Origin of the sequence: Bacillus timonensis, from assembly GCF_000285535.1 — a bacterium.
Taxonomy (GTDB): Bacteria; Bacillota; Bacilli; order Bacillales; family Bacillaceae_L; genus Ferdinandcohnia; species Ferdinandcohnia timonensis.
Genome location: NZ_HE610986.1, coordinates 700,644 through 758,314 on the forward strand (window position 1 = coordinate 700,644; position 57,671 = coordinate 758,314).

The 57,671-nt window shown below is 35.4% G+C and carries 54 protein-coding genes and 4 pseudogenes (1 of these 58 only partly in view); 19 read left to right on the forward strand and 39 right to left on the reverse strand.

Annotated features, from left to right (window positions below):
* Positions 1–16 precede the first annotated feature (16 nt).
* The gene (locus tag BTHG_RS25865) at positions 17–1,846 is read right to left on the reverse strand and encodes a cell wall-binding repeat-containing protein (RefSeq protein ID WP_010677000.1); all 1,830 of its coding nucleotides are present in this window, start codon (positions 1,844–1,846) and stop codon (positions 17–19) included.
* 172 nt (positions 1,847–2,018) lie between these two features.
* On the reverse strand, positions 2,019–3,020 hold the full coding sequence (locus BTHG_RS12080; protein ID WP_010677001.1) for a hypothetical protein: 1,002 nt from the start codon (positions 3,018–3,020) through the stop codon (positions 2,019–2,021).
* A 393-nt stretch (positions 3,021–3,413) separates the two neighbouring features.
* On the opposite strand from BTHG_RS12080, the gene BTHG_RS25870 reads away from it, so the two are divergent.
* Positions 3,414–5,453 carry a cell wall-binding repeat-containing protein gene (locus tag BTHG_RS25870; RefSeq protein WP_010677002.1) on the forward strand — a complete coding sequence of 680 codons (2,040 nt, stop codon included), beginning with the start codon at positions 3,414–3,416 and terminating at the stop codon, positions 5,451–5,453.
* Between the two features lie 96 nt (positions 5,454–5,549).
* Here BTHG_RS25870 and BTHG_RS12090 read toward each other — a convergent pair whose 3' ends face one another.
* Positions 5,550–6,938 (reverse strand): VWA domain-containing protein, encoded by a 1,389-nt coding sequence (locus BTHG_RS12090; protein ID WP_010677003.1) that lies wholly within the window; start codon positions 6,936–6,938, stop codon positions 5,550–5,552.
* Positions 6,939–7,248: 310 nt separating this feature from the next.
* Between BTHG_RS12090 and BTHG_RS12095 the strand changes: the two genes are divergently transcribed.
* Positions 7,249–7,434: a hypothetical protein gene (locus tag BTHG_RS12095; protein WP_010677004.1), complete on the forward strand. Its 186-nt coding sequence runs from the start codon at positions 7,249–7,251 to the stop codon at positions 7,432–7,434.
* A gap of 478 nt (positions 7,435–7,912) precedes the next feature.
* Positions 7,913–8,833 carry an N-acetylmuramoyl-L-alanine amidase gene (locus tag BTHG_RS25875; RefSeq protein ID WP_010677005.1) on the forward strand — a complete coding sequence of 307 codons (921 nt, stop codon included), beginning with the start codon at positions 7,913–7,915 and terminating at the stop codon, positions 8,831–8,833.
* A gap of 48 nt (positions 8,834–8,881) precedes the next feature.
* On the opposite strand, the gene BTHG_RS12105 is transcribed toward BTHG_RS25875, so the two are convergent.
* The 11 genes from BTHG_RS12105 to BTHG_RS12155 form a co-directional block, all read right to left on the reverse strand.
* Positions 8,882–9,301 (reverse strand): hypothetical protein, encoded by a 420-nt coding sequence (locus BTHG_RS12105; RefSeq protein WP_010677006.1) that lies wholly within the window; start codon positions 9,299–9,301, stop codon positions 8,882–8,884.
* A gap of 82 nt (positions 9,302–9,383) precedes the next feature.
* Entirely contained in the window at positions 9,384–10,283 is a 900-nt protein-coding gene (locus BTHG_RS12110) for an AEC family transporter (RefSeq protein ID WP_010677007.1), read from the reverse strand.
* A 609-nt stretch (positions 10,284–10,892) separates the two neighbouring features.
* Complete coding sequence (locus BTHG_RS12115) at positions 10,893–11,885, reverse strand: Gfo/Idh/MocA family protein (RefSeq protein WP_010677008.1); 993 nt, start codon at positions 11,883–11,885, stop codon at positions 10,893–10,895.
* A gap of 4 nt (positions 11,886–11,889) precedes the next feature.
* On the reverse strand, positions 11,890–12,738 hold the full coding sequence (locus tag BTHG_RS12120; protein WP_010677009.1) for a sugar phosphate isomerase/epimerase family protein: 849 nt from the start codon (positions 12,736–12,738) through the stop codon (positions 11,890–11,892).
* Between the two features lie 71 nt (positions 12,739–12,809).
* Positions 12,810–13,781: a Gfo/Idh/MocA family protein gene (locus BTHG_RS12125; protein WP_010677010.1), complete on the reverse strand. Its 972-nt coding sequence runs from the start codon at positions 13,779–13,781 to the stop codon at positions 12,810–12,812.
* Positions 13,778–14,797: a Gfo/Idh/MocA family protein gene (locus BTHG_RS12130; protein ID WP_010677011.1), complete on the reverse strand. Its 1,020-nt coding sequence runs from the start codon at positions 14,795–14,797 to the stop codon at positions 13,778–13,780. Before BTHG_RS12130 ends, BTHG_RS12125 begins: the two co-directional genes overlap by 4 nt.
* A 16-nt stretch (positions 14,798–14,813) precedes the next feature.
* Positions 14,814–15,791 carry an ROK family protein gene (locus tag BTHG_RS12135; RefSeq protein WP_010677012.1) on the reverse strand — a complete coding sequence of 326 codons (978 nt, stop codon included), beginning with the start codon at positions 15,789–15,791 and terminating at the stop codon, positions 14,814–14,816.
* Between the two features lie 38 nt (positions 15,792–15,829).
* Entirely contained in the window at positions 15,830–16,591 is a 762-nt protein-coding gene (locus tag BTHG_RS12140; RefSeq protein ID WP_083849144.1) for a carbohydrate ABC transporter permease, read from the reverse strand.
* Between the two features lie 69 nt (positions 16,592–16,660).
* A complete protein-coding gene (locus BTHG_RS12145) occupies positions 16,661–17,608 on the reverse strand; it encodes a carbohydrate ABC transporter permease (RefSeq protein WP_010677014.1) in 948 nt (315 codons plus the stop codon).
* 73 nt (positions 17,609–17,681) lie between these two features.
* Positions 17,682–18,947, reverse strand: a complete 1,266-nt coding sequence (locus BTHG_RS12150) for an ABC transporter substrate-binding protein (RefSeq protein ID WP_010677015.1) — start codon at positions 18,945–18,947, stop codon at positions 17,682–17,684.
* Between the two features lie 147 nt (positions 18,948–19,094).
* Positions 19,095–20,273 carry an ROK family transcriptional regulator gene (locus BTHG_RS12155; protein ID WP_232284454.1) on the reverse strand — a complete coding sequence of 393 codons (1,179 nt, stop codon included), beginning with the start codon at positions 20,271–20,273 and terminating at the stop codon, positions 19,095–19,097.
* 503 nt (positions 20,274–20,776) lie between these two features.
* Between BTHG_RS12155 and BTHG_RS12160 the strand changes: the two genes are divergently transcribed.
* From BTHG_RS12160 to BTHG_RS26255, 15 genes and pseudogenes are all read left to right on the forward strand, one after another.
* Complete coding sequence (locus BTHG_RS12160; protein ID WP_010677017.1) at positions 20,777–21,100, forward strand: helix-turn-helix domain-containing protein; 324 nt, start codon at positions 20,777–20,779, stop codon at positions 21,098–21,100.
* Positions 21,101–21,224: 124 nt separating this feature from the next.
* A complete protein-coding gene (locus tag BTHG_RS12165) occupies positions 21,225–21,722 on the forward strand; it encodes a competence protein ComK (RefSeq protein WP_010677018.1) in 498 nt (165 codons plus the stop codon).
* A 66-nt stretch (positions 21,723–21,788) separates the two neighbouring features.
* On the forward strand, positions 21,789–22,880 hold the full coding sequence (locus BTHG_RS12170) for a DnaD domain-containing protein (RefSeq protein WP_010677019.1): 1,092 nt from the start codon (positions 21,789–21,791) through the stop codon (positions 22,878–22,880).
* An 86-nt stretch (positions 22,881–22,966) separates the two neighbouring features.
* A complete protein-coding gene (locus BTHG_RS24860) occupies positions 22,967–23,341 on the forward strand; it encodes a hypothetical protein (protein ID WP_010677020.1) in 375 nt (124 codons plus the stop codon).
* A gap of 270 nt (positions 23,342–23,611) precedes the next feature.
* Positions 23,612–23,770, forward strand: a complete 159-nt coding sequence (locus tag BTHG_RS26795; RefSeq protein WP_148361206.1) for an N-acetylmuramoyl-L-alanine amidase — start codon at positions 23,612–23,614, stop codon at positions 23,768–23,770.
* A 513-nt stretch (positions 23,771–24,283) separates the two neighbouring features.
* On the forward strand, positions 24,284–25,696 hold the full coding sequence (gene istA, locus BTHG_RS12185; RefSeq protein ID WP_010677022.1) for an IS21 family transposase: 1,413 nt from the start codon (positions 24,284–24,286) through the stop codon (positions 25,694–25,696).
* Positions 25,693–26,061, forward strand: coding sequence for an ATP-binding protein (locus BTHG_RS24865; RefSeq protein WP_010677023.1), 369 nt, complete (start codon positions 25,693–25,695; stop codon positions 26,059–26,061). Before istA ends, BTHG_RS24865 begins: the two co-directional genes overlap by 4 nt.
* A 68-nt stretch (positions 26,062–26,129) precedes the next feature.
* Complete coding sequence (locus BTHG_RS12195) at positions 26,130–27,371, forward strand: site-specific integrase (RefSeq protein WP_010677024.1); 1,242 nt, start codon at positions 26,130–26,132, stop codon at positions 27,369–27,371.
* Positions 27,364–28,347 carry a tyrosine-type recombinase/integrase gene (locus BTHG_RS12200; RefSeq protein ID WP_010677025.1) on the forward strand — a complete coding sequence of 328 codons (984 nt, stop codon included), beginning with the start codon at positions 27,364–27,366 and terminating at the stop codon, positions 28,345–28,347. The genes BTHG_RS12195 and BTHG_RS12200 overlap by 8 nt, the downstream gene beginning before the upstream one ends.
* Complete coding sequence (locus BTHG_RS12205; protein ID WP_010677026.1) at positions 28,334–29,356, forward strand: tyrosine-type recombinase/integrase; 1,023 nt, start codon at positions 28,334–28,336, stop codon at positions 29,354–29,356. Before BTHG_RS12200 ends, BTHG_RS12205 begins: the two co-directional genes overlap by 14 nt.
* Before the next feature lie 113 nt (positions 29,357–29,469).
* Positions 29,470–29,658: an ATP-binding protein gene (locus BTHG_RS26250; RefSeq protein ID WP_269719493.1), complete on the forward strand. Its 189-nt coding sequence runs from the start codon at positions 29,470–29,472 to the stop codon at positions 29,656–29,658.
* A gap of 148 nt (positions 29,659–29,806) precedes the next feature.
* Entirely contained in the window at positions 29,807–31,030 is a 1,224-nt protein-coding gene (locus tag BTHG_RS25880) for a site-specific integrase (RefSeq protein ID WP_010677028.1), read from the forward strand.
* The gene (locus BTHG_RS12220) at positions 31,020–32,009 is read left to right on the forward strand and encodes a tyrosine-type recombinase/integrase (protein ID WP_010677029.1); all 990 of its coding nucleotides are present in this window, start codon (positions 31,020–31,022) and stop codon (positions 32,007–32,009) included. The genes BTHG_RS25880 and BTHG_RS12220 overlap by 11 nt, the downstream gene beginning before the upstream one ends.
* Positions 31,999–33,015 (forward strand): site-specific integrase, encoded by a 1,017-nt coding sequence (locus tag BTHG_RS12225; RefSeq protein ID WP_010677030.1) that lies wholly within the window; start codon positions 31,999–32,001, stop codon positions 33,013–33,015. The genes BTHG_RS12220 and BTHG_RS12225 overlap by 11 nt, the downstream gene beginning before the upstream one ends.
* Positions 33,016–33,102: 87 nt before the next feature.
* Positions 33,103–33,348 (forward strand): annotated as a pseudogene (locus BTHG_RS26255) (ATP-binding protein); the annotation flags it as partial.
* A 278-nt stretch (positions 33,349–33,626) separates the two neighbouring features.
* Here BTHG_RS26255 and BTHG_RS27390 read toward each other — a convergent pair.
* The 24 genes and pseudogenes from BTHG_RS27390 to BTHG_RS12335 all read right to left on the reverse strand — a co-directional run bounded on the left by BTHG_RS27390 (position 33,627) and on the right by BTHG_RS12335 (position 56,082).
* Positions 33,627–33,815, reverse strand: coding sequence for a magnesium chelatase subunit ChlI family protein (locus BTHG_RS27390; RefSeq protein WP_010677033.1), 189 nt, complete (start codon positions 33,813–33,815; stop codon positions 33,627–33,629).
* A 139-nt stretch (positions 33,816–33,954) separates the two neighbouring features.
* A pseudogene (locus BTHG_RS27395) lies at positions 33,955–34,386 on the reverse strand (ATP-binding protein).
* A gap of 49 nt (positions 34,387–34,435) precedes the next feature.
* The gene (locus BTHG_RS27660; RefSeq protein WP_269719502.1) at positions 34,436–34,504 is read right to left on the reverse strand and encodes a hypothetical protein; all 69 of its coding nucleotides are present in this window, start codon (positions 34,502–34,504) and stop codon (positions 34,436–34,438) included.
* 354 nt (positions 34,505–34,858) lie between these two features.
* Positions 34,859–35,323, reverse strand: coding sequence for a VanZ family protein (locus BTHG_RS12240; protein WP_010677035.1), 465 nt, complete (start codon positions 35,321–35,323; stop codon positions 34,859–34,861).
* Between the two features lie 16 nt (positions 35,324–35,339).
* Positions 35,340–36,335, reverse strand: coding sequence for a UDP-glucose 4-epimerase GalE (galE, locus tag BTHG_RS12245; RefSeq protein ID WP_010677036.1), 996 nt, complete (start codon positions 36,333–36,335; stop codon positions 35,340–35,342).
* Between the two features lie 129 nt (positions 36,336–36,464).
* On the reverse strand, positions 36,465–37,154 hold the full coding sequence (locus BTHG_RS12250) for an L-ribulose-5-phosphate 4-epimerase (protein WP_010677037.1): 690 nt from the start codon (positions 37,152–37,154) through the stop codon (positions 36,465–36,467).
* Positions 37,123–38,208 carry an NAD-dependent epimerase/dehydratase family protein gene (locus BTHG_RS12255; RefSeq protein ID WP_010677038.1) on the reverse strand — a complete coding sequence of 362 codons (1,086 nt, stop codon included), beginning with the start codon at positions 38,206–38,208 and terminating at the stop codon, positions 37,123–37,125. Before BTHG_RS12255 ends, BTHG_RS12250 begins: the two co-directional genes overlap by 32 nt.
* 40 nt (positions 38,209–38,248) lie before the next feature.
* Entirely contained in the window at positions 38,249–38,959 is a 711-nt protein-coding gene (locus tag BTHG_RS12260) for an IspD/TarI family cytidylyltransferase (protein WP_010677039.1), read from the reverse strand.
* A gap of 307 nt (positions 38,960–39,266) precedes the next feature.
* Positions 39,267–40,496: a polysaccharide pyruvyl transferase family protein gene (locus tag BTHG_RS12265; protein ID WP_010677040.1), complete on the reverse strand. Its 1,230-nt coding sequence runs from the start codon at positions 40,494–40,496 to the stop codon at positions 39,267–39,269.
* Positions 40,497–40,573: 77 nt separating this feature from the next.
* Complete coding sequence (locus BTHG_RS12270) at positions 40,574–41,986, reverse strand: lipopolysaccharide biosynthesis protein (RefSeq protein ID WP_010677041.1); 1,413 nt, start codon at positions 41,984–41,986, stop codon at positions 40,574–40,576.
* A gap of 5 nt (positions 41,987–41,991) precedes the next feature.
* Entirely contained in the window at positions 41,992–42,816 is an 825-nt protein-coding gene (locus tag BTHG_RS12275; RefSeq protein WP_010677042.1) for a LicD family protein, read from the reverse strand.
* Positions 42,817–42,936: 120 nt separating this feature from the next.
* Positions 42,937–44,403 carry an O-antigen polysaccharide polymerase Wzy family protein gene (locus BTHG_RS12280; RefSeq protein ID WP_010677043.1) on the reverse strand — a complete coding sequence of 489 codons (1,467 nt, stop codon included), beginning with the start codon at positions 44,401–44,403 and terminating at the stop codon, positions 42,937–42,939.
* A gap of 147 nt (positions 44,404–44,550) precedes the next feature.
* Positions 44,551–45,515: pseudogene (locus BTHG_RS24880) on the reverse strand (glycosyltransferase family 2 protein).
* A gap of 47 nt (positions 45,516–45,562) precedes the next feature.
* Positions 45,563–46,825 carry a glycosyltransferase gene (locus BTHG_RS12290; protein WP_010677044.1) on the reverse strand — a complete coding sequence of 421 codons (1,263 nt, stop codon included), beginning with the start codon at positions 46,823–46,825 and terminating at the stop codon, positions 45,563–45,565.
* Entirely contained in the window at positions 46,825–47,442 is a 618-nt protein-coding gene (locus tag BTHG_RS12295) for a sugar transferase (protein ID WP_010677045.1), read from the reverse strand. The genes BTHG_RS12290 and BTHG_RS12295 overlap by 1 nt, the downstream gene beginning before the upstream one ends.
* Positions 47,423–48,328, reverse strand: coding sequence for an NAD-dependent epimerase/dehydratase family protein (locus tag BTHG_RS12300; RefSeq protein ID WP_010677046.1), 906 nt, complete (start codon positions 48,326–48,328; stop codon positions 47,423–47,425). The genes BTHG_RS12295 and BTHG_RS12300 overlap by 20 nt, the downstream gene beginning before the upstream one ends.
* Before the next feature lie 52 nt (positions 48,329–48,380).
* Positions 48,381–49,400 (reverse strand): ATP-grasp domain-containing protein, encoded by a 1,020-nt coding sequence (locus tag BTHG_RS24885; protein ID WP_010677047.1) that lies wholly within the window; start codon positions 49,398–49,400, stop codon positions 48,381–48,383.
* Complete coding sequence (locus tag BTHG_RS27670; RefSeq protein WP_269719494.1) at positions 49,370–49,495, reverse strand: hypothetical protein; 126 nt, start codon at positions 49,493–49,495, stop codon at positions 49,370–49,372. The genes BTHG_RS24885 and BTHG_RS27670 overlap by 31 nt, the downstream gene beginning before the upstream one ends.
* Positions 49,492–50,727 (reverse strand): DegT/DnrJ/EryC1/StrS family aminotransferase, encoded by a 1,236-nt coding sequence (locus BTHG_RS12310; RefSeq protein ID WP_010677048.1) that lies wholly within the window; start codon positions 50,725–50,727, stop codon positions 49,492–49,494. Before BTHG_RS12310 ends, BTHG_RS27670 begins: the two co-directional genes overlap by 4 nt.
* A gap of 172 nt (positions 50,728–50,899) precedes the next feature.
* Positions 50,900–51,784 (reverse strand): UTP--glucose-1-phosphate uridylyltransferase GalU, encoded by an 885-nt coding sequence (gene galU, locus BTHG_RS12315; RefSeq protein ID WP_010677049.1) that lies wholly within the window; start codon positions 51,782–51,784, stop codon positions 50,900–50,902.
* A 32-nt stretch (positions 51,785–51,816) separates the two neighbouring features.
* Positions 51,817–53,651: pseudogene (locus BTHG_RS24890) on the reverse strand (polysaccharide biosynthesis protein).
* A gap of 75 nt (positions 53,652–53,726) precedes the next feature.
* Positions 53,727–54,494, reverse strand: coding sequence for a tyrosine-protein phosphatase (locus BTHG_RS12325; protein WP_010677050.1), 768 nt, complete (start codon positions 54,492–54,494; stop codon positions 53,727–53,729).
* 147 nt (positions 54,495–54,641) lie between these two features.
* On the reverse strand, positions 54,642–55,346 hold the full coding sequence (locus tag BTHG_RS12330) for a CpsD/CapB family tyrosine-protein kinase (protein ID WP_010677051.1): 705 nt from the start codon (positions 55,344–55,346) through the stop codon (positions 54,642–54,644).
* A complete protein-coding gene (locus tag BTHG_RS12335) occupies positions 55,336–56,082 on the reverse strand; it encodes a YveK family protein (protein ID WP_010677052.1) in 747 nt (248 codons plus the stop codon). The genes BTHG_RS12330 and BTHG_RS12335 overlap by 11 nt, the downstream gene beginning before the upstream one ends.
* 326 nt (positions 56,083–56,408) lie before the next feature.
* Here BTHG_RS12335 and BTHG_RS12340 point away from each other — a divergent pair, with 326 nt between their 5' ends.
* Positions 56,409–56,594: a hypothetical protein gene (locus BTHG_RS12340; protein WP_010677053.1), complete on the forward strand. Its 186-nt coding sequence runs from the start codon at positions 56,409–56,411 to the stop codon at positions 56,592–56,594.
* A 68-nt stretch (positions 56,595–56,662) separates the two neighbouring features.
* On the opposite strand, the gene BTHG_RS12345 is transcribed toward BTHG_RS12340, so the two are convergent.
* On the reverse strand, positions 56,663–57,671 hold the 3' portion of the coding sequence (locus BTHG_RS12345) for a hypothetical protein (protein ID WP_010677054.1). 611 nt of this gene lie beyond the right edge of the window; only the last 1,009 of its 1,620 coding nucleotides appear in the window; its start codon lies beyond the right edge, outside the window; its stop codon occupies positions 56,663–56,665.

The following is a 57,671-nucleotide window of genomic DNA, read 5'->3' on the forward strand; positions in this document are numbered from 1 at the left end:
CACTGTCCCCCTGTCCCTATTTTTTGATTCGGTATTGGTGGTCTTCTCCGCTATTACCTGGGCTTATGTAGTCGATCCAATCTCCGACTATATTTATATTGCGGACCCATGTTTCATTACTTACTTTTTGTTTGCTTGTTCCATCTGTTTTCATTTTATATATTTTACGGTCATCTTGTGTATTTCTGTAGTACATCCAGTCACCTGAAATATTTAATCGATCAGCAGAGGCATTGGCAATCTTTATTTTAGAGGATCCATTGGTTTTCATTTTATAAATAGCTTGGTTTGATTGGTCGATATAGTATATCCAGTCGCCAACAACGTTTATCTCTGTTTGATTTCCTTTGTCTAACATTGTTAGGCTTGAACCATCAATTTTCACTTTATAAAGGGGATTCTTCGGACCTTCTTGCGTACTATAAAAATACATCCAATCATTGACAACATTAAGACCGGTATAATACCCTTTTTTAATTTTTGTTAACTGGCTACCATCTGTTTTTACTTTATAAACGCCTTCGCGCCCCTGATAGTAATCAATGTAATAAATCCAATCGTCGACGACATTCAGAAATTCCCCACTAGTTCCGTCCAATTTCTTTTTATTGGTGCCATCGATTTTCATTTTATAAATTGTTCTGTCATCAGCAACATTACTATAATAAATCCATCCGTCTAATACACTGATATATTCAGCAGGTTCATTGGTTAGTTTCTTTTTACCTGAACCATCTATTTTTACTTTATAAATAAAAGCATCACCAATATTAATATAGTAAATCCAGTCACCTTCAATCGCAGCTATTGCTCCATTGATAATATTGCCAACGGAGTTACCTGTATATAGGGTTGAAATATCGTCTTTTATTCGATCCGAAACTGCACCTGTTCCTCCAAGAATAGTAATGGAATCTGTTCCTGTGGAGTCTATGTAATTCAGTACACTTTGTGATGCTTTTGTAGGATTTACTAGGATAATAGGACGTTTTAGTTTTCCTGCTAGAGGTCCTCCAGCCAATGCATCAGGAAAATCACGACTCGTTGATAAGATAATTCCTTTGTCTTCTTGGTAAAATTTCTTGGCTACTTTAATACTCGTTTCACTTCTATCTGCCCCTGAAATCCTTTCAGTGGATATGCCTAAATTGGCAATTTCCTGAGCAACTGCATCTTTTATTACACCTGTGCCACCAATAATGATGACTTTTTTGATTCCCCAATTAGTAAGAACTTGTTTTGTGTCATTATCTAGTTTTGTCGAATTTGAAAAAAGGATTGGCCATCCATTTTCAGAGGCTACACCGCCTATTCCTAAAGCATCAGGGTAATTTAGTCCGTACGCTAATACTGCTGTGTCCTGGGTGTTCATCTTTCTCAGTTGATTTCCAATCTCTCTAGCCGTTGCATATCGAGTCTTTCCTGAGACACGTGTAACTTTATATCCCTTGTTTTTTAATTGGTTGACCACATCATTGCTGATTGCAGCCGTGCCCCCTAATAAATAAATAGTCGTTGCTTTCAATCTACGAATTTCGTCTAAAGTAGATTGTGGAATTGTATCCTTTTTAACGAGAAGGATTGGTGCTTCTAGTGCGTATGACAAAGGTGCTCCCGCCAATGCATCGGGAAAATTTGTGCCATTGGCCAACACAACACTTTCTGCGTTTTCCCACCCTAGTTTACTAATGCTTACGGCTGTATCGTACCGGGTTTTCCCTGCTATTCTATTAAAATCAGCAGCCTCCGCTTTCTCCGCTCCGAAGAAATCATGAAACTCTGGTACGAAAAGATTTGAAATGAATAGCGTAATTGCTAATGTAAAGGTAAAAATTCTTTTGTTCAAATGTTCCATCTCCTGCTGTTTTTTGATAACAATACTATGATTAGTCAGAAATTATGTACTTGTTGAATGTTCATTAGCCTAATTTGGTTTTTGGGACAGAAAACCTGTCCCCATGTCCCACCCAAAAAAATGCTGGGACAGAAAGCCTGTCCCTATGTCCCTACCTATGTCCCTACATCGTTCGTTGCATGTCGTCGTATACTTCTCCGGTTATTGGGTTTACGCCAAACCAGCTCCAGGTTGCGGTATGGCCTTCTCCATTTTCGTATGTTGTGATGGTGTATACGTGAATGTAGTAATCGCCTAGCTCGTTTTTGCCTTCTATTTCAACGTACACATCAGGCTTATTTTCAATATCTAATTCTTTACGAACCAACTGTATCGCTTCTTCTTCACTAATTTTGTATGTATCAGGGATGGATTCAGTTGGAACTTCAAATTTATATACGCCACCGTTCACCGTGTATCCGTCAAACGAGTCATATTCTGGGTAGTAAAAAATAAAACTTTCTTCTCCATCAATTGTGGATAGTCCAGCATATTCAGCGGTAGTAACACTCATTTCCTTTTTATAGGTTGTTATTTCTTCCTCTGTTAAAACTACTGGTTCATCTGTGAATTCAACATTATCAATTACCCAGATTTCGTTTTCCTTTACAGCGGTAATCAGAAATATTCCTGATTCGGAGTAAATATCTCCTAATTGAAAGCTTTTTACCTTAATAAGAGATGGTTGATTTTCAACAATCTCCATTCTTGCATTAAATGAAAGAACCGGGAACATGCCAACTTCGCCATTCGCTCCATAAAAATGCTTAAAATTATCTTTTATCTTTTGTTGGTAATGTTCAGAAGCCAATTCTGTTGCTTTAGGGGTAAAATCATTAAAAACTAGATTTGTATCCCCCTCCAAATCCACCCATACTCCATCAATTTTGGAAACCGAGCTATTGAAGGCTTCGCCAATTTGATGAAACTTCTTCATTACCTCTTTAATTTCTTCCTCAGATAGCGTTTTTTCTATCTCTTCTTTTTTTGCTTTCTGATCTGCTTTAATTGAGACGCTAGCTTCCTTAGTAGCTGGCTCTTTTGTTCCTTCCGACTGACCACATCCTGCCAATAGTAAACACCCTATAGCAATGCTCGAAAGAAATAATTTTTTACTGTAATTCATGCTGTAAATACCCCCAATGACAATGAACCTATTTTGTTAAAATAATAATTCCTAGATTACGAATTATAGTCGTTTCATCCTATGATTTTGGTAATCTATAACATGGTAATATTATCATAAAATGCAAATCTGTATACAATTAAATAGTGTAAAAGTAGCTTACGATTTTAATATAATCAAAATCAATTCGTTTTTAACTACTTATTTACAAGTTGGGGCATTAAACAGACCTTCCGAATTGGAAAGTTCATCACTAAATACTATGCACCACAGAAGTTTTAAAGCTATATTCCTATTTATATAGGAATATTTGGCACTTAGCCCTACTTCTCCCTACCCCTTAGTGATACAATGTTACTATAATATTCACAAGATTAGGCAGGGGAATAAACGTTGAAACCAGGATTTAAAATCATTTTTTTCGCCACTCTTCTTTTTATTTTCATTTTGCAAGATCAAACACAAGCTGCAACTATTAATAGAATAGAAGGAAAGACTCGGTATGACACGGCTGTAGAGATTTCAAAACAGACCTATCCAAACGGGACTAATGTTGTAGTTTTAGTTACAGGTGAGGACTTTCCGGATGCGTTAGCTGGTTCTCCTTTAGCATTTAAGTTCGATGCACCTATCCTTTCTACTCGTAAAAGTAGATTACCTGATGTGACTCGAAACGAGATTACTAGATTAGGTGCTACGGAGATTATCATTTTAGGAGGAACCGGAGCTATATCTAGTAACGTTGAGGATGAATTAAAAAAATTGAATGTAACTATTAGTAGAATTGCAGGAAAGAACAGGTATGAGACCGCTGCACTAATCGCAAACCAGATTGGTTCTGAAAAAGCTATTGTGGCAAACGGTCAGAATTTCCCTGACGCCTTAACCGTTGCACCCTACGCAGCGAAGGAACAAATCCCTATTCTTCTTACGCGTGATCGTGTTTTACCAGCTGAAACAAAAAATCAGCTTAGAAACGAAACAATCGTCCTTGGTGGAGAAAAGGCAATCAGTAGTAAAATAGCTTCAACTCTTCCAAATGTTACAAGATTAAGTGGAGCTACTAGATATGAGACGAATATTAAAATCGTGGATTTTTTTGATAAGAGTGTAGGACAAGCATTTGTCACAACGGGGATGAATTTTGCGGATGCACTGACAGGCTCGATTTTGGCCGCAAAGAATCAGGATCCTATTTTGCTGGTTAGACCGGATTATGTTCCTATAAAAAGCCAACTGTTTTTGAAACTTTTGAACCCTGACACATTTAATATCATTGGGGGCCAGGCTGCAATTACCCCCAATGCAGCAAATAGTTTGTCACAAATTAATGATTTACATGCTTTTGTTCCTTCTACTAATTCACAATTTCATGATGAAAACTATTTAGCCGGGGTTTTGCAAAAAAATCAAATGTATCTCGCGAATTCCATTCAAAATAATAAATATGGCTTTCATTATGGATATTCTAATGGTGTGATTGATATCTCTAAAACAAAAGCCAGATACACAGTGGATGATATCATTCGTTCAAATTTAAGTACTGATACGAATTCCAATAAAACGATTCTCATTACAAAAAATGTTCCTGTCATTGATAGTGACAATGTTGTGGTTGCGACGATTTATGCTGGTCAACGTATTCCTCTTGTTTCCGAAAATAAAAGTTCTTTTATCGTAAACATTGGGGGTAGAAAAGGATATATCTCAAAAAATAGTGCTGTAGTGGATAATGGTGTGCCTATCCTGATGTACCATCATATATTGCGGGATCAGGAAAACAAAAATTATAGAAATGTTTCAACTACCATTTCTGATATTGAATTCAAAGAGCAAATGGCTTTTCTTCAAAAAAATGGTTACAAGACTATAACATTAGAAGACTTAGAGTTATTTCTAACAGGGAAGAAGAATTTACCCGCAAAGGCAGTCGTCATTACCTTTGATGACGGATTAAAATCAGTATACAGGTATGCATACCCAACATTAAAACAATACAATATGAAAGCTGCTCAATTTGTCATCACTGGTAGAACACCTAGCTCTCCTACAGCTTTTAATCCAGATAGTTTACAATACTTATCTTGGCAGGAAATGAATGAGATGCGAAGTGTATATGGGTATCATAGCCATACGCACGCCTTACATCAATTACATAATAAAAAGAGCCTGCTTATTGTAAAAAGCAAGAATGCCATCATAAATGATTTACGTACAAGTAAACGAATTTTGGATGATACTCCTTATTTCGCTTATCCGTACGGTCATTACACAGGAGAAACCATCTCCTACTTAAAAGAAACTGGCTATAGAATGGCACTAACCACCCGCAAAGGCAAAGTAAAAGTGGGCGACGACCTCTTCCAACTCAAACGAATCGGGATCGGACCAGGTACAACAATAAAAACATTCGAATCACTAATTAAAAACTAAGGGACAAGGGGACAGGTTAAATGTCCCAAGCTAATGGGACATTTAACCTGTCCCTCCGTCCCACAGAAAAGACCGGGAGAAATCTCCCGGTCTTTTCTAGTTCCCGTTTTTCTTGTCAATCGTTTCGCGTATTTTCTGGTTTCCTTCATCCACGTATTCACGCCATTCTCGGTTGCCGTTGTCGACTGCTTCCCTCCACAGTCGATTGCCATTGTCAACAGCATAGCGCCATTTTGAATTTCCATAATCAACGATATCAGAGAATATTTTTCGTGCTGGATGATCGTAATCCTCAAAACGTTCCTTTAAATATTCCTGAGCCTCTTTCATCCGTTCCTTCTCTCGATAGCTTTTTTCTTTCATACTTTCCTTTGTGTCATACGCGAGCTTCTTTTTTTCTTCCTTTATTTCATAGGCCTGTTCTTTTCCGGCTTCTTTCCACTCGTACCATTTCTTTTGAATCTCTTCGTATTGTGCTCTCATGTACTTTTTAAGGTCTTGTTCTGAGTTAACGTATGTGAACTCTCCATTACCAGCACTAGCGACTTCTTTCAACAACTTTTGTCCCTCGTTATCAACGTCAAAGCCAATGATATTGACGACTGTTTGGATATCCGAAGATACAAGATTTTTGGCTTCCTTCACCGGGTCACCGTTACAGGTTTCGATTCCGTCACTAACAACATACACCACTACGTCATCGGTACCCTCTGGAATATCTCCTTTTACCATTTGTAGACCAAGCGCAATCGGTGTCCATCCAACAGGTTTTACTTGTGACATTGCCTTTTGGAACCCTGACGCTTCAAAACTACCATTATATAAAACTTCCGTACTTTCACAGGACAGTGCCTTGTCTCTTTCTTTATTAGATCCCTCATGTCCATATACTCGTAGTGAAATTGTCGCGTTCTCTGGGACTTGCTCTGCGAATTCAAGCACTGCTTCCTTCGCGGCCTCCATCCTTGTCTTTCCACCGACTTTAGCAGCCATACTGCCGCTTGCATCCACTAAAATCGCATAGTGGGCTGTTTTTAATGTAGGAGCATCGACCGTTTCATCAGGACGATCAATATCTACCTCAATGGACGAATCAAAAGTAAGGAGTGTTTGGAGTTCCTCATGGTAGTCCTCGGTAAATAAATATTTTAATTCCTCCATATACTGTTCCTCAGTAAGGTCCTCAGGCAACTGGTCAAGCGCTTCCTTCACCTTTGCTTCATCGTATTCATCACCACTAAAAATACCAGGATGTCGAAGCATCTCCTGTTCCAGTTCCGTTAATTCATGCTCAATACCTTCAATTTCATAATAAGCTACTTCCCTAGGAGTATATGATTCTTCATTATTCGTTTCTTTTGTAGCCTTATTTGTTTCCTCAACCTTAGGGTCTTCAGCCTCCGCTTGTGCAGGCTCACTCTCATCCTTCGAACAAGCCGATAGCAACAAAACCAACAGAACCAAACCCATCAAAACCTTTTTCAATTAGTTCCCTCCTCAAGGAACAAGGGGACAGGTTAAGTGTCCCCGCTTCCGGGACACTTAACCTGTCCCTCCGTCCCACAAAAGTCACACCATTTACATAGTACTCGATTTTTGACCATATTTTTCCTTTTTGGTTCAAAATAGGAAAAAGGTTTTATTTGGTAGGGACTTTTGGATTAGAAAACTATCCGTAAAACTTGAATTTCCTCAATAAGATAATGAATGATAATTCTCACTGTCTCATTTTTTCACAATTGATGCCCCTTTTAGCCCATTTCCTATCTATAACGAAGGTAAAGGGGGTTCATGAATGACAAAAATTAAAATGTTATCAAATAAGGAAATTGGAAGATATTCAAGGTTTTCTGATTACGAGGAGTTTAAGGTCAATATGGAAATTTGGCTGATTGAACATCAACAAGCGTTCACAAAAGGAGAAATGATGGGGTTAAATCAATTAATTCTACTTTCCTCTACCATCCCCTGTGTGCCTTGAATCCATGAGTTCAATTGTAAAGGCAACTTATGAAGGCTTGAAGGATCATGTTATTTCTCGTTCGACTTTAAGAGAATGCTATGGAAATGTGTCCAGGTTGGGATGATAACTGCTTATGAAACAAAAGATGGGAATGGCGCGCAAGGGAGCAATCTTTATGTTTTTAATCCATATCCTACATTCTAAGTTTTTGATGTAGCCCTAGTTTTCTCACTGTATGGCCATTCAAAGCATATATAACAGCATGAATATTTGCCCCAAAAGAGGAACCAATCAAACGTTTGTTTGAAATCCAGAATGCTTGTAGCCGTAGCTCAGAAGCGCTAAACAAACGTCTGTTTGAAATATAATTTTACGATTAGTACAGATTTTTGTAAAACGGCATATCCCTCACATTCTTTTCAAATCCACGATTTGCTTGAGAATGCGAAAAATATCAATAGCCAGTACAAATCTATATAAAGGAGTGACATAAAATATGAATTGGATTCAAGATGCAGGGCATGGTGGCCATGATCCGGGAGCTGTGGCGAAAGGGAATACGGAAAAAGTGTATACATTGGAAGCTGCGCTTTATGTGGATAGACGCTTGTCCGAGCTAGGGATTGCAAGTGATTTGACTCGATCAGGAGATGTTTCATTAAATCCTGAAGCAAGAACGGAAAAGGTGAAAAAATACAAAAAGTGTATTTCCCATCATTTTAATGCTGGTGGTGGAAGTGGGGCTGAAACAATCCATTCGATTTATTCCAACGGCAAGTTTGAGCAACTGATTATTGAAGAATTTAGAAAGGCTGGCTATCCGGTTAGACCTAAACCTGTGTATAACCGCACGAATTCTTCCCGAGGGGATTATTACTATATGCATAGACTTACAGGTAATTGTCGTACGACAATACTAGAATACGAATTTGTGGATGGCCCACAATCCGAAAAAATCAAGGATAAATCATATCGAGAAGGTATGTATGAATGTGTGGTACGTGTGATTTGTCGAGAAGAAGGTGTTAGTTATAAAGGTCCTGGACCTGGGCAAAAACCTACACCTGCACCTAACCCAAAGCCAGAACCAGTAAATCCCCCAAAAGAAAACCTAATCATTGACGGTTATTTTGGCCCAAAGACAATCAGTGCCCTCCAACGATATTTTGGAACACCAGTAGATGGAGTCATTAGCAAACCGTCGCTTGTGATAAAAGCCTTGCAGAAATGGCTTGGTGTTACTCAAGATGGCTACTTTGACCCGATTACAATTTCAGCCTTACAAAAACGGTTAGGCACACCTGTTGATGGAAAAATTAGCAAACCTTCTCTCGTCATAAAAGAACTACAAAGACAGTTGAACATGGGGACAAGGGGACAGGTTACCTGTCCCACCCTTAGTGGGATTTCACCATAAAACGAAGGCCCCAAATCAAAAAAGCTACCAATTAAATTTGGTAGCTTTCTACATCGTTTTTTCTGTTCGTCTTTGTTTAATATATAAAAATAGCTTTTTCATTCCATATATAAATAGTTTTATAACGAGGTAACCACTAAAAAAGATAATAAAGCCCCAGAGACCGATGACAGCATCCAGAAACTCCATATTTCCTCTTCCAGTGATTTTCTGCTGAATCTCAATCGCAAATACAATGACCACTAAAACAGTAAATGTGTAGATAAAGGAGATGGCAGTTATGCTCCATTTAGCTAAAAGACGAAAAATTGCCTGTACGATAAAAAAGGTGAAAATACCTAGAATACCAATAACCCATAAATGAAGGTCTTTATCTGAAAGATTTAAGCCTATCCCATTTGAAATTCCCCAAATAACATCATGTATACTATTAACCAACTCAGCGATCATTTTGATAATTTCTTTCATCGTAAACCTCCTCTTAATGGGGTGGGAGAAATGACCCGTGACCCACACCATGCCGCCAGTAATTTATCCCTTGTCCCAGACCTCAAAGCAAATAAAGTACAAATGGAATAGTGATCAAGCTCAATAAGGTTGTGACAAGGGTTGTGAATGAGATTAGTTCTGGTTTACAGTCAAATTGAACTGCTAGTATGGTAGTGTTGGCTGCGACTGGCATGGCAGCTAAGAGAATAAAAACATGCTGGATTGTTTCGTTAACTGGCATGAGTTGAACTAAAGCTACAGCAAGTAATGGCGATATAACCATACGTAAAGCGGAAACGGTGCTAACATATTTCAAATTGAACTTTTGTGGTTTTATTTCAGCCAGCTGCATACCCAGTATTAACATGACGACTGGAATCGACGCCTCCCCTACCATACTTATTCCATCAATGATAGTTGGTGGTATTGCAATATGGAAAAGTTGGAAGAGTATCCCCACTATCGCACCATAAAGTACGGGCATACGTATTAATCGAATAAATGCCTCTTTTGGACCAGTTGGGCTTGAACTGCCAAGAGAAGCAATAAAAATGCCCAATGAATTTATGATAAAGGCATGAATAACCATAATAATGACGGCGTAGTCAAAGCCCATACTACCAAATGCAAATAAGGCAACTGGCGCTCCGTAATTCCCGCTATTCGGAAAAACACTACCAAGTTGTAAAGCAGACATATGCGGCCGATCTGCCTTTACTATCTTTCCAATTAAAAAAGTAACGCCAATCAATAGAACAGCAAGAAGGACGGTAAAAATAAACATATACAAATAATCAGCATTTAATTCATTTGTATAAAACGTATCAAAAGCTAAAAAAGGTAATAACAAATATAAAGAAAACGTTGAGATTGATTTAATATCAATTTTGAGGAGCCTCTGACCAATAAATCCAGCAGCGAAAATAAGAAATGCAGGTATGACAATTAATAATAAGTCCATCCGAAAGTTCCTTTCATGTGTCTCTACTAATATCTTATTTTATCATAATAGCTCAATTCAGATGTCCAAAAAAATAAGTGTTGGCGTCCTTCCTGCTTTTAATAAAAAAGACACCCTCTTATCCTAATCTAATAGAGAAGAACAACCACACGAATGGGAAGAGGATACCTCCTATCCGGTACGGTATTCTTTGATTTTGGCATCTGTCTCGACACCAGCCGTAAGTACAGTGACACAGCGTGCATCAAGTTGATTTTGTAATGCTTTCTATGAATACAGCACCTTTCTTTATAGTCCTGGTTTTGTATTAGGCCAGGGTGTAGGGTGTTCCAGGTCTAGGACCTTCATAAGTTTCAATATGTGTGTGGGAAAGCCGATTCGGAACTGATAAGCCTAAATTCCTTTTACTAACTCATCATCAACGTAATCTATGGGGCATAGGGGGCAGTCAGACAATCTCTTAAAAATGAGATATCCATTTGTTCAGATTGTACAGTTGTAGTGATTTTGAAAAAGACACTACAATAGCAAAAAGTAACCATCATACCCCGAATAATGGGGTGACAGTTACTTTTCAATCTTAAATACTAAGTTAGTATGTCTATAAAATTATAATGTAACTCGATTATTAGTTAACGACGTCAGTTTAATAGGCAGACCGACTTCATTTGACTTATTCGCGGCTAATGTTGCCGCAAGGGTTTTTGCTCCGTCTTCATAATCTGATAAAATGAGCTCAGTTTTGCCCTTCATTACGGCCTCAATAAACCTTCTATCCTGTTCTTGATAAAAGTCCACCTTCGATTTATAGATGATGGTTGAATCTTTTTCAACGATGGTTAAGGTTGTTCCGTCTAACTCTAGGCGGAAATCCTTTCCTAATATCTCGATACCTGATCGATGGTCACTCTGGGTAATGGATGAATCTAAATGTCCCACTGTTCCAGATGTAAATGTCATATTTACAGAAGAAACATCAGGGATGTCGATATTTGGGATGTCAGATAGAACCTGCAAGCTCATATTCGCATAAACACTCTCGATATCGCCTGCTAGATATCGCATTAAATCTAATGTATGGGTCGACTGCTCTACGAGTTGACCGCCTGATTTACTCATTTCACGATACCATGGGGTTTGAACAAATGAAGTGATGTAATATCCCCTTACCATCGCAATTTTCTTGTCTTTTAAATATTCTTTCGCCTTCGCAACGGTATCCAAATAACGTAAACAATAGCCTACCGCACAAATAACCCCGGACTCTTTTATAACTTTCTCTTTTCTTTTAACTGTTTCTATATCGAGACCTAATGGTTTTTCTACTAAAAGATGAATTCCACGTGATACGATTTTTTCTTCAATATCCCAATGTGCAAATGGAGGCACACATACAAAGACGGCATCCAGTGTTTCCTTTTCGAGCATGACATCTAAATCGGTATAAAATGCTGCATTGTACTGTAATCCTTTTTTCCGCGCATTTTCCTCTACGATGTCACAGACAGCAACAATTTTTGCATGACTGTTTTGTGAAATATTCTCCAAGTGAACACCGGCGATTCCGCCAACACCAACGAATCCTACTTTTACTTTACTCATCCATTCAGCTCCTTTCGTTTTTCGCTTTAGCACGACTAGCTAATATGACGTCCAGATGACGGGCTGTATCGATTGGCAATTGTGTTGGGTTAATACCATATGGGTTGAGTTCAGCTGTTAGTGTATCATGATAACCAATCTCTTCAAGCGCCTCGACAACGGCTGGCCAATTCACGTCACCTGCTAAAAGAGGGACAAATCCAGTAATATTTCCAACCGATGTACTAAAATCCTTCACATGAACTTTACTTATGCGGTTTCCAAGAGTCCGAATCCATTGCTCTGGATAGCCAAACTGAAGGACATTCCCTACATCAAAATAGGCTTTTGCATAATCAGAATGTAATTCATCGATATAGCGTGCCATTTCAAGTGGTGACAATAAAAATTTATTCCAAACGTTCTCTATCCCAATGGAAACTTGATACTTTTCTGCTTCCACAAGTAGTTCTTTTAGTTCTTGCTGGCTTCGGTTGTAACACTCCTCATACGATACGTCTTCAGTGACCGTACCCGGAACAACCAATACGGTATCAATCCCCATGGCATTCGCCAATTCCAATTGTTTTAGGATGATTGCCTTTGCCTGTTCTCTAACATTTGCATCAGGCGAAGATAAGGGACTTTGCCATAACAACCCGGTAGAAATACTTCGCAATTGGATTCCATAGGACGCGGCCAGGCTAACAATGGCTTCCGCTTCTTGAGGAGTTGTCTCCATTGTTAAGCCAACTCCACCAGCTTCATATACATTCAATTCAACAGCATCAAATCCCGCTTCTTTACTGAATTTAAATACATCTTCCAATGATGTTCCTTCAGGGTAGCACCATTGATTAATTCCTTTTAGCATTCAACATCCCCCTTATTTATCCTTAAAAAGTCTAACCCTTCGCTCCCTTTTCTACTACCCTCGCAAACTTGTTAACCTAGTTTAACAGGCTGCCTTTTTTCAGAGGATTCATATGCTGCTAGTGCAACTTCAAGTGCTTTCAGCCCATCGAATCCTGTAATGGATGGTGCTTTACCAGTTGAAACACTATTTAAAAAGTCCTTCACTAATTCAAAATCCATATTATCGCCCCAGTAATTCCAACTAACCTCATCTTGAGAATAGAGATCCGTTTTTTGAGCAAAGGCATCCACTTTAAGTGTTCCTTCACTTCCCACAATTTCTAAAGTGACGTCCCCCCATGTTGGATACGTTTCATTACGGGACCAGCTGCAATCTAAAGTCGTAAATACATCGTTCTCAAACTCAATAGAGAGGATTCCACAATCATCAATAGGACCAGAAGTAATAGTATTGTCAATTTCCGCATATACTTCCCTGACCTCTGATTCCATGAACCATCTCATAATGTCCACTACATGCACGGTATGGTCAATAACCGCTCCTCCCCCTGATTGTTCCTTGTCAATAAACCATCCACCAGGGTTAGTACCTCGATTTGTTCCTTTGATTGCAAAAATTTGTCCAAGTTCCCCATTTTCAACAATTTGTTTAGCCCGCGTAATCGCAGTGTTAAACCTTACTGGAAAGGCAGTTTGCAAAATAACGTCATTTTGTCTACATACTTCAATCATCTCTTTGGCATCTTCCACATTCGTTGCTATAGGTTTTTCACATAAAATATGTTTTCCAGCTTTTGCTGCAGCCACTACATGTTCACGGTGCTTGCTATTCTCAGAAGTGATGATTACCGCATCAAGATCTTGTTGCAGCAATTCTTCATATTCTCTAAAGTACTTTGTCTGATATCTCTCAGCCGCATTTTGTCCTCGCGTTTGATCAGTATCGGCTATTCCTACGATTTCGACCCCTTCTAAGTCCTTTAATGCATGAGCATATCCATTCGCATGTGGATGAGCAAAACTAATAATTCCTACCTTCATCGGATTTGCGCCTCCTCTTTTTGATTTTCCCCTAGTACAACTTCTCTACCAGATTCAATTGATTCAAGGGCACTTATGGCAATTTCCAGTGCTTTATAAGCGTCTTCTGCTGATACAATTGGTTGGCTACCGGTCTCAATGCAATGGATGAAATGTTGTAACTCCGTATAATATGGACTGTGCTTTAACGGACTTTCAGGAACCGCAACTCCTCCACCTGAAGTACCTTTGTTTCTGCCCTCGAATACAACAGGTACAGATTTTGAACTGTCATGTTCAATGATTCCTTTTTCACCTGCAAATTCGAATTTTGTTGAGAAACCTTGATGCGCCCATGTTCCTTCTACATGCGCAATGACACCACTTTTAAAGCGTACGATGATTAAAGAGTAATCCAAGTGCTTTTTGTCGCCATCTTTTATGCTTTTGGCATACACGCGATCCACTTCCCCAAAACACCATCTCAAGAAGTCAAAATCGTGGATAACCATATCTAATACTAGACCGCCACTGCTTTTATAATCAGCATACCAATCATCAGATGCTTTCGGAAATCCGCCCCCTCTTGATGTTCGAACAACCGATACCTTACCAACTTTTCCTTCTTCAATTATCTTTTTAGCCTGTACATACTCAGGAAAGAATCGAACAACATGACCAACGAAAAGGTTTACATTTTTATCGCGACAATATTGAATCACTTCTCTAGCATCCTGAAGGTTTCTAGCTAGAGGTTTTTCACAAATAACATGAATCCCAAGATCTGCAGCTTTTAGTGCATAAGGCTTATGGAAAGGAGTTGGTACACAAATCGAAACGATATCGACTTTTTCCAATACCTCTATTGCCTCTTCAAATGTTTGGAAAGCTTTTGTTTCTAATCTTTCCGAAAGATCCTTTGCTTTTTGAAGATTTTTATCAACAATTCCAGCAAGCACAACATTTTCCATACTTTTGAAGGACCCACCATGAACATTTCCCATGGTGCCGGCTCCGATTAATAGAACGTTTAACAAATGTCATCTCTCCCTTTTATTTAATTAGTAGTGCTGCATTCTGAGTGCTTTCTTTAAAAAATAACCCTGTTGCACCCATCACACATGCATCATTTCCAAGATGAGATCTATCAATTTTTGCTTTATCTACCATACTAGCAATTCCATGTTTCTGAACGGTTCTTTGAATAGCAGGCAGTATGAATTTTGCTCCATTCATGACTCCACCGCCAAGAATCACAGCTTCTGTATTAAACAGATGAATGAGATTGATAATTCCTAATCCCAGATACTCTCCAACCTCTTCAAGTAAATCGATTGAAAAAGGATCGCCCCTTTCAGCTGCATTACAAACATCCACTGCAGTTATCACAGTATCAACTGAAAGATACTGACTTACGGCCCCACCTTGAATTCGTTCATGGGCTTTCTTCGCAATAGCGGTTCCAGATGCATAGTTTTCCAAACATCCTTTATTGCCACATGGACAAAGTGGACCATCAAAATGAATCGAAATATGCCCAAATTCCCCTGCGCTATCCGTCATTCCTGTTAATAGATTGTCATTGCTTATGATTCCTGCTCCAATACCTGTACTTACGGTGATATAAATGAGATTCTGTTTTCCTTTACCAGCGCCCCACATCCACTCACCTACTGCAGCAGCATTGGCATCATTATATAACTGAACAGGAAGACCCAGCTTACTCTCTAGAAAAAGTCCGATAGGAAAATTTGATAAACCTAGATTACTAGCAAAGAGGATCTCTTTCTTCTTCGAATCAATCACACCTGCAGTTGCAATTCCAATGCCTTTTATTCTCGTTTTCTCTATATTTGCTTCGTTTATAAGAACATTAATTGTGGTAAGAAGAAGATCGCCAAATTGCTCCTTTCCCTTCTTCGTGTCCGTCTGACATTTGGAAAGGACTTCTCCATTCTTTGACATCAGTGCTGCAAGTATTTTTGTACCGCCAATATCAAGACCAATAGCTAAATCTTCTGTTTGTTCCATTGAATTTCTCCCTATGCATTATTTTATAAAACACTCTACTACTTTCTAACCCCACTTAACGAAATACCCGCAATCAGGTGTCTCTGTAACAGGATGAATAAAATAATCATTGGAATGGTTGACAATAACGCACCAGCCATCAATAAAGGGTAATTAGTAGAATATTGCCCTTGGAAAGAGGCAATGCCTATTGACAGAACTCTCATATTTTCCGAGTTGGTCATAATTAATGGCCATAGAAAATCATTCCATGAAGCAAGCGCTGTAAAGATTCCAAGCGCTATCAAGGCTGGAGTGGCATTTGGCAAAAGAACTCGCCAATAAATTCCCCACCATGAACACCCATCAATAATCGCTGCTTCATCCAATTCCTTTGGTATTCCCATGAAAAACTGACGTAATAAAAAGACACCAAATGCGCTGAAAATTCCAGGGACGATTAATGCATAAAATGTATCAATCCATCCTAATTTTGTTAAAATCGCATAGTTAGGAATTAGGATAACTTGTGGTGGAACCATTAAAACGGACAAAATCACAATGAAAATGACATTTTTAAACGGAAATTTCATTCGCGCGAAAGCAAATGCTGCTAACGAACACAGGAACAACTGAGAAAGAGTTCGACCAGCCGTCACAATAATTGTGTTGATGTAGTACTTTAGGAAATCAACACTCTCGAATACCTTTGAATAATTTTCAGGATGCCATACTTTTGGAATCAGATCGGGTGGTACCTGCATGGAATCACCATAGGATTTAAATGAAGTCGAAATCATCCATAGGAACGGCAAAATCATGATGAATGCTCCAATAATCAGCAACACATGAATGAACAGTTTATTTCCTTTCAAAGAAATCCCCCCTGTCTATGAGTCATAATGAACCCACTTCTTCTGAAAAACAAATTGTACAATGGTAATCGCCAAGATTGCGATAAACAACAGGAATGCCTGAGCAGAGGCAATACCCATTTGTGAATACTTAAATCCTGACTCGTATACTCCAAACACAATGGTTCTTAGTGGATCTAAAAGTGCGTTGTTGTCGCCAATCATGACAAATATTAAATCAAACATTTGTAAAGAACTAATCATGGATGTGATAAACACGAAAAACAATGTTGGTGTAATTAAAGGCAATGTAATGCTAAAAAATTGTCTTACTTTAGAAGCACCATCTATTTGGGCTGCTTCGTAATAGGATGTGGAAACTCCCTGAAGTCCTGCAAGCAACAGGATGACATTATTCCCGACTGTCATCCACACATAAACAAGAATGACTGAAAAGAGTGCAATGTTTGGGTTAAACAACCAAGAGGGTTGAGGCAAATGGAATATACCTAAAATGTAGTTAATTAATCCGTAATCTGTGTTATATAGCCATTTCCATACCATTCCAACTGCAACTGGCATCGTCACAACCGGTAGGAAATATAATGTTCGATATACCACCATACCCTTGATTTTTTGGTTTAGCAAAAGGGAAACAAAGGTCGCAATGACCACTGATATAGGTACTGACACAATGGTAAAAACAACTGTATTAATAATGGAGCGCTGAAATGTAGGGTCCTGTAGTAAGAAGGTTAGATTTTCAAGTCCTACATATACGGGTGTTGAAATACCATCCCAGCTTGTAAAAGATAATGCAAATGACGCAATGGCAGGCAGTAAATAAAAGACAAGAAGTCCTAAAAAGGTTGGAGCAATGAATAATAAAGCAATGATTGCTTCTTTATCCAGCTTTTTCTTTTTTCGCTCCACAACCACGATATTTTGCTTTTTCTTTTCAACCGTTGATGAAAAGGTGCCCAAAATCATCTCTCCTTTCAATCGTCAAACAGGCTAGAGATACAGCCTGTTTGACCCATGCATTAAGGCAAATCTTTTACTTCGATTGTTCCTTCGCAAGAATTTCATCCATCTTTTCACCAATCGTTTTCAATGCTTCATCGATCGATTTTTGTCCCAAAAAGGCTCCTTGAATCTCTTTCATCTCGACATCTTGCCATTCGGAAGTGTTCTTAGAGATTGGGTAAGCCACCCCATATTCCTGTGCATCAAGGAACACTTTCAAATCTAATGACGGAATGGACTGAAGCCAAATGTCACTTATTGCTTTATCAGCAGGAATCGAAAAACCTGTTTCGGCAATAACCTTATTTCCTTCTTCACCTGATAGCGCTTTAATTAAATCCCAAGCCATTTTGTCATTTTGGGTTTTGTCGTTCATTGCCCAACCAATACCGTGGACAATTGAAGCTTTTTGTTTCCCTTTCGGAAGAGGTGCAACTCCCAGATTATCACCAAGGACCTCTTTAAATTCTCCTGCACTAACAGATATCGCAGGAAGCATAGCTACTTTCTCGGATAGGAACAACTGCTTTCCTTCTGTCTCCATAACGGTTTGAGCAGATGGCGAGATTCCCTTGTCAATTAACTTCTCAATAAACTTAAATGCTTCTTTTGATTCTGGAGTGTCAAACCCAGACTTTGTTTTATCATCGCTAATGATAAATCCACCTGCTTGATGAATCAGGTTATAGTAAACGGATTGGCTTGTTTTGATATCCATGGAATACCCATAAACACCATTTTCCTTATCGGTAAGCTGTCCTCCAACTTTTTCGATATCGTCCCATGTCCATGTATCGTCCGGATAAGGTATTCCAGCATCATCGAAGAACTTTTTATTATAATAAAGCCCGACAGAGTCAATAAAATACGGAGCTGCATGCAATTTCCCTTCATATGAATATAAATCAACAACGGCAGGGAAATAATTATCCTTTTTATACTCGCCATCTTCCTGGATATACGGCTCTAAATCCTTAATAAAACCGGAAGAAGCGTATTGGTAAAAATTGGGACCATTCATCCAAAATACATCCGGCCCTTTCCCACCGCCAATACTTGTTTTTAATTTGGTCCAATAATCTTCCCAAGGTGTATAAGTTACATTGACTTTAATATCAGGGTGCTGCTTGTTGAATGCTTCAATTGACTTATCTACTGCTGGACTAGCATTTTTATCCCATAATGCAACTTCAAGCGTCTTTTTTTCTTTCCCACTGCTTTGTGAATTACTGCAAGCCGACATGGCGACAACTATTAAAATTAGAAATAAACAACCGAGAAATTTACCTTTTTTCATTTTTTCCCCTACCAATCATTTTGAATTTATGAACCCATAAACTATGATTAAATAAAACGATTTCTGTTTATTCTAGAAGTTTGTAAGGCAATCAAATCACGAAACAGATTAAGTTCCTATCACCTCCTAAAATAGATATTTTGGTCATCAGATGGAAAATTGATATTTTTCTTGTAAAATAACAGCAGCTGCTCCCAACATTTCAAATTCTGCTCCAAGGGAGGTTGGCTGAATATTTACCTCTTCTCTCAAAATAGGAATCACATGTTTTGATACTTTTTCTGTTAATAAATCTATGAAAATAGGATTTCCCTGAACGATCTCCCCACTTAGAATAATGACCTCTGGGCTCAGTAGTTGAATCAAATTAATGATGCTGGTTGAAAGATGGGAGACAATTTCTTCAACAATTTGATAGCATACACTATCACCCTCGTTTAGGGCTTCTACAAATACAGCAGGGGTAATGCGGTTAAAATCCCCATTAATCAAGTTCCGAATGGAAGTTTCCTTTCCTCGGGTCATTAACGCTGATACAATTTTCGAATAAATGGCGGGCCAATACACATAGTTTTCCAAACATCCTTCATTTCCGCATTCACACTTCAAGCCTCCCTTAACAACCGAGGTATGGCCAAGCTCTCCTGCACTTCCTTTATTTCCCCTAATGATTTGTCCGTTGAACATAATCCCTGAGCCAACACCATCACCTATTGTGATATAAACCAAATCTTTATATTTCGTAAAGGAGCCAAAGTAGTTTTCCGCCAGCACGTAAGCATTTGTATCATTGTCTATAAAGGTTGGCAATCCAAATTGGTTTTCTACGATTTGTTTTAAAGGGACATCAAAAAGTTTAAGTTTTGTATTGTAAGAGATAATTCCATTTTTTGCATCTACAATTCCCGGTGTAATAATGGAGATTCCTTCACACAATTGAAGGTTTTCCTTTGCCACCAGAAACTCCTTCATCATTTTTAACAGGAGGTCGATGATATCCTGACCTTGACAAAGGTTTGTCGGATAACTTTCCTTTCTTATAATGGCACCTTCCAAATTCATCTCTGAGATTTTGATTGATGAATTTGTAATCGAAACCCCGATGATATACCTTGAATTAGGATTAAACCTAATGAGAACTGGTTTCCTCCCTCCTTTAGAAGAACCCATACCATCTTCTCGGACATATCCTTCATTAATCAGATCAGATACGGCCGAAGTAACAGTTGTCGGACTGATGTTGATCCTTTTTGCGATGTCGCTTCGGGAAATCGGCCCCTGTTTTCGAATCGTGTCCAGAATAATCGACCTATTAAGTTCCTGCATAAGCTTCAAATCACCTGTTCTGCGCACTTATCCTAAACACCTCTTATTCTATTAAACTCACTTATTTCAGTGACTTTATTAAGTTTGTCCTATTTCTTGTTCCTTTACCTCTATTTTTGTTGAAAAGTAGTAGATTTGCTAGTTACTTTTTCCAATGTCTTTATCAAGTATAATATATGGAATTTTCCAAGATGTAAACCCTTTCATTATATTTTTTTCTAATTTTTTCTAAAAATAGTAGTAAAAGCCCATAAATCTTCGATCGATTAGAGATAGAAACACCTTACACCCATTTCGGATATTCCTTTAGGATTTTTCATCATTCCCCACATCGACTATTCATGTGAACCCAAATTCACCCTCTTTCTATTTACATAAATCCATAAAATCAACATCACTACCTGATTTCCAACAATAGTGTGGGAAAGTAGTTGAAATTCCCCACTATCGTTGGTGTAGGTTTTCTCATTTCTATTATTTACTAGTAGTGAGAGGTGATTTTTATGGAACGAGTTGGCCATCGGATTCGAGAAATGCGTGATGAACGAAAGTGGAGTCAAGCAAAACTAGCCGAAGAGGCAGGTATTTCGGAAAACTATATAAGTGATATTGAAAACAATGCAAGGCCAGGAGCATCCTTAGGAATGTATAAAAAGATTGCAGATGCATTAGGCATTTCTCTACCACAGCTTCTTCTTGATAATGATGTATCAGATGTGTTGGATTCTATTATTCTTTTACTTGCTGACAGACCTCTTGATGTACAAGAAAATGTTTTGGAATTAATAGAAGTCTATCTCAAAGGCCTGGATCGTCTACAGCGCTAAAGAAATCTGAATGTACCCATTCCCTCCAACCATCTTTGTGTTCTCCATCATCCTACCTATCACCTAATTAACACTATCATTCGAAATCCCCCGCAACACCACCACAAAAAAGGAGCTAAAAACTATGAAATTGATTCAACCTACCTATGAAGTGAACCCCCATACAATGGCAATTCTGCCTGTAAAGGAAATCGAGTATTCCGCGATTATCAAAGAAACCCATCAAATCATCTATGTGATGCAAACACCCTTCCAAATAATAAGAGCAGCCTGCCTTGAAGGCGGAGCCACCTACGAAGGAAGGCGAAAAGCCGTCACCCACTTAACCGGTGCGATACAAAAGGTACCCATTCCTATTAACCCTCGAAGAGACATCTTCGCATTTCCCACTCACTCACCTACCACGTTTGAGTGCAACTGGATTTTCTACCATCACGTGAAAACAATCGTACCAGCCAGAACACCAAATCCAACATCCCAATCAATTATCACATTTAAAAATAATCACGAACTCCCTATGAATGAGTCCCATTATATCTTACAAAAGCAATACACACGTACAGCGATGTGTATCTTACAATACTCACCCCAACCAGATTTGCAATCGTATTCATTCCTATAAATCATTGGGACACCGAACCTGTCCCTATGACCCACCAAAAATGAAAGCAAAAGGATGACAACAGACATGAACGAAAATCTATTATTTGATGAAAGTCCCCTCCTTATTATTCCTACACTCGCTAAGTTGATTGGTTTAAATGAGAGCATTATTTTGCAGCAAATTCACTATTGGCTAAAGCGAACAAATAATGTTCGTTTGGACCGTAAATGGGTGTATTTCACCTATGACGAATTAACCATGCAGTTCCCATTCTTCTCAAAAAGCACCGTTCGTAGGCTGATTTCAAAATTAGAGAACGAAGGTCTTCTTTCATCTAATCATTTCAACAAATTCAAAGTGGATAATACAAAATGGTACACGATAAATTATAAAAATCTAGAAAACCTAAAACTGAAGGAAAAAGAATGCGAGACCTCTGACCTTACACTCAATGTTAAGGAAATGCCCCTGTCCTCCGAAAATGAGCAGACGATGTGTCCAAAGGGAACAGTTGAAATACTCGATATGGACAGACCACTTGTTCAAAATGAGCAGACGAGTTGCTCAACTTGGGCAGATGATGTGTTAGATTTGAACAGACCATTACCAGAGAGTACTACAGAGATTACTTCAAAGAATACTTCAGAGACTTCTTCTTCTTCAAAAATTACGTGCGAAAAAAAAGGCAAAGAAGACCCGTTTCGATTCTACGAACAAAATGGATTTGGAGTGATTGGTAGTTTTATAGCAGACAAGCTAAAAGCCTGGTGTATAGATTTATCAGATGACCTAGTGATAGAGGCAATGAAACTGGCCGTTGAAAATGGCGCAAAGCGTTGGAACTACATAGAAGCAATCCTACGAGATTGGGTAGACAAAGGCTATCAAACGGTCGAAGATGTTCATGCAGCACGTCTTGTTTTTAGAGACCAAATGAAGCACCAATCTACGAAAAAGCCAATTAGACATGAAATTCTACCGGAGTGGTTTCATAATCGTGAGCAGAGTGAAACTGAACACAATCCCGGCTTTGAAGAAGATAAACTCAAAGAGAATAGGGAATTGGCACCTTCTCACCCACAAGAACCCGCAAGTAACACAAGCTTTGAAGAGAAAAAAAGACAATTTGAGGAAATGCTGACAAGAATGAGAGAAAAGGACAATTTCAGCCAATAAACTGACGCGTTCCCTTCATTTTTTCAAAAATGATGCCCCATTTACACCATATGACATCTATAACAAGAGTAAAGGGGGTTCAAAAGATGACAAAACTACAAATCGTGTCAAATCAGGATATTCAGGAGTACTCGCGATTTTCCGATTACGAGGAGTTTACACTCAATATGGAGATTTGGCTTATTGATCATCAAAAGAAGTTCACACGGGGAGAAATGGTTGGGTTACATCAATTAATTCAACTATCCTCAAACATCCCTGGGGTATGCCATAAATCGATGGGTGCAATCGTAAAATCCACTTACGAAGGTTTAAACGAGCATGCCATTTCCCGCTCGACATTTAAGCGAATGATTTGGAAGTGTAGCCAGTTTGGAATGGTAACTGCCTATGAAACAAAAGTTGGGAATGGGAATCAAGGGAACAATCTATATGTGTTTCAGCCATATCCTGCGTTTTAAGTTATCGGGATTTGCCTGTTTTTCCTGCTAACCTCACCCTAGAAGACATATATAACAGCAGCAATTTCCATCCCAATCGTCATCTAATCAAGCGATTGTTTGAAATTCGGAACGCATGCGGCTCTAACTCTGAACCGTCATACAAACGTTTGTTTGAAATAAGATGTTGCGATTAGTACAGATAGAAGTAAAACATAGTTTCGCTTTCAGTGTGGCCCTTTTAGGGAATTCAAGCAAACATAAGGCTAATAATAGTAAAGGAGCAACTTTATGATGAATTGGATTCAAGATGCTGGACATGGTGGCAGTGATTCTGGTGCTATAGCCAATGGCAACGCAGAAAAAATATATACATTGCTACTTCTTCAGTTAATCTTCTATCATTCGCTATCTCACCTATACATTGATCAACATTTTTTCTTTCATTAATTTCTTTAAAAAGATTTTGAGCAATTTTAGTGTCAGAAGAAAACACATTTAATAGTAATTTACGATCCAATAATCCTTTAGGGTAAAGGTTTTGACTTAGTACCCTAGACAGCTGCTCCACTTTCATTCTTACGTTTGCTTTACCATCCCTGCTTTTACGGGACTTTGATGAATATACCTGACAACTGTTCGTAAATAGATTCTATCTTGGACATTTTCACTTCTGATCCGATTTTGAAAAAGATGACCTGTTGTTCAGTATTACCAATTGTAATATCCTATATAACTTACACCAATCCGTTTCATTGTTGTCGAAATACTTCATCCCCTTCCTTCATTAAATAAATGAACATGATTACTCATGTTTATTGCAAAATAAAAGTGCAGACCTTTGCAAAGAAAAAATGCAGAGTCCTGCACTTTATTTTATGAGTGCATAAAAAAAGACTTGCCAGTCACCCCAAGTCCCACTACATTAATTTTGTCGAGCAATTTGTAGTGGAGGTAGAAAGGATGCTAGCAATGTCTGATATTAATTGTATCAAACACTTACGTAACAAAAAAGGATTATCAATAACAAAAATTAAGGAAACTTTAGGGATTAATTGGAGGACAGCTAAGAAGTATGCTGACGAAGTTCAGTTACCTAAATCAAAGATCAAGAAATCTAAAGGTATGATGCATTCTGAAAAATGGGGAGAAATAGTTTCAGATTGGCTATTTGAAGATAGTAAATTAAAGAAAAAATTACGAAGAACAAAAAAGCAGATATTCAAGGATCTTCAGGATCTTGGATTTAAGGGTTCCTATAGAACTGTTTGTTATTTCATAACAGATTGGGAGAATAGCCATAATGAAGAACTTGATAAAGGACATGAACGATTAGAACATCCTCCAAGTGAAGCACAAGTTGATTTTGGTGTCATGGAAGTTGTTAAAGATGGTGAATTTGTGGATACTCATGTGTTAGTAATGTCCTATCCGTACAGTAATGCTGGGTTTGCGGTACCATTACCATCTGAAAATCAAGAATGTTTTCTTGAAGGACTGAAACTTTTATTTAAACAATCCGGAGGAGTTCCTAGAAAAGTTAGGATTGATAATTTAACTCCGGCCGTTAAGAAAATCAGATCAAAAACTGAAGAGGCTCAACTAACGGATGCCTTTATCCAGTTCCAAAATCACTATGGTTTTGAGGTTCAAGTATGTAATCCACGTAAAGGTAATGAAAAAGGAAGTGTGGAAAATAAGGTAGGTTATATTAGATACAACTTCTTTACAGCATCACCAGTTATGAATAGTTTTGATGATTTTACAGAAACACTTCGTGTTAAATTAGAAAAAGACCGCCAAAGACTTCACTATGAGAAAGAAGTGTTGATCGAAGATCTTTGGAATGAAGAAAAGAACTATTTGCTTGAGTTACCAGAGGAGGATTATCCAGTCTTTAAAGAGATTGATGCAAAAGTTAATAAGTATAATGAGTCAAAATTAGATAATACATTGATACATATCCCGAAAGCATCGAATTACCCTTTCATATACTTTGTAGTGACATGGGATAAATATAAGGCTGTATCACCCGATGGAGAAATTCTGTTTGAAGATTTTAGGCCATATATGAACAAAAAGAGAGCTATTCCATGGTTATCCATTTTCAAGGATTGGATTCGAAAACCAAGAGCGGTATCTTATTCAAGATATCAAAAATACTTACCTGGCCGCATTAATGACTACTTGATGGTTGAAGATCTTGTCGTTAGGAAAGAAAGACTATTAGAAATAGTAAACTTACTAGTTACACACGATATTAAAAGAATTAACGAGGAATTTTATGATTTGATTTCTGGAAACAACGAAAATCCCTTCGGGCTAGATTGGGACGAGTATGATTCGTTGGCACCTACAGGGGGTGAACAATCATGAGCGAGCAAATCCGTTCTATGTGTAAGTCTTTAAGACTCGCTTATGTTTCTGAAATATATGAGTCGATTCCTTTTGAATCACCTTCCCAATTTTTAGAGGCTTTATTTAAGGAAGAGTTTAGACTACGTGAGCAAGCAAAAGTCCAACGCTTAATTAAAAACGCAAGGTTCTTAGACTCGAAGAGTTTAAGTAATTATGAATGGACCGAAAGGATTAGGTTTCCGACACAGATTGATAAAGATGGTTTAATGAGCCTTGATTTTATCAAGCAGAAACAAAACGTTGTTTTGATAGGAGCACCTGGGACCGGAAATTATCGAAAGTTTTTGTTTATGGAAAGAAATAAGTGTATATTCCATATTTGAATTGAAATATACGTTTATTTCTTTCCATAACACCTCACAATAGATTTATTAAATCTTGGAGGTGCTATATGGAGAATCGAATTCCCATTGAAGAATTAGTTTCAAAAGTTTTATCAGAATTAGAAAGGTTAAATTATGCATATAACACTATTTGTGGATATCGTGCCTTTTACAAAAGAGTTATTTCATTTGCAAAAACAAGAAATGAAGTTTATTTTTCAGAAGCATTAGGAAGGGACTTTTTGAAGGAAGCATACAATTGTACAGTTAACTATTATCAGGAGGCTATGCCTAAAGGACTCAAAGGCCCTATTAGAAGAATAAGAGTTCTTGGCGATTATCAGCTTCATGGTGTGATTATTCGAAGGATCGTAAAAAAGCCAGGATATGTTAAACCCCCACAGTTTAAAATAGAACTTACAGCCTATGAGAAGGAATGCGAAAATAACGAGTACTCAAAAAGAGGTCTACGTACGCGTATGCAACGCTTATTCTTTTTCATAGATTATCTTGACAACCGAAAGGTTCAGAAATCGAATGATATTACCGCGGGGATGATTTCTGATTATGTAAAAACAATATACAAGTATCATGAAAAAAGCATTGCATCTATTTTAACAGCTCTGAGGGTTTATTTAAGATTTCTCTATGTTAACCAATATACGGATGAAGATTTATCTTTAAAAGTTCCCAAACAGAGTAAATATTATTATCCGCCTGTTCCTTCTGTCTGGAATAAAGAGGATGTTATTCGAATGTTGAATAGTATCGACAGAGGAAATCCAACCGGAAAGAGAGATTATACGATTCTGCTTCTGGTTGCCAAACTTGGTATTAGGGTCGGCGACATCAAATCCCTGAGGTTATCTGATTTAAACTGGCAATCAAAAACTATAGAAATAAGACAAAATAAAACAAAGAATATCGTGTCATATCCAATATTAAATGATATTGGTTGGGCATTAATTGATTACATAAAAAATGGGCGTCCTATTAGTAAATCTCCTTTCGTTTTTATTCGGATGAATGCACCCTTTGAGGCCTTTGGAAGAGACGCTAATCTTCATAATATCATTACAAAATATACCAGACTTTCCAGAATTACAGTTCCTGATGGAAAAAGGCAAGGGTTACATTCGCTTCGTCATACTCTTGCGAGTACTTTGCTTGAGCAGGGAACACCATTACCAGTAATCTCTGAGATCCTAGGACATTTTAATTCTAAATCTACCAATGTCTATCTGCATACAGGAATAGATGGGTTAAGGAAATGTGCCATTGATCCAGAGGAGGTGCTTAAGAATGTCTAAGGAATCTGTAGTGTTTCAAAGTATTCTTGGTCCACTGATTGATGGATACATTGAGGAAAAGAGGTCTGTTGGCTATAAGTACAAAAAAGGCTCTTCCCTATTGAAACAATTTGACACTTTGGCTGCCAATGAAAACTTAATTGATATAAAACTTCCGAAAGAATTAGTATTTCTTTGGACAGAAAAAAGGCCAAATGAGACTGTCAGTACTAGAAATGGAAGAATCTCTATCATACGAGGGCTCGCTAACTATATGGTTCGGCTTGGGTATGAGGCATACATATTTCCAGCTGCCACTATTTCGATTGATAGATATTCTTATGTTCCATACATTTTTTCTGAAATAGAGTTGAAGAACATTTTTACCACATGCGACATGTATCCTTATTCAGATGTTTCTCCCAACAGACACCTGACCTTACCTTTTCTGTTCCGTATGTTATATGGTTGTGGCCTCCGAATTTCAGAAGCTTTGAATTTAAAACTTAAAGATGTTGATTTGGGTAATGGAACTTTATTCATTCGAGATGCGAAATTTGGAAAAGAACGAAAAGTTCCGATGACCGATACATTGACGAAGCGTTGTCGACTGTATATGGAGGAAACTCATCACACCAAGTCCAGTGATACTTATTTATTCCAATCTCCTTACGGAGGACGTTATAAGGAAAGTACTATATATAAACTATTTAGAGAGATATTATGGAAGGCTGGAATATCTCATAGTGGAAAGGGACCAAGACTTCATGATTTTAGGCACACTTTTGCGGTCCATTGTTTGAAAAAATGGGTCTTAAATGAAGAAGATCTTTCGAATCTCCTTCCCTATCTTTCTGCATTTTTAGGACACGTTGATTTAAGAGGTACACAACATTACTTAAGGCTGACTGCTGATTTATACCCAAAAATTATAGCATCAGTTGAACAGAATTTTTCAACTATAATACCGGAGGTATCTTTCAGTGAAACAGACTGATTTTGCCAGAACGCTTACACGCTTCCTTTCCGATTACCTGCCAGGCCAGCGTAATGTTAGCGTCAATACAATAAAGTCCTATCGGGATACTTTTAAACAGGTGTTACTATACTTTGATTTTGAATTAAATATTAAACCGGAGCACCTTACATTTGAAAAAATAAAAGCAGAAAAAATTAGAGATTTTCTCCTTTGGCTTGAAAAGTCGCGTAACGTCGGAATTAACACCCGTAATCAAAGACTGGCAGCAATCCATAGTTTCTACCGTTATGCACAGTCAGAACACCCTGAAAATATATTTGAATGTCAAAAAATATTAGGAATTCCCTTTAAAAAAAGAGAAATAAAGACAGTTGAATTTCTCTCGCAGGAATCTTTAAGGTATATATTAGAACAACCTGATACTAATGAGAAGAGAGGGCGTCGTGATTTAACATTAATGGCTACTCTATATGATACAGGTGCACGAGTACAAGAATTAATTGATTTAAAAACAAGAGATGTCAGACTGGCGAAGCCAGCCACCATTACTTTATCTGGCAAAGGAAATAAACGAAGAAGTGTACCTATTATGGATAAAACAAGAGTTCTGTTGGAGAATTACATGAAAGAAAACAAACTTTTGGAAAATGGAAAACAAGATTATCCACTTTTCTATAATAGTAATGGACGCCCATTTACAAGGCCTGGAATCACATACATTTTAGAAAAGTATTTAAAACAGGCTCAGGAAATTCATTCAGATGTTCTGTTCTCTGACAGACTTCATCCTCATATGATCAGGCATACAAAAGCTATGCATTTATTAGAGGCTGGTGTAAATCTTATTTATATAAGGGATTTACTAGGTCATGTAAATGTAACTACAACTGATATATATTTAAGAGCAAATACGGAAATAAAAAGAAATGCATTAGAAGCCGCATATATGGAGGTTGTGACGCAAGATACCCCTGTTTGGGATCAGGATACAGATTTATTAAAGTGGCTAGAGGAATTTTGTCGATAGGAATTTTTAAATATTATGGAAAGATATTTGTAATTACAACTAAGATTCTTACGATTAATCAGAGATATCTTTCCATAAACAAAAACTTTCGATAATTTCCGTTATGAAAAGCTTTGCATAACGGAAAATCGCATTTAGCAACTGGATTAGGAAGAAAAGCTTGTGAAATGGGTTATGAGGTTAGATTCTATCGTGTATCTACACTTATCGAACAATTGGAACAAGCACTGAAACAAGATAAGTTGCCTTCCGTTAGAAAAAAATTTGAAAAGGTAGAATTAATCATTCTTGATGAATTATGAAAAGCTTTTCATAATTCATCTTATGGAAAGTTAAATATTATGTAAAGTTGAATATTAAAAGCCCTATTTTATAACGATTTTTAACATTGGACTTTGCATTATATTACCATGTTGTAGTAATATCAGTCATATTTTAAGGAGGTATAATATGACTGATATTACTGAAATTCCACTCGAGGACTTAATTCAACAGGCGGCTCTCTATTTGAAGGAATTGAATTACTCTGAAGGAACCCAATATAATTACAAACTTAAATGGAAACACCTACAAATTTATGCTAAAGCTAATAATTACATTAACTTCTCAATGGAGTTGGGTGATGCATTCCTGTCAGAATATTACGGTATTGAAAAAGGCATGAAACTATCAAATTCCCAGGTTTTTAAAGTAAGATGCATTAAGGTTTTGGAAGAATATCGCCAGCATAAATCATTTAATAAATGCCATCAATCAGTAGGAATGCAAGTCCCAAATCAATTTAAAAATATACTTGATGAATATATCCAGCTCCAAACGGAGCTGCAGTTATCAAAACGTACAATACAGAATAAACAGGGTAAAATTGTACATTTTCTGAGCTATTTAGGAGGGAAAAATCAAACTGATTTCAATAATTTGAAACCTAATAATATATTGTCCTATCTGGAAACATTGAATGAATATGCTAATGCTACGAGATCTGGTATTTTGTTCACCTTGAGAGACTTTTTAGCCTTTCTTTTTTCAAAAGGCTATACCAGTTCTCCACTTGATCGGCTTTTTCCAGTTATCCTAACGAATAAGTTCGAAAGAATCCCTTCCTATTATTCAATAGAGGAAATTCAAAAAATCCTTTTACATGTTGATAGAGATACAGAGATTGGGCGTAGGGATTATATAATACTATTATTGGCAGTACAATTAGGAATGCGTGCTGGGGATATAAGGCATCTAGAACTTAAAAATATTAAATGGCATTTAGATACTATAGAATTCATACAAGAAAAAACGAAAAATCCATTACGCCTTCCATTAATAGAAAATTTGAAGTATGCCTTAATTGATTATATAAAAAATAGTCGTCCTAAGTCTGATGATCCACACATTTTCATTAGGCATAGAGCACCTTTTATAGCATTTACCAAAGGGAATGTATTTTGGGGTACCATCGATAAATATATGGATGCCGCAGGCATCTCTATAAATAAGAGAAAACATGGTCTCCATTCCATGAGACATAGTATGGCGAACAATTTACTTAAGAGTAATACACCATATCCAGTTATTACTGGTGTTTTAGGGCATGAAAATACGAATACTACAAAATTGTATCTCCGTATCGACATTGAGCAACTTCGATCAGTAGCATTGGAGGTGCATTATGAAAGATAGAGAAAAACAATTCGTTTTTGACGGTCCATTTAAGGAGTACTGTCCATTGTTTGTTGAGTACAAAAGAAATCTTGGTTATAAATTCGGAGAATCTTCTTTTTATAGCCTAAGATATATGGATGATTTTTTTAAAAAATATGAAATGTCTTCATTAATATTAAATAAAGAAATGGTAGAGGAATATGTTAGCCGAAGGGGCAATGAATCAGCAAAAACACAGCATATGAGGATGAGCCTTATTAGACAATTTGCCCTATTTATGAATACACTTGGCTTTAATTTTTATATTCATCCAAAAGATTTAATTCCTATTTCAAAATCATTTGTTCCTTATATATTTACGCATGAAGAAATCGCTAGAATATTAAATGTTGTAGATAATTTAGTATTTACTCCATCGAGTAAGCACTATCATTTGATTTATCCAATGCTTTTTAGGATGTTATATGGATGCGGATTACGGATTAATGAAGCACTGTCATTGAAAAAAGTAAATGTTGATTTAGAAAATGGGATACTGACAGTTACAAAAGCTAAAAACAACACTAGTAGATTAGTTCCTATGTCAAACTCACTAAACAATTATTGTAGAAAGTATGTTTTGAAAATGGGGTTTGATATGTTCGATGATGGATATTTCTATCCCTCACGGGATAATGGGAGATATAACAAAACCCCAGTATATATTAAATTCAAACATTTTATGAAGACGGCAGGAATATTTGCAGATAACGAGATTGGCCCAAGGGTTCATGATATCCGTCATACTTTCGCAGTACATGCGCTAGAAAAAATGGTCAAAGAAGAACAAGACATTTATTGTGCTTTGCCGATTTTGTGTGCTTACTTAGGTCATAGGGATATTGAAAGTACAGAAAAATATCTAAGACTTACAGAAGAAGCTTACGGACAAATCATTGATTCAATTACACCTCTTTACGATGGAGTTTTCCCGGAGGTGAAAATAGATGAACAGTAATGATTTCGGGAAGTTTCTAACAACTTATTTTCTTAAATATATTCCCTATAAAACAGGGTATAGCGAAAATACAATTAAATCCTATAGGGATACCTTTACAATTTTTCTCAGATACTGCAATGATGTGCTTCGTATCAAACCCGAAAAATTATGTTTTGCTAAAATGAACAGGAAGATGGTTGAAGAGTTTTTAGTTTGGCTAGAAAGTTCGAAAAACTACTCTATTTCAACTAGAAATCAAAGATTGGCTGCTTTGCATGCCTTCTTTCGATATATACAGATTGAGGCTCCAGAGTATATGGATCTGTGCAATTCTATTATATCTATAAGTTCTAAAAAAACTCCCGTTGTTGAAATGAACTACTTATCTATAGAGGCAATTAAACATCTATTGACTTTACCCGATATCTCTAAGAAAGAAGGCCGAAGGGATTTAGGTATTCTTTCACTAATGTATGATACTGGTGCAAGAGTCCAGGAAATAGCTGATATTACGGTTAGCGATATTAGAATAAATGCACCTTCCACAATACGATTAACTGGAAAAGGTAGTAAAACCAGAATTATTCCGGTGATGCCACAAACGGTAAATATTATAAAGGTATATATTAACGATAACGATTTGTTAAATGAATTCAAAATGTCAAAACCATTATTTTTTAATAAAAAAGGAGAGAAACTTACTAGGGCAGGACTTGCATATATTTTAAACAAATATGTTGAGATAGCAAAAATAAACAACCCAGATTTATTCCCAAATAAAGTTTCTCCACACATACTAAGACATAGTAAAGCAATGCATTTATTAGAAAGCGGACTTAATTTGATTTACATTAGGGATTTCTTAGGTCATTCTTCAGTTACTACTACTGAAATATATGCAAAATCCAATCCTGAGATCAAAAGAAAGGCTATTGAACAAGCAAGTCCGAAGGTACTCCCAGATGAAAAGCTTACAAAGAAGGATAAAAAGGACTTACTTAATTGGCTAAAGGAATTTATATAGCATTTATTATGCAAAGTTGGATGCTAAATATTGTTATGGTATTAGCATTTTAGCATTCAACTTCACATAATATTTAACTTTCCATAAGATGAAATGGGTTATCTACCTTTTAGCAAGGAAGGCTCCGAACTACTATTTCAGCTTATCGCTGAATGGTACGAACAGAAAAGCCTGATAATCACATCTAATCTTGAATTTAGCCAATGGAATCGAATTTTTATTGATTCTAGACTAACGGCAGCATTAGTGGATCGTTTAATTCATCATGCCCATGTATTAACGTTTAATGGTGGAAGTTATAGATTATCGAACGCTTTATCACGGGCAAGATAAGTTGAAACAATTGGGTGGCAAAACTCTGCAAAATTCATTGCGCAACTATGCACTTTTTTCTTGCAAAATACAACTCATTAGACACCATGCATAACTTGTCAAATTAATCTTCAATTTATGCTTTTTTAGAATATCTAGGAATAATCTAAAATCCTCTTCATCATGGAAAATTTCCTGCCGATTCGCTTCCCTCCATATTAAGTGATAGATTCCTGTTTTACTTATGATTCTTGCCATACGAGGCACTTTGACCACACCCTCTTCCCATTTTTTCGTTTTCAAGCTCTACTTGTTCTTACTTGTGCTTTCAAATGGTGTTGTTCCCTTCTTAGCGTAATTGCCTTCCATATAGATTCATCCGTAATCTCATGGTGTTCTTCCAAATCAGAAATCGTTCTAGCCAAACAGATAATTTTGATTTGGACCCGATTACTCCTTTGATGTTTGGGTGAAGCCTGTCTAATCATATGTTACTGTTCTTCTTTCAATGGGCTTGAGGAAGACATTTTTTCGAACGGAACTTTCGCATTTGTCACCTGTTCTTGATACCGTTCATATTGCTTTATGGCGTGCCTTTTCTACCCTCTTTTCGAATATCTGCCAAGCTTAACGGGTCTTTTGCTGGCTTATCGTGGTTAACGGATTGATGAGATAGTAAAATATCAATTCGATCATAAATAGGACCGAAATTCTATTTTGATAGGTTTGAATTTGTTTCGGTGTACAAGTACAATAACGCACTTTGAAACCTAGAAATCCAAAAGGACATAAATTCATTGCTGCAATAAGGATAAAGTATGATGGATAGGTACCTTTGGACTGCGCCCTGCTAATTGTCACCTTTCCTGATTCTTATGGCTGCCTTAACATGTCGAGCGTTTTCTTTGGGTATTCAGGCATCTCATCAAGAAAGAGCACGCCGCGATGAGCAAGTGAGATTTCTCCGGGTTTTGGATTGGATTCACCTTCAATTATTGCAACAGAGGAAGCGGAATGATGGGATTTCGGTATCGAGCTATTTAAGTAAAACCCATTGATTCTTTAGCAAGTTAATAGAGACTCAATACTTCAAGTTGGGTCTCTTGTGTTAATAAAGGCAATATCGATGGAAATGTCTCTGCCATAGGCTTTTCCCACAACCCGGAGGACCGCTCATCAATATATTATGTTCACCCGCTGCTGCGATTTCAAAGGCCGGTAGGCTTGTTCATGTCCAATGATATCGCGGAAATCTTTATGATCGTGTAAAGGTGGAATGGTATGATTGGTGGGACTAGGAGTTATGGAAAGAGGCAAAAATCCTTGGCCTTCGATTCCCTTACAGAAGTATACGGTCCCCCAACGATTACCATAGATTCCTTCCAATCAGTTACTTGAACCTGAACTTGAACACAATAACCCTCATGTTCCATTTGGAAAAAAGGATTGGATTGCTGGCTCCTTGTCCTATACTTATTATCATAGATAATACTAAAATGCCCAACGATTGAAATTCGTTGGGCAACAATATTCATCTATAAAGGTTCAACACTCTGAAGGTCTTTACAATCTTACTAATCAATAAATATATCCCAATTCCTGTAACTGTACCAGCCGAATCAATAAGTACATCAAATACTTGCGCTCCTCTACCCGGAACAAAAAGTTGATGAACTTCATCGAATATGGCATATATTACACATAGGATAAACGCGAATGTTATTCCCAAAATGCCTCTCACTTTGCTTCGATTCAAAGCGTTTATTTGAAGTAGCCCTAACACTAAATAAATAAAGAAGTGGGCGTTTTTTCGAACAATATGATTGAATTCACTTATTTTAAAATCCTCATTTGGCTGTAAAGTTTCTACTTTATGAACAAAAACCTCAGTTATTCCTTTGCTCAGTTCATTTGATACTGATGATGGTTGATGTGACATATTGAAGATTATCGATATCCATAAAATCAAAGCTATCCAAGATACTATCTTACTCATTTCAAAAGATTACATCCTATTCCTGATTATTCTTCTCAAACCGCCAGGCATCCCTACACATTTCAATAAGATCCCTTTCTGCCGTCCAGCCAAGTTCACGTCTTGCTTTTGAAGTATCAGCAAAACAAGAAGCAATATCTCCAGGTCTACGATCTACGATTTCATATGGGACTTCAATGCCATTAGCTTCTTCAAAAGATCTCACTAATTCTAGCACACTTGTTCCTTTTCCTGTTCCCAAATTATAAATATTAACCCCATCATTTAGATTTTCCAAAGCAGCAACATGGCCCTCAGCAAGATCTATTACATGAATATAATCGCGAACCCCTGTGCCATCCGCCGTAGGGTAATCATTTCCAAAAACCTTTAATTTCTCAAGTTTCCCTTTTGCCACTTGAGTTACGTATGGCATAAGATTATTTGGGATACCGTTAGGAGCTTCACCTATTAATCCACTTTCATGCGCCCCTACTGGGTTAAAATATCGAAGTATTGATACCGAAAAGGAGGGAATCGCATTCGCTATATCTGTTAAAATTCGCTCACTCATGGCCTTTGTCTCACCATAGGGATTAGTGGTTGGTAGGAGATTCATTGTCTCTACGAAAGGTACTTTATTATCTCCATACACTGTTGCTGATGAGCTAAAGACAAACCGTTTCACACCATATTTCTGACAAGCTTTTGTAAGAACCATGGTGCTTACAATATTGTTAAAGTAATATTCTAACGGCTTTTCTACGGATTCACCTACAGCCTTTAGTCCGGCAAAGTGAATAACACCATCTATTTTATGCTTAGAAAAGATGTTGTCCAATGCTACTTCATTAGTTACATCAATCTGATAGAAGGTTACTTCCTTGTTAGTTATTTCTTTGACTTTTTCTAAAGTTTCTATTTTACTATTGTAAAGATTATCAGCCACAATCACTTTATATCCTGCTTCAAGCAAGGCAATACAAGTGTGTGATCCTATATATCCAGCTCCACCTGTTACCAGAATGTTCATTGTTGAGATCCTCCTTCCAAAAAGAATATAGAAAAAGCAAAAACTTTTTATTTATTAGAGGAATTTGTAAAATATATTTCCGAAAATACATTAAACTTATATAATCCATTAATCCTAAAAAGGAAGTAATTATTTCTGCTGACCATAATACGCATTCGGTCCATGCTTTCTCGAATAATGCTTATCTAATATATAGTTACTCATGCTACTATTTGGATTTAATGTTAATGTTTTATATGCCATTTCAGCCACTTTTTCTAAAACAACAGCGTTATAAACCGACTGTGCAGCATCTTTCCCCCAGCAAAAAGGACCATGATTTTTGACCAAAATACCTGGAATAGCCATTACATTAGAACCAGCTATTGTTTCGATTATAACGTTTCCTGTATTTAACTCATAATCTTTTTCTACTTCATTTCTTGTAAGCTCCCTGGTACAGGGGATATCTCCATAAAAGTAGTCTGCATGGGTTGTTCCCAATGCAGGAATGCTTAATCCAGCTTGAGCAAATACTATTGCATTGGATGAGTGCGTATGAGTAACGCCCCCTATCTGAGGATACGTCTTATATAGTACAAGATGAGTCGCTGTATCAGACGAAGGACTCCATCTCCCTTCTACTACATTACCATCCAAATCTACTATAACCATATCTTCCGGAGTCATATTATCATAATTAACCCCACTCGGTTTAATCACTACAAGATTACTTTCTCTATCGATTGCACTAACATTTCCCCAAGTATAAATAACTACACCTTTTTCAACTAAATCTAAGTTTGCTTTACATACTTTTTCCTTTAGCTGTTCTAACATTGTCCCTATATCCCCCCAGTATGGAAATAGTGCGTTGTAGCCCTGATACCATATCAAATTGTGGTTTCCAACCAAGTTTCATAAGTTTTGCTTCATCTAGTACAGCATCCTGTAATCTTGAATACCCTGCCTTTTCCACTTCATCAGGCATGTCAAATATAATATTCTTTTTAGTTTGCTTTACGATTAATTCAGCAATATCTTTTATTGTTACAGTTGAATTTCTATTTGCAATGTTATATGCCTCACCACTTTTACCTTTAAAAAGCACACACATAAGACCCGCAATTGTATCCGATAAATAGCAGTAGGAACGGCGCTGTTCTCCTTTACTTTTAAGTATAATGTCCTCATTACAAATTGCTTTTCTAATGAATTGAGCTATAACTTTACTATCATCTGTAGTCATAGTTGGACCATAAATATAACCCAATCGAGCAATCACACTATTAACTCCATATTGTTTACTATAACTTCGACACAACAATTCTGAAATTCGTTTACCTTCTGGATAACCAGATCGTATATTATTAAAGTCAATCAAACCATATTCATTTTCATTGTGACCAACTGAACCTTTAATATCTCCATAAACCTCCATTGTCGAAGTAAACAACACTCTAGTATCTTTATGTTTTTTAGCATATTCTAATACATTAGTTATTCCAAGAATATTTGTCTTAATTGTATCAACGGGGTATAAAGAATATGACTTAGGATCCGCGTTACTTGCTGCATGAATAATAAAAGTAAAATTAGTCGAATTGTCTAACGGATCGCAGATATCATGGGCAATTAATTCCAGATTGTCATCTTTTGTTCTATAATTAAACCTTTCGTTTAATTTAACATTTCTACGGCTCATTCCATATATTTTTATCTTTCGATTATGATTTCGATTATAATAAACAAATGTATCAACAAGGAATGAACCAATCAGCCCCGATGCGCCTGTTATTAAAACAGATACATCATCCTTATCATTAGGGATATTAATATAAGAAGCGGCATGTTTTAAATCTTCTTGATATAATTCATTATTTACATCTAACATTTAGTGTCATCCAATCTCTTGACTTATTTGTGTCTTTTTATTACTTCATCCAAACTTCTTTTTTTGAATTCAATAAAGACTTAAATATTTCTATATCCTCCGGAGTGGTCAATTTAATGTTCTTTTCAGAACCTATAGAAAAGTATAGTTTTTGTTCTAATTCAATAAACATTGTACAAGTTGCAACAGAATTTGTAATCCCTCTTCGAAGAGCTTCTTCATGTGCCCAAACTAATTTGTCAAGAGTAACTGCTTGTGGTGTTTGTGTTCTCTTTAAATTATCTCTTGGTACCTGTGCTTCAGAAGATAGGCCATCTGTTGTTCTAAGCATTGCCTCAGCACAAGGTATAACTGTAATTGCATTTCCATAGGTGGAACAAACTCTTATATTATCGGATATTATTTCTTCAGATACCATAGGTCTTATTGCATCATGAATTAAAACAATATCATTATCATTATGTCTGCTTTTTATATCATAAATACCATTTCTAATTGAGTCTTGACCATTTATCCCACCTGATACAACGTTCTCAAGTTTCGTTATTTCAAATTGTTTACAATATGCACGTAAAATATCATGCCATCCATCAATACAAACTACTACTATACCATCTATATTAGGATGCTTCTGAAAAGCTTCCAGGGTATAAATAATTACTGGTTTATCATACACATTTATAAACTGCTTAGGAATATCTTGGTGCATTCTTGCCCCTGAACCACCAGCGATAATAAGTGCAATATTCATAAAATAACCTCCAAATTAAAATAAAATTATCACTTAATAACTGATTTAGACATTGAACAATAGAATATACCCTTAAGTGGGTATACTCTATATATGATGAGCCAAGTGCTAAGGATTTTTAGGACCTAAAAAAAGAATACCCATCAGTTTTCCAATTAAATAAGTATTAATACAATTTACTAGCACCAAATACATCTGTAGACAATATAGATACTTAGCAAAAACTACAAAAAGTTGTATAAGGATTTTTTGATAAGTTGAAATTTTTTAGGTTAGTATTTTGGGAATTAGGAATTTTGAATTTGCTTCAGTTTATAAAATCAAAGGACTTTTCCAAATATTTTAGTACTGTCCTTCTGTAATCCATCCTATATTTTTGATCATATTTAGAATCTAGAGATGACTCTATAATCTGAACGACTTCTTCCGGGGTTTTATCCTTTGGTTTGAAAAACCTTTCTGGTACCCCAAGAGCATCACCAAAGAAAAGGACTTTATCATTCCAATCAATCCCTACAATTGGTTTATCAAAACCATATGCAATAATGCAAGCATGCAATCTACTGGCAACAATCATTTTAAAACTATTTATTGTTTCTACTAGTTCCTTATAATTAACAGGTCTTTCGATCACCACATCTCTACTAAACCCCATTTTTTCTGCTATTTTACACGCAAATTCAAAGTCAGGTATATGACCATTTGAAAACAACTTCCATTTATGGCCTTGTCTATCTAGTTGACTAATGATACTGCAGATCCAATCTTCATAAAACCCCTCGGTAATCCCTTGATTATATTGAACAAATCTAACTGGGTCAATTACACCAATTCCTATTTCCTCTGAGGAATAATCAGGTTCAAATCCAAAAACTTTGTCACACCAGATTGCAGTATCTGAAGACTTTCCAATTATAACGTCATTTGAATTCCCAACATATTTCTTTAATGTGTCTATATCATCCCTAGTACTAATCATTTTAATATTTGGATAATTAAGATATTCTTTTACAATTTTGCAACTTGGATGGGTTAAATCAAAACCATTTTCAATACCTACTGCATTAAAAAAAACATTTATATTTAAATGATTAGCAGCCTCTACTAAAGTATGCATTGGATTGTGGAAATCCCTAATAAGACGATATTTAACTAAAGCCCCTCCAACTATCACTACTAAATCGGTATCACGTAACATACTCTTAAAATAATTATTAAGACGTTGTTTCTCATTTGGATTAATTTGAAATTTTATATTCTTTATTTGCTCATCTAATTTAGGAAAAAAAGGTCTTATTAGTTTTCCAGAAGCCCGTAATAAAAATACATTTGTCCTATCAAGAATTCCCGGATTTTGGAATTGGGTAAATTCATATTCATTTGCAGATTTTCTACCAAATAAATCTACATATTTAAATTTAATAGGGATTCCTTTTTCTTTCGCAATTTTATTATAAAAATACTCTACGCATTCAACCATTAATGGATCGCCAAGGTTTTTGTCATAAAACAAACCTACTAGAGCTATTGTTTTCATTAAAAAGCCTCCAAAAAATACAAGTTAAATTTCTGTTTAATTTTTTCAAAATCTATGATTTATCCAATAAATTTATATTAATTATTATTTCTTTTACTTGAAAGTTTCCTTATAAGTGAAACAATCCTATCTTTATATATAAAAATAGGCACACAAAATAATATCAGGAATAATATAGCATTCATAATATTATTTAAGAAAAAATAGGAATAGCATGTAATACTGAAGAATATAGTTATATATAATAGCATAAAGTAATCAACTTTGATTACAAGGTAACGGCTTATTAACATAAACCTTCTTGTTACAATAACTAAATAAGCAATTGCTAAAGAAACGCTTGCAGCCTGTACTCCAATTGGGCTAATTAAAATATTTATCAATATAACATTTACTACACTCCCGAACATTGTAGTAGTGAAGATAAATTTGTTCTTTTTAATAGTACTGATAATACTAGCTAAAAAAGAACTTATTACTGAAAACAATGTCGCAATTAATGCAAATGGAATAATAGAAATTGCATTATTATAGGAACTATCAATGAATAGCGGAAAAATCAACTTAATAACTGGTAATAGTATGATTGTTCCTAATGAAAGGAATTTAATATATTCATTAACAGCTATCGTATAGAATTTGTCCATTTCTAATTTAGATTTTCTTGCCTTTGAAAAGGTAAGTTCTTGCCAAGCCATTTGAAAACCCTGAGTAAATAATTGAACAATTGTACCAAACTTAATAGCAACAGCATATAAACCATTATCTACAACGGATAACTTATTACTAATAACTATTTTATTATAACTAGATAAGAACCAATATGCAGCTGAATTCAGTGAGAGTGGTAATGCAAATATTAGCATTTCTTTAAATAATTTCTTATTAAAGTATTTTAATTTAAGTTCCTTAAAGAAGTGAATATTCGTGCCAACTAATATTATATTTATTATTGTGCCAACAATATAAGATACATAAAGGTATTCGTAACCAAACTTAAAAACAGCAATAAACAATATACTCAATAACAGATTTACAATAGCACTAAGCAACCCACCAAATACAAAAATATAATCTTTTCCCTTGGCACGAGCAGTAAAACCAACTACTTGATTTAGATTGGTGAAAAAACCATATAGGAATAAAAGGAATATAAAAGGAATATCTAATAAAGGCCCCAACACAAAGACCGTTACACTATATAACATTGTCGAAATAGTAAAAATTGTCATTCCAACAACAATTGGCTGTTTTTTTCCGTCATCTTCCTTGTAGTCAAAAAAGAAGCGTAAGATAACCCCCCATATATCCAAAAATAATATTGAACTTACAAATGTAATATATGCTATATATAGGTCAAATGCACCGTAATCGGAGGGATGTAGATAATTCGTATACAATGGAAGTAGCAAGAATGAAATAGCTTTTGTTGCTACATTGCCTAGCATGTATATTCCAGATGATTTAATAAATTTCTTTAAATCTTTCATTAACCTTATTCCTTCCAATATGCTGTAAAGTAGTGTTGCGATACTCTTTTTTCTATTGGAGGCAATTTCATATAATTGCCATAAATTGCTATTAAATAAGATTCATATCCTTTAAAGGCACGAAATTTTTCACCCTCAAACTCTATATCTATCTGTCCAGTAAAAACATCTTTAGGTAGTATTTCTTTTTTACCGTAAGTTGATAAAATAAAACCAGCATGTGTGCTGTTATTAAAGCTGTATGTTTGCATCATTTTCAGCAATTTTCTTTTCATTTCTTCAGGTGTTGCTTTGCTGCGTAGATACATGTGTTTTGGGTAATAAATAATTTTCTTGATGTTTTTCTTCCAACTAGTATCGGAATTATAATATACTCTAGGCATTGCCATTCGCATACTATACATTAATTTTCTTATAGAACTAACGAACTCTTCCTGATCATTAACATTACTTGGCACACCATCAATTGGAAATATATCTATATTAACACCTAAGTTTGGAATAACTGGTTCGTTAGGATTATCCATTGTCATTACTGTTCTTCTGTCAACTAGTTTTAAATATACTTGAAAAAAACCGGATGTTTCTGGTGAAATAAGCAAGTATCTTTTCTCTGTTTTAAGAATCTTAAGTAATCTTTCATATTCGGATCTAATTAAAAAGATATCTATATCGTCATCCCATGGAATAAAACCTTTATGACGAATAGCACCTAATAAAGTACCTCCACATAACGAATATTCTATATTGTTCTCTCTACATATTTTATCTATATATTTTAGAATATCTAGCATTATTTTTTTCTGCTCAGAAATAGGAATCTTATTCATACTCTCCTCCATTTACCAACTTAGTTTTACTTTAAAATAAAAAAATTAAACTCCAGTTATTTCAATTTAAGCTAATAAATAACCTCGAGTTATGCTTTCCCTATAAGATTTATAAAAACATTAATAACTTAACGAACTTTTTCTATAAACATGTTTCTTTTGCTTACTCAATATCGCTAATGATAGGAACCAACATAAAAAGATTGGAATCCAAAACTGGAGTCCCATTAAAAAGTTTAACCATCCTAATGCACTCCCACGAGGAATAAGGAAAACTTCCATTAATATCCGTAACAATATGACATTCTTAAACCAGTTATTTCCTATTAAATTACTAAATGAAGAAAACAATATCCCTAATAAAATACTAAAGATAACAATACCTATTAAACCAAAATCAAGATATAACTCTAAGATATATGAGGAACCTGCGCCTTGGCCATTCAAATAACTTTTTCCATAAAGATGGTACGACAAAGCATGGCTTAAACTATTTCCTAAAGTTGCATGTTCTACAGTATTGGAACCTAACCCTTCAACACCAAATAGAATTTGGCTTGGAGTACCTCTAGTAATATAATCTATAAAAGATCCAAATGTATAGTTTTTATTATCATGGTCCGGTAAATATGGAGCTGCAGTATATCCTCTTGTTAATGTTGTAAACGAAATACCCTGATTATAAACAAAATCAACTATTGGATTCATATCATTTGTTTTTTCAATTTCAAAACGAACATAATTATAAGCCGAAAATAGTATCATAATTACAGGAATTATTGTAATGATGGATATTTTGAGAGATCTTGTAATCCATTTTTTATATTTATCTAGCCCTACCATACTAGCCCTATAGTTTAATGAATCTCTCATTAAAAAATATAAAAAAGTGAATACTAAGGCTTCAGAAAAGGAGGTTCTAGAGCCAACAATTAAACTTGGAATTGTTGATAACGTATATATAAATAATACAAATGATGTTTGTTTTTTAGATGGTAACGTACATAAATAAATTGCTAGAAATGTTGGAACCATTTCACTAAACCCTTTTACAAAGAAAGGCAACCTACTATTATATTCAACATAAAAATCATAATAAGAACTATTTTGTATAAAAATAATCTTTTCAAAGCCTTCCATAAAATTAAAAATAAGACAGAGAAAAAACAAAATTATGGAAACCCGTTGTAAATTTTTTATAAAATTAGAATCAGTATAAGTAAAAAAGTTATTTTTAAAGTCTTTTTCTTTAAATAATTTTTCATGTATTAATACACCGCTAAATAAGCTTAACAAACTAAGACCTATTAATAGAAGGGCAATAGAACCTGTTTTCTCATCATAGTTTACTAATTTATAGCTACCTAACATATCAATAAACGGACGAGATAATAGAAATAAAAATATTGTAATATTTATAAAGAGAAAATATCCTCTTTTCCTAATATTAATGAATGAAAATAACATATTCTGTATGTTCAGTAAAACCACAGACCATATTAATAGATGAAAATCATCAAAAATGAGCCACAGAAAAAATAACGCTATTACTAAATAAAATAGCAAAAAGCTTAGTATTTTTTTCATACAATTACCCCTTTATTTACCGCCAAAAGTAAACTACTCCTATTCAATTTAATAGATTTAAAAATATAGGTTATCTCAGGATAATGCTTATTACACTATCTTTAACTACTTAAAATATCTATCCCATAGAAACATATTTATATGTCATTAAAATACTTGATATTTGTTTTGCTTACTTGATATTATTCTTTTATATATAACTGGTCTAACTAGGAAAGCCAAAATTGCTAATTTTCTAGATATGGTAATATACGGATTTTTAAGTATTTCCCATTTTGTCGACTTTATAAAACTTTTAACATTTTTATACTCTTCTCTTGACTTATAATCCTCACAAGAAATTACCTTGTCAAGCACTTGTAGATAGGAGAATATATATTTTGCTTTCCAGGGAACAATTTGATTAGGGAAATGTTTTTTAACCTTCTCAAGACCAGCACTCCATGCGTCTATTACACTAAGGCTTTTTGGATTAAAAGTATTTTTTGTTATACTTCCCCCTCTACTAACATAGTAATACAAAGGTTTTCCAGTTAATACAACTCTCGTAGCAGCCATTAATACATCTACAATAATAAATGTATCCTCATATAATTTACCTACTGGATATCGAATATCTTTAAATATTTTTCTTTTATATAATTTATTAACCGCACTAGAATTAATTTTCCATATGCTACCTATTGACTCTTTTGTATTCCAAACCTCAAACTCTTTAGGATCATTACTTGTAAATGTTTTGTTTTTAAAATATCTATAATAACCACAGACAGAAATATCTGCATCGTACTTTTTAATATTATTGAAAAGTACTTCATACATGTCTTTCTCTATAAAATCATCACTATCAACAAAGCCTATATATTCTCCTTTGGCAATATCAATCCCTACATTACGCGCATCGCTTAATCCACCATTTTTTTATGAATAACCTTAATACGGCTATCTATAAGTGAATACTCATCACATATTTTACCGCCATTATCTGTTGAACCATCATTAACAAGAATTAATTCAAAATCAGTTAATGTCTGATTCAAAATAGAATCTATACATTTATTTAAATATGTTTCAACATTGTAAACTGGAACTATTATACTTATTAAAGGCATATTACTCCTCTTTCTAAATAAATTATAAAGAAAATCTTCAATTCTAACTAGAAACTCCTAGCCACTAATTTTTTAGCAAATTTATCATAAATAACCTCTGTGTTGCACCTTTCTTTCCAAATTCTTAATGCATTATTCGAAATATCTTTATACTTTGTTTCGTCGAAATTATTAACAATAAGAAGTTTATCTACAATTTCAGATACTTCACAATCTTTATCTAATAGGTATCCATTCAATCCATTTTCTACTATTTCTCTTGTTCCACCAACATCAGTCGCAATTACCGGTATGCCCATAGAAATTGCCTCCATAATAGCCACGGGAACTCCCTCAGATGATGATAGATTAACAAAAACAGTAGCTGGGTTTTTTTTGTACCAATTTAGCACATCTTGATTTTTTAAAAAGCCCATTAAATGAACATTTTCCATATTTAATTTTTTTTGAGCTAGTTTTTTAATCTTCTCAAATTCTGGTCCTCCACCAATATGAGTCCATAAGAATGGAATATTCTTTTTTTCTAACTCCACCAATGCTTCAATTAATAAGTCAATCCGTTTTACTTTTCGTACAACAGAACAACTGACAATATATAACTTATCATTCTCAGTATGACTTACAATACCCGTAGATATAGTTCCCAATCTCTCTACATGTATCTTGTTCTTATAAGCAGGATAGGTTTTATTTAAGACTTCAACACCATCCTGAGAACAAGGATAAACGGTATCTAGTCCATTTAATAAGTAATCCCTTTCTGGCAAGTATTTTAAAGGCGCAGCATATTCATATAAGTCATATCTATGCGCTCTAGATATTGTGTATGGATTTCTGTCTTTAAAATAATCGTTTTTTAATTCTAGACCTACTCTTGCAGTAATGTACAACCAATAACTATATATAGTAATAGACTCATATTGATCAAAATTGTACTTATTAAATTTATTTTTTATTTGCTCATATACATCCATGGCACGACTTTCAAAATAGTAACAATAAAATTTTGGCAATAATCTTCCTTTTGAATCCTGGCTTATCATCAACTTCTTGGCTCTATCTTTAATAATTGCATTAAATTGTCTTACAACCATGTTCGTCTTTCCTAATAGAGAATGCTTAATCCCAACAGGTAAGACTGTTACATTTGCTGGTACCTTTCTTGTTTGTGCCATATCATTGGATACCATGGTGGAAACGATAAAGATTTGATGGAAATTAGAAGCTAAATGCTCGATTTCCGATTCTAAATATTCTTCCCCTTTATGAAAAGGATAATAATTAGTTAAAAGAATTAAACAATTGTTCATTACATACCAACCTTTTCTTTTGAACTACTATCATTACGATTAATATTTTTAGATGCAAGCACCGAAGAAATAGTCATAAGAATTATTTTTATATCCAATGTAAATGAAATGTTATCAACATAAAAAGAATCGTTTTTAATCCGTTGATCCATAGTTGAGTTATTTCTATAAACCGCTTGATTATACCCTGTAATTCCAGGTCTTACTTCAAACTTTCTTAAAAATTCTTTCGGATATATATCCTTGTTCCCCAATGGACTTGGCCTTGGCCCAACAAAACTCATATCACCTTTTAAAACATTCAATAATTGAGGAAGTTCATCAATACTTGTCTTCCTTAAGATTTTTCCTATTTTAGTAACCCTTGGGTCATCTTTAGAATTATATGTTGTGCCATCTTCATTTCTAATATCAGGAGCATTAACCTTCATGGAACGAAATTTATACATTTTAAATTCCTTCATTTCTATTCCTAGTCTTGGTGCATTATAGAAAACAGTTCCTTTATCTTCTAATTTAATTATTATAGCCACCGGGATCATAATGATTAATAGAAATGGTAGTGCACATAAGGAAGCGACAATATCAAAAAAACGTTTAATACCATAACGGTACATCATCTAACCCCCTCATCAATATATAAATTTCTGCCACTGCTTCAGAAAAAGTATACTCAGGTGAAAAACTCAATACCTTTTCCGCTAAATTACTATCCATGACCGAAGAGTAAATCCCTTCATCAGCATTTGGGTCTTTTACTAGTAAGTTATTAGTGTTTTCAAACACTTCATTAATTGTTGCTGCAACTTCATAATTTGTTAATGCCTCACCGCTACCAATATTAAAAGTTCCTGAAATTGAGCTTTTCTTTAATGCATATACTACAGCTTTTGCTGCATCTTTTGCATAAAGGAATTCTCTCTTAGCAACACTTTTAGCATTTAATATGAGTTGTTCTTTATGAAATGCTTGCCTGAAAAAACGGTTAATCATATAATTATTTTTTTCATTAAATCCATATAAATGAGCGAACCTCAAATTTTTTATGCACATTTCTTTTTTTCTTGAGTAGATATTACCTATATTTTCATTAGTTAATTTACTAACCCCATACATGAGTTCTGGCGCAGGAATTTGTTTTTCTGTCCAAGGTAGTATGCTCTCATCAGAATAAACAGAAATGGTAGAGGCATACACAATATTTGTTATACCCAATTCAAAACAAGCATCATATAGATTTTGCGTCAAGAGCTCATTATCATGAAATTCAGATATCTTCCCTTGGCTGCCCCTTTTAGCTGCAAGATGCACAACAGCATCTATGTCAGAAAGATTTTCTAGTAGATTTGCCTTAGAATAATCTGTAAAGCGAACCTCACAGTCAATTTCTATATTCACAATTTCATTTCTTGATAGAATTACAGGATTATAATTTTCTTTTTTTAAGCAATCTACTACATATTTCCCCAAAAATCCAGTACCACCAGTTATTGCTACTATCATCACAAACTCCACTTTCTAATAATGATTTTATTACTCATTCTTTGAATGAATTTTATACTTTATAGATAAAATAACCGATTTTATCAAGTTTACCATTTACAGGTCGGATATTTTCACCCTGCTTATAGTAATTAAAGCTATATAATGAATTCTGAATTTCCTTTTTATATTTTGAGTAATCTGCATCTGTATTTGGTTCCTGACAAATAAATTCCAACACATATCCATCTGTTACTTCTTCTATTTGCTTCTTTAATTCCGAAACATCGTTGTTTATTAAATGTTCAAAGCTAAGCTTTAATAAATTTATTCCAGTATAATAATTTAAAATATTCCACATATGGCATCCATCTAGTCGTGGTGTAATTTCAATGATATACGGTTTTCCTTGCTCTAGCTTCATTTGAGCGTAAACAGGTCCATTATTAATTCCTAATTTTTTACTAGCTGACTCAATAATATTTTTCAATTCTAATATTGTTTCTGATTCGAGATTTACTGTTGGAACAACATGTTTGTGAATTAACCCAGTATATTCAGGCCAAGTTTCTCGATCCGATGGTATTAGGAACATAATTTCTCCATTCACAATGTAACCATTTACGGATAATTCAGGTCCAGAAATATATTGTTCCAAAATAACTAACCCTGACCGCGAAAATCTCTTAGCATCATTAAAACTTTCCAAGTATTCTTCAAAGCTGTTCACTAACTTTACACCTCTTTGACCTTGTGAATCAGCAGGTTTAAGAATAAATGGATATTTTAATACAATTTCTTCTTCGGAACTTTTTACTACTTGGAATCTTACGTTACCCTTAAAATCATTTCCTAAAGTTGACCTCATTAAATCCTTATTATTACAAATTCTAGCAGTTTCCTCAGACACAAAGTGTGGCAAACTTAACTGTTCACTAATTTTGCAGGCTACAGGCATAGCTAAGTCTGATCCAACTGAATACACTAATGATATTTCATTTTTGTTAATAAAGTTTATTAACGACTCAACATCTAAAATATTTATCTCTTCAAAATGATCAACTACATCAGCTCCCGGCCCATCTTTTGCCATAGCACATGCATAAGTTTCATAGCCCATTTTTTTAATTCTAAAATGGCATCCATTTGGACAGAAGCAACACCTAAAATTAATACCTTTTCCTTCATAGATAATTGCTCCTTTCAATAGTCTCTAATGATTTTTTTAAATTCATACAAATATACTCCACGTCCTCATCACTCAACAATGTATGAAGTGGAAGTGTTATTTCATTAATATACTGTTTATAAGCATTCGGGTAATCCTTAATATCAAATCCCAGATTTCTATAAGCAGTAAACATCGGTAATGGCTTATAGTGTACGTTACACGCAACACCTGATTCAGCCATATTAATAATAATTTCATTTCTTTTTTCTTCGCTGATTCCAGGAATTCTTGCTAAATAAAGATGACCTGATGAAGCAAAATCCTCTCCATAATGCTCCAGGCTCTCAATACCCAATGGTAAGAGGGCTTTATCATACATTTCAATAATCTCTTTACGTCTTTCCAAAAGACCTTCATATCTATCTAATTGGATTAAACCAATACCAGCCATAATATCCGTCATATTGCATTTATAAGCAGGATAAACAATATCATATTCCCATGCACCTTTTTGAGTTTTAGATAATGCGTCTTTAGATTGACCGTGAAGACTGAATAACATAAATTGTTTATATAACCACTCATTATCTAAATCAAGATCATCACGCCAAACAACTGCTCCACCTTCTGCTGTTGTCAAATTCTTTACTGCATGGAAAGAAAAACAAGTGAAATCGGAAATTTGTCCACATTTCATTCCTTTTCTTTCTGCACCAAATGCATGAGCAGCATCCGTCATAACAATTATTCTATTGTAAATCCATTGAAGTTCATTGTTAGGCTTAAATAAATGTTTCTTTGCCTCTACTATTTTAAATATGGTATCGTAGTCGCACATCTTTCCTGCGATATCTACAGGAATAATTACTTTAGTTTTTTCAGTAATTGCATCAGCTAATTTCTCGTAATCCATTTCAAATGAGTTTGGCGCTGTATCGACTAGAATAATCTTTGCCCCAACATGTTCAATAATTGAAGCAGATGCTGTATAGGTATATGCTGATGTAATAACCTCATCTCCCGGTCCCACACCTAAGATACGAAGTGTGAGCTCCATAGCAGCTGTCGCCGAATTTAAACACACTGCCTTATTAGTTCCGACATAATCAGCTATTCTATTTTCAAACTCTTTAGTTCTTGGACCAGTCGTAATCCAACCAGATTTCATCGTCTTCATAACCTCGTCAATCTCAACATCTGTAATATCCGGTGGTGAAAATGGTATATTTCTTAATTTTGTTTCTACCATTATATTTGCCTCTCTTTGTTTTAGATTTTGTATAGATAAAAGTAAGTTTAGAATCTTAGGACTTTATTAGAAGTTTTATCTAATAAACTGCTAATTTACTAAATTTCACTACATATGCTCCTCTCAAGCGAGGAGCATATGTGTTTACCGATCTTGATTACAAAAGAAACTCTTACCCTCTAATAGATTCCTTGCTTTTTTCAACAATTTCAGCTAAGTACACCAACAAATCATCACGTAACGTTTCATTTTTTAGTGCAAACTCTACCTGCGTCTTAATAAACCCAATCTTCTCCCCAACATCATAACGAGTACCTTCGAAATCATACGCAAACACTCTTTGAATTTCATTCAACTGCTGTATCGCATCTGTTAATTGAATCTCTCCACCGGCACCTGTTTCTTGTTTTTCTAAGAACATAAAAATTTCGGGAGTTAGGATATAACGCCCCATGATTGCTAGATTTGAAGGAGCTGTACCAGGTGCAGGTTTCTCTACAAAGTTTGTTACCTGATATCTTCTTCCTGTTTGAACAGATGGATCTACAATCCCATAACGATGAGTTTCTTCAGATGGAACCGTTTGTACGCCTATAATTGAAGAAAAAGTTTGTTCATACTCATCCATTAACTGTTTTAAGCACGGTTTCTCAGCTTGAACTATATCATCTCCAAGTAAGACGGCGAATGGTTCATTCCCAATAAATTTGCGGGCACTCCAGACTGCATGACCTAAACCTTTTGGTTCTTTTTGACGGATGTAATGAATATCTACCCTAGAAGATTTTTGAACCTCCTCTAATAATTCGAATTTTCCTTTTTCGATTAGGTTCTGCTCTAATTCAAATGAGCTATCAAAGTGATCTTCAATGGCACGCTTTGTTTTACCAGTAACGATGATAATATCTTCAATCCCAGACTCAACTGCTTCTTCTACAATATACTGGATTGTCGGCTTATCTACGATTGGTAGCATTTCCTTTGGCATTGCTTTTGTAGCAGGTAAGAATCTTGTGCCCAGTCCCGCTGCAGGAATAATAGCCTTTCTAACTCTCATTTCTTAATGACTCCCTTTCCTTCCTTTTAACCCTAATTCACAACTTTTGCCAGTGTTTTCTTTGGTTCAATGCGGTTATTTGCTAAATCTAGTAATCTTTTACTCAATTCTTCAGTCTCTAGTTCTAAACCGTGAGCTAAGATTTCATTTACCTCTTCCTTATAAAGGTTATATGTTTTGCCGATATAAATCTTAGGATAGATTTGACCCTTATCAAGATGAATCTCATCTTCATTTAACAGTTCTTCAAACATCTTCTCCCCAGGTCGTAACCCAGAAAATCGAATCTCAATCTCCTCAAGCGTATAACCTGAAAGAGTTATTAGATTTTTCGCCAAATCCACAATCTTAACTGGTTCACCCATATCAAGAACAAAAATTTCTCCACCTCTCGCTAATGCACCTGCTTGTAAAACAAGGCGAGAGGCTTCCGGTATTGTCATAAAATACCTTGTCATATCAGGATGTGTGACCGTAACAGGTCCTCCTGCTTGAATTTGCTTTTTAAATAATGGAATTACAGACCCTCGGCTACCCAGCACATTCCCAAATCGAACAGCGGCAAATTTCGTATTACTTATAAGAGCAAGGTTTTGAATAACCAACTCTGCCAAGCGTTTCGTTGCACCCATAACATTTGTTGGGTTTACAGCCTTGTCAGTCGAAACAAGAACAAAGTTTTTTACTCCGAACGCATCACATGCTTCTGCAACATTTCGTGTTCCGAATATATTGTTTTTCACTGCCTCTTTCGGGTTGTACTCCATTAATGGGACATGTTTATGAGCAGCCGCATGATACACAACATCGGGAGAATGTTTTTCTATCACTTCAAACATGCGGTTACGATCCTGTACATCACCAATTACAGGGATAATTTCAAATTGCGCCTTATATTTATTGCGCAGTTCCATATCAATTAGATAAATACTATTTTCCCCATGTCCTACTAAAACAAGTTTATTTGGGTTAAATTTACTTACTTGTCGACAAATCTCGGACCCAATTGAACCACCAGCACCTGTTACGAGGATTGTTTTACCCGATAAATATTCTGAAATACTTTCCATATCCAATTGTACTGGTTCTCTTCCGAGTAAATCTTCCACTTGTACATCACGGAAGCTATTCACTGTTACTTTCCCAAGCATGACATCTTCAATCAATGGCATGATCTGTGTCTTCGCTTTTGTCTTACTACATTCTTGGAAAATATCATTTAATTCCTTTTTACTTAGGGAAGGAATTGCAATAATGATATTTTCGATATTCTTCATTTTAACGATTTCTTCTATCTGATTAATACCACCCAACACAGGTAGGTTATAGATTTCAAGATGTTGCTTTTTAACATCGTCATCTACAAAAGCAACAGGTTTGAAATCGAGATCATGATTTTGTTGCAACTGTCTTACAAGCATAGTACCTGCTGCACCCGCACCGATAATTAGAGTTCTTTTTTAAACTTAGATTCTCTATAAAAGGCATCATGGAAAAGCCTCCACGAAAAGCGAGAGCCTCCAATAAAGAGGATGTGCATCATCCATGTAAGACCTAATACCCTCACATATACATTGCCAATCACGATGATTTGGACGACTCCTAGTGCTACAATTGAAAAAGTCACGGCCTTTGCAATGCTAATTAACTCTCCAATACTCGCATACTCCCAAGCCCTTTTATATAGGCGATTGACATACGCAAATATGTGATGACTTACTAAAAGAGTAAATGAACTTATTAGCAAAACTCGCGATGTGAATATATTAAAATATGGATGAAGAACAAAATAACTAATATAAATTGCAATTAACACAATAATAGAATCGATTAGAACTAAAGACCCTACTCTTTTTCGATAGGACAAGGTCATACTCCCCCTTTAAATGCTTCTATGTAATTATTAGAAGCAGATATAGTTCTCACTTTACTGAAAAGTAGATCAGAAAAGTCCAAACAATTTCTTTTTCTTAATTTTTTCAGGATTTTCTCTTAAAACCGTTCTTCCTTCAACAAGTAATTCGGCATTTTCTTTAAAAAAATATTCGACACCCACACCAAATTCTTTAACCAACTCACTATAAGCATCGCTCATTCTAAACGGACGACTTGATAGATTATGAGCATCAGAAGCCACAAAATGTGTTAAATTTGATTCAACTAATTGTAAAGTGAATTTCTTTATCTTTTTGCCGAAATGCCCGGTTACACTTGAAGATGTAATTTGCGTACATACTCCGTTTTTCACAAACTTGTACAACAAATCGGGATTTTCAATAATCTCGCTGTTGCGTTCTGGATGAACTATTATTGGTGTTAATCCTTTTAATTGAATATCAAAAAGCAGCTGCTCTGAATAACGCGGAACATGTCCGCTCGGAAACTCAATAAACAAGTACTTTCCACCATCATTTAATGTAAGCACTTCTCCATTCTCGTATTCTTCTATTATCTCTCCATAAATTCTAGGTTCTTGTCCGGGTAAAATCGTTAGGGGAATCTTATGTTGAGATAATGCTGAATTCAGAATCTCAACCTTTTGCAGAATTTTCTCTTTTGGGTTATCATAATCTCTATTTTTATGATGCGGAGTTGCGATGATTTTCGTAATTCCTTCTGAAACAGCTAGCTTTGCCATTTCAATACTTTCATCCAGGTCTTTTGAACCATCATCTAAACGCGGTAAGATGTGGCAATGAATATCAATCATAAGTACCCCCCTCAAACATGTACATGTTTCGACAAATTATTCTACCAAAATGCTTACAATCGTAATAGTAGCACATTATATATGGCAACTGAATAGGGGATTTTGTCGAATACTGACGAAACCCCCTTTAAATTTGTGGAAATCAACCTAATTTGTTCCGTAGTAATAATAATGTTGGCTTTCCTTTTGACTTTTATTATTGAGTACTACTCCTAATAATTTAGCTTGAGCGCTAACTAGTAATTCTTTTGCCTTAACAGCAGCCTCATTTTCCGTCTTCCCACTACTTACCACCATTACAACCCCATCACATTTATTTGCCAAAATTTGTGCATCTGTTACCGCTAGAACTGGAGGCGTATCAAAAATAATGAGATCAAATCCTTCTTTTGCATTTTTTAAGAATTCATTCATAGACTTTGATCCAAGAAGTTCAGCTGGATTTGGAGGTACTGGTCCACTTGTTAGTAAATAAAGATTTTCTTGATCCGTAACTTGGACAGCATCAATAAGCGAAGACTGTTTTGTAAGGACATTTGTAAGTCCTACATAATTTTCCGTTCTAAATGAATAGTGAGATGTAGGTTTACGTAAATCGGCGTCTACTAATAGAACTTTTTTTCCTTGTTGAGCAAACACAATCGCAATATTATTTGTTGTTGTGGACTTTCCTTCCCCTGGTCCAGATGAGGTAACCATCAACGTTTGTAATTCTTCATCCACAGTTGAGAATTGTACATTTGTTCGAATTGTTCTATATTGTTCTGATATTGGTGACTTCGGATTAAGCATTGTGATTAAGCTTCGGTTTTTCATTGTGAACTGTTTTCTTGAAGATTTTTTACGAGCCAATGGATTCACTCCTTACTCTACTCATACTTTTTTGAGTCGGAATATTTTCAATTTCTGCTTCCATATTAATTGTTGTTATTGCACCTAAAACTGGTAATTCTAATAGCTTTTCGATATCTTGTTCTGTTTTGATTGTATTATCCAAATATTCTAGTAGGAATGCCACACCAACTCCTACCATTAAACCTAATACCAATGCAATCGCCATATTTAATACAGGCTGTGGTTTAACTGGTGATTGGTTTTCAGTTGCAATTGCAGGTGTTAAAATATTCACATTATCGACGTTCATAATTTTCGTAATTTCCGTTTCAAATACTGTCGCAATCTTATTTGCTATTTCTGCGGCCTTAATTGGATCCGTATCTGACACAGTAACATTTACAATTTGTGAATTATCCACACTACCAACTGTTACTTGAGAGTTCAAAGAGCTTGTCGATCTTTCAAGGTTAAGCTCATCTCGTACAATATCTAAAATAGCCGTACTTTTAATAATTATATTGTACGTATTGATCAATTCAATATTGGTCCGGATATCAGCTTGATTTATTCCTGCATCATTTGATGATTTTTGATTTACTAGAATTTGTGTAGAAGATTGATAGACAGGTGTTAGAAAAAAGTAGCTAACAACCCCTGCTGTAGCAACCGCTAAGACTGTAATAAGTATAATTAACGATAGTCGTTTTCGTATCGTTTGAAATATTTCTTTTAAACTAATAGTCTCTTCCATATTGACCTCCGTAAAATTTGTCGATAGTTTTATGCACTAAATGTAATTATAAACAAGGAATTTACAAATTTCTACATAATCACCAAAAAAGTTTGTGCCACATTGTTCCTTTCTTTTTTCCAAGAAGAGAATGTGACTTTTGGCCTATGTCGTACTTTTATTATTCTACCTCTTCTATATTAAAATTCAATAGGAATTGAATTGTTATATTATGGTTTGATTGGTATCTGTCGAATTTTATTGTAGCAATGCTGACAAATTACACGTATTTTTTTAAATCATTTATGTTATTTTTTTAGCAAACCTTCTATAAGGAGATGATATACATGCACTTCGAACTATTATTAGATGCCGTATTCGGACCACGGGAAGTGCTTCATGATTTAGAATGTACAGTTTGCGGACACAATGAACTTTACTACATTCATCCTCAAACAGGCAAACAAATTGGAAGGGCTTGCGAGGAGTGTAACTTTTTTCAAAAGTTCGATGATAATGATATGGATCTTTAGTATAGATAAAAGAACATTCCTTGATTTAACAAGGAATGTTCTTTTAGTGTTTATTTTTTATCGGTGATTTATTCAATAATCCCCACATAATCTTCTATTTTTTTGATATCCACTTCATACTTTATTCCATTGGTAGCGAGATTTTCTTCTTTCACTCTAATTAACGTCTCAATGACAGAATTTGTTTCATTATTCATTTCCTGTAACAACCTCTTTGTATATAACAAATCGTAGTATGTGACGATTTTATAATCTTCGGATTGAAATGTACCATCCTGATTCAACTGATAGTATACATTTCCTTTTGGGTTAATCCAGGCTTCGCCTGTATCATTCAGGGCTTGCAGTATTTCATTGGCTGCAGTTGCATATTTGTCATCCGAAGATTTTTGATAGGCATAGTATAGATAATTTGCCAGACTTACTCCATGGTTTAAAGATACATGTGGTAATTCATTACTGAATTCGGAAAAGTAGTCGACGAGAAACTTTCCCTTTGAAGTTTTCATTACATATCCTTCTTGCATCTTTTCAACTAAGAAGTCGCCATACAATTTATAGTTATCTTTGTACTCGGTAATCTTCAGGTTCCTTGCACGTCTATCCTGAGCTCTAAAGATATTGTCATTATGTCTCGAATCTACATAATGTGTAGTGATCCCATATTTTTCATCCAGCCATGTGCTCGTATAGTTGGTATACCATAGGCCATCCTCATCCCTTATCGATTCAAGTTGAACAAAGGAATTCCAATTAATATCTTCAAAAAAGCGATTGTTCAACTTCTCATAGGCGATAATCGATTTTTTTGCACTTTGACGGACCAATGACCGAACAAATCCTTTTTCTGAAGCTGGGTAAATAGTGGCCACCGCTTTTGATTTAACTTCTGTGGGAGTTAGCCATTTATATTCATCAATCCCAATTTTCTGAGCCACATCAAATTCTTTTGCACTATTAAAAAGAGGCTTATGGCTCAATACATACCATGACTCACCTGAATCTTTATGGGCATTGGTTGTTACGGAGAGCACAAAACCTTCATTGGTTTTCTTGTTTTTGATATTTCGGTGTTCC

What these genes read in the sequence shown, in the direction of transcription:
- BTHG_RS12080 (WP_010677001.1), bottom strand. Translation starts at nt 3,020, where the DNA reads ATGAATTACAGTAAAAAATTATTTCTTTCGAGCATTGCTATAGGGTGT.
- BTHG_RS12095 (WP_010677004.1), top strand. Translation starts at nt 7,249, where the DNA reads ATGACAAAAATTAAAATGTTATCAAATAAGGAAATTGGAAGATATTCA.
- BTHG_RS25875 (WP_010677005.1), top strand. Translation starts at nt 7,913, where the DNA reads ATGAATTGGATTCAAGATGCAGGGCATGGTGGCCATGATCCGGGAGCT.
- BTHG_RS12105 (WP_010677006.1), bottom strand. Translation starts at nt 9,301, where the DNA reads ATGAAAGAAATTATCAAAATGATCGCTGAGTTGGTTAATAGTATACAT.
- BTHG_RS12110 (WP_010677007.1), bottom strand. Translation starts at nt 10,283, where the DNA reads ATGGACTTATTATTAATTGTCATACCTGCATTTCTTATTTTCGCTGCT.
- BTHG_RS12115 (WP_010677008.1), bottom strand. Translation starts at nt 11,885, where the DNA reads ATGAGTAAAGTAAAAGTAGGATTCGTTGGTGTTGGCGGAATCGCCGGT.
- BTHG_RS12120 (WP_010677009.1), bottom strand. Translation starts at nt 12,738, where the DNA reads ATGCTAAAAGGAATTAATCAATGGTGCTACCCTGAAGGAACATCATTG.
- BTHG_RS12125 (WP_010677010.1), bottom strand. Translation starts at nt 13,781, where the DNA reads ATGAAGGTAGGAATTATTAGTTTTGCTCATCCACATGCGAATGGATAT.
- BTHG_RS12135 (WP_010677012.1), bottom strand. Translation starts at nt 15,791, where the DNA reads ATGGAACAAACAGAAGATTTAGCTATTGGTCTTGATATTGGCGGTACA.
- BTHG_RS12140 (WP_083849144.1), bottom strand. Translation starts at nt 16,591, where the DNA reads ATGATTTTGCCGTTCCTATGGATGATTTCGACTTCATTTAAATCCTAT.
- BTHG_RS12150 (WP_010677015.1), bottom strand. Translation starts at nt 18,947, where the DNA reads ATGAAAAAAGGTAAATTTCTCGGTTGTTTATTTCTAATTTTAATAGTT.
- BTHG_RS12155 (WP_232284454.1), bottom strand. Translation starts at nt 20,273, where the DNA reads ATGCAGGAACTTAATAGGTCGATTATTCTGGACACGATTCGAAAACAG.
- BTHG_RS12160 (WP_010677017.1), top strand. Translation starts at nt 20,777, where the DNA reads ATGGAACGAGTTGGCCATCGGATTCGAGAAATGCGTGATGAACGAAAG.
- BTHG_RS12165 (WP_010677018.1), top strand. Translation starts at nt 21,225, where the DNA reads ATGAAATTGATTCAACCTACCTATGAAGTGAACCCCCATACAATGGCA.
- BTHG_RS12170 (WP_010677019.1), top strand. Translation starts at nt 21,789, where the DNA reads ATGAACGAAAATCTATTATTTGATGAAAGTCCCCTCCTTATTATTCCT.
- BTHG_RS24860 (WP_010677020.1), top strand. Translation starts at nt 22,967, where the DNA reads ATGACAAAACTACAAATCGTGTCAAATCAGGATATTCAGGAGTACTCG.
- BTHG_RS26795 (WP_148361206.1), top strand. Translation starts at nt 23,612, where the DNA reads ATGATGAATTGGATTCAAGATGCTGGACATGGTGGCAGTGATTCTGGT.
- istA (WP_010677022.1), top strand. Translation starts at nt 24,284, where the DNA reads ATGCTAGCAATGTCTGATATTAATTGTATCAAACACTTACGTAACAAA.
- BTHG_RS24865 (WP_010677023.1), top strand. Translation starts at nt 25,693, where the DNA reads ATGAGCGAGCAAATCCGTTCTATGTGTAAGTCTTTAAGACTCGCTTAT.
- BTHG_RS12195 (WP_010677024.1), top strand. Translation starts at nt 26,130, where the DNA reads ATGGAGAATCGAATTCCCATTGAAGAATTAGTTTCAAAAGTTTTATCA.
- BTHG_RS12200 (WP_010677025.1), top strand. Translation starts at nt 27,364, where the DNA reads ATGTCTAAGGAATCTGTAGTGTTTCAAAGTATTCTTGGTCCACTGATT.
- BTHG_RS25880 (WP_010677028.1), top strand. Translation starts at nt 29,807, where the DNA reads ATGACTGATATTACTGAAATTCCACTCGAGGACTTAATTCAACAGGCG.
- BTHG_RS12220 (WP_010677029.1), top strand. Translation starts at nt 31,020, where the DNA reads ATGAAAGATAGAGAAAAACAATTCGTTTTTGACGGTCCATTTAAGGAG.
- BTHG_RS12225 (WP_010677030.1), top strand. Translation starts at nt 31,999, where the DNA reads ATGAACAGTAATGATTTCGGGAAGTTTCTAACAACTTATTTTCTTAAA.
- BTHG_RS27390 (WP_010677033.1), bottom strand. Translation starts at nt 33,815, where the DNA reads ATGATTAGACAGGCTTCACCCAAACATCAAAGGAGTAATCGGGTCCAA.
- BTHG_RS12240 (WP_010677035.1), bottom strand. Translation starts at nt 35,323, where the DNA reads ATGAGTAAGATAGTATCTTGGATAGCTTTGATTTTATGGATATCGATA.
- galE (WP_010677036.1), bottom strand. Translation starts at nt 36,335, where the DNA reads ATGAACATTCTGGTAACAGGTGGAGCTGGATATATAGGATCACACACT.
- BTHG_RS12250 (WP_010677037.1), bottom strand. Translation starts at nt 37,154, where the DNA reads ATGTTAGAACAGCTAAAGGAAAAAGTATGTAAAGCAAACTTAGATTTA.
- BTHG_RS12255 (WP_010677038.1), bottom strand. Translation starts at nt 38,208, where the DNA reads ATGTTAGATGTAAATAATGAATTATATCAAGAAGATTTAAAACATGCC.
- BTHG_RS12260 (WP_010677039.1), bottom strand. Translation starts at nt 38,959, where the DNA reads ATGAATATTGCACTTATTATCGCTGGTGGTTCAGGGGCAAGAATGCAC.
- BTHG_RS12265 (WP_010677040.1), bottom strand. Translation starts at nt 40,496, where the DNA reads ATGAAAACAATAGCTCTAGTAGGTTTGTTTTATGACAAAAACCTTGGC.
- BTHG_RS12270 (WP_010677041.1), bottom strand. Translation starts at nt 41,986, where the DNA reads ATGAAAGATTTAAAGAAATTTATTAAATCATCTGGAATATACATGCTA.
- BTHG_RS12275 (WP_010677042.1), bottom strand. Translation starts at nt 42,816, where the DNA reads ATGAATAAGATTCCTATTTCTGAGCAGAAAAAAATAATGCTAGATATT.
- BTHG_RS12280 (WP_010677043.1), bottom strand. Translation starts at nt 44,403, where the DNA reads ATGAAAAAAATACTAAGCTTTTTGCTATTTTATTTAGTAATAGCGTTA.
- BTHG_RS12290 (WP_010677044.1), bottom strand. Translation starts at nt 46,825, where the DNA reads ATGAACAATTGTTTAATTCTTTTAACTAATTATTATCCTTTTCATAAA.
- BTHG_RS12295 (WP_010677045.1), bottom strand. Translation starts at nt 47,442, where the DNA reads ATGTACCGTTATGGTATTAAACGTTTTTTTGATATTGTCGCTTCCTTA.
- BTHG_RS12300 (WP_010677046.1), bottom strand. Translation starts at nt 48,328, where the DNA reads ATGATAGTAGCAATAACTGGTGGTACTGGATTTTTGGGGAAATATGTA.
- BTHG_RS24885 (WP_010677047.1), bottom strand. Translation starts at nt 49,400, where the DNA reads ATGGCAAAAGATGGGCCGGGAGCTGATGTAGTTGATCATTTTGAAGAG.
- BTHG_RS27670 (WP_269719494.1), bottom strand. Translation starts at nt 49,495, where the DNA reads ATGAAGGAAAAGGTATTAATTTTAGGTGTTGCTTCTGTCCAAATGGAT.
- BTHG_RS12310 (WP_010677048.1), bottom strand. Translation starts at nt 50,727, where the DNA reads ATGGTAGAAACAAAATTAAGAAATATACCATTTTCACCACCGGATATT.
- galU (WP_010677049.1), bottom strand. Translation starts at nt 51,784, where the DNA reads ATGAGAGTTAGAAAGGCTATTATTCCTGCAGCGGGACTGGGCACAAGA.
- BTHG_RS12325 (WP_010677050.1), bottom strand. Translation starts at nt 54,494, where the DNA reads ATGATTGATATTCATTGCCACATCTTACCGCGTTTAGATGATGGTTCA.
- BTHG_RS12335 (WP_010677052.1), bottom strand. Translation starts at nt 56,082, where the DNA reads ATGGAAGAGACTATTAGTTTAAAAGAAATATTTCAAACGATACGAAAA.
- BTHG_RS12340 (WP_010677053.1), top strand. Translation starts at nt 56,409, where the DNA reads ATGCACTTCGAACTATTATTAGATGCCGTATTCGGACCACGGGAAGTG.